Annotated in this window: 51 protein-coding genes and 1 pseudogene (1 of these 52 only partly in view); 39 read left to right on the plus strand and 13 right to left on the minus strand. The window is 58.8% G+C overall.

What is annotated here, in order from left to right; all coding sequences use genetic code 11:
- The 5 genes from IPP88_24055 to IPP88_24075 form a co-directional block, all read left to right on the plus strand.
- Positions 1–870 carry the 3' portion of an AFG1 family ATPase gene (locus tag IPP88_24055; GenBank protein ID MBL0125601.1) on the plus strand. 387 nt of this gene lie to the left of the window's left edge, so only the last 870 of its 1,257 coding nucleotides appear in the window; the start codon falls outside the window, past its left edge; it ends in the stop codon at positions 868–870.
- Positions 871–881: 11 nt separating this feature from the next.
- A complete protein-coding gene (locus IPP88_24060) occupies positions 882–1,652 on the plus strand; it encodes a hypothetical protein (GenBank protein ID MBL0125602.1) in 771 nt (256 codons plus the stop codon).
- Positions 1,653–1,670: 18 nt separating this feature from the next.
- Positions 1,671–2,663: an oxidoreductase gene (locus IPP88_24065; protein ID MBL0125603.1), complete on the plus strand. Its 993-nt coding sequence runs from the start codon at positions 1,671–1,673 to the stop codon at positions 2,661–2,663.
- Between the two features lie 224 nt (positions 2,664–2,887).
- Positions 2,888–3,454, plus strand: a complete 567-nt coding sequence (locus IPP88_24070) for a response regulator (protein ID MBL0125604.1) — start codon at positions 2,888–2,890, stop codon at positions 3,452–3,454.
- Positions 3,455–3,689: 235 nt separating this feature from the next.
- Positions 3,690–5,585, plus strand: coding sequence for a propionate--CoA ligase (locus IPP88_24075; GenBank protein ID MBL0125605.1), 1,896 nt, complete (start codon positions 3,690–3,692; stop codon positions 5,583–5,585).
- A gap of 254 nt (positions 5,586–5,839) precedes the next feature.
- On the opposite strand, the gene amrS is transcribed toward IPP88_24075, so the two are convergent.
- From amrS to amrB, 3 genes are all read right to left on the minus strand, one after another.
- Positions 5,840–6,976: an AmmeMemoRadiSam system radical SAM enzyme gene (gene amrS / locus IPP88_24080; protein MBL0125606.1), complete on the minus strand. Its 1,137-nt coding sequence runs from the start codon at positions 6,974–6,976 to the stop codon at positions 5,840–5,842.
- 280 nt (positions 6,977–7,256) lie between these two features.
- Complete coding sequence (gene amrA / locus IPP88_24085) at positions 7,257–7,856, minus strand: AmmeMemoRadiSam system protein A (GenBank protein ID MBL0125607.1); 600 nt, start codon at positions 7,854–7,856, stop codon at positions 7,257–7,259.
- A complete protein-coding gene (gene amrB, locus IPP88_24090; protein ID MBL0125608.1) occupies positions 7,849–8,688 on the minus strand; it encodes an AmmeMemoRadiSam system protein B in 840 nt (279 codons plus the stop codon). Before amrB ends, amrA begins: the two co-directional genes overlap by 8 nt.
- Positions 8,689–8,945: 257 nt before the next feature.
- Here amrB and IPP88_24095 point away from each other — a divergent pair, with 257 nt between their 5' ends.
- From IPP88_24095 to IPP88_24145, 11 genes are all read left to right on the plus strand, one after another.
- Positions 8,946–9,668, plus strand: coding sequence for a DUF3365 domain-containing protein (locus tag IPP88_24095; protein MBL0125609.1), 723 nt, complete (start codon positions 8,946–8,948; stop codon positions 9,666–9,668).
- A gap of 105 nt (positions 9,669–9,773) precedes the next feature.
- Positions 9,774–10,199 carry a caspase family protein gene (locus tag IPP88_24100; protein ID MBL0125610.1) on the plus strand — a complete coding sequence of 142 codons (426 nt, stop codon included), beginning with the start codon at positions 9,774–9,776 and terminating at the stop codon, positions 10,197–10,199.
- Positions 10,105–11,388 carry an SEL1-like repeat protein gene (locus tag IPP88_24105; GenBank protein MBL0125611.1) on the plus strand — a complete coding sequence of 428 codons (1,284 nt, stop codon included), beginning with the start codon at positions 10,105–10,107 and terminating at the stop codon, positions 11,386–11,388. The genes IPP88_24100 and IPP88_24105 overlap by 95 nt, the downstream gene beginning before the upstream one ends.
- Positions 11,389–11,652: 264 nt before the next feature.
- A complete protein-coding gene (locus IPP88_24110; GenBank protein MBL0125612.1) occupies positions 11,653–12,504 on the plus strand; it encodes a hypothetical protein in 852 nt (283 codons plus the stop codon).
- Between the two features lie 93 nt (positions 12,505–12,597).
- Positions 12,598–13,749 (plus strand): DUF2235 domain-containing protein, encoded by a 1,152-nt coding sequence (locus IPP88_24115; GenBank protein MBL0125613.1) that lies wholly within the window; start codon positions 12,598–12,600, stop codon positions 13,747–13,749.
- The gene (locus IPP88_24120) at positions 13,739–16,870 is read left to right on the plus strand and encodes a hypothetical protein (GenBank protein ID MBL0125614.1); all 3,132 of its coding nucleotides are present in this window, start codon (positions 13,739–13,741) and stop codon (positions 16,868–16,870) included. Before IPP88_24115 ends, IPP88_24120 begins: the two co-directional genes overlap by 11 nt.
- A gap of 23 nt (positions 16,871–16,893) precedes the next feature.
- On the plus strand, positions 16,894–17,964 hold the full coding sequence (locus IPP88_24125) for an MBL fold metallo-hydrolase (protein ID MBL0125615.1): 1,071 nt from the start codon (positions 16,894–16,896) through the stop codon (positions 17,962–17,964).
- A gap of 567 nt (positions 17,965–18,531) precedes the next feature.
- Positions 18,532–19,017: a DUF5343 domain-containing protein gene (locus IPP88_24130; protein MBL0125616.1), complete on the plus strand. Its 486-nt coding sequence runs from the start codon at positions 18,532–18,534 to the stop codon at positions 19,015–19,017.
- A gap of 226 nt (positions 19,018–19,243) precedes the next feature.
- Entirely contained in the window at positions 19,244–19,792 is a 549-nt protein-coding gene (locus IPP88_24135) for a hypothetical protein (GenBank protein MBL0125617.1), read from the plus strand.
- Positions 19,793–19,872: 80 nt separating this feature from the next.
- Complete coding sequence (locus IPP88_24140; protein MBL0125618.1) at positions 19,873–20,379, plus strand: metal ABC transporter ATP-binding protein; 507 nt, start codon at positions 19,873–19,875, stop codon at positions 20,377–20,379.
- 65 nt (positions 20,380–20,444) lie between these two features.
- Positions 20,445–20,873 carry a hypothetical protein gene (locus tag IPP88_24145; protein ID MBL0125619.1) on the plus strand — a complete coding sequence of 143 codons (429 nt, stop codon included), beginning with the start codon at positions 20,445–20,447 and terminating at the stop codon, positions 20,871–20,873.
- A gap of 111 nt (positions 20,874–20,984) precedes the next feature.
- On the opposite strand, the gene rrtA is transcribed toward IPP88_24145, so the two are convergent.
- Both rrtA and rhlP read right to left on the minus strand, forming a co-directional pair.
- Positions 20,985–21,614: a rhombosortase gene (rrtA, locus tag IPP88_24150; protein MBL0125620.1), complete on the minus strand. Its 630-nt coding sequence runs from the start codon at positions 21,612–21,614 to the stop codon at positions 20,985–20,987.
- Positions 21,592–22,422, minus strand: a complete 831-nt coding sequence (gene rhlP / locus IPP88_24155; GenBank protein MBL0125621.1) for a rhombotarget lipoprotein — start codon at positions 22,420–22,422, stop codon at positions 21,592–21,594. The genes rrtA and rhlP overlap by 23 nt, the downstream gene beginning before the upstream one ends.
- Before the next feature lie 248 nt (positions 22,423–22,670).
- On the opposite strand from rhlP, the gene IPP88_24160 reads away from it, so the two are divergent.
- Complete coding sequence (locus tag IPP88_24160) at positions 22,671–23,012, plus strand: hypothetical protein (GenBank protein MBL0125622.1); 342 nt, start codon at positions 22,671–22,673, stop codon at positions 23,010–23,012.
- A 212-nt stretch (positions 23,013–23,224) separates the two neighbouring features.
- Here IPP88_24160 and IPP88_24165 read toward each other — a convergent pair whose 3' ends face one another.
- Positions 23,225–24,400: a molecular chaperone DnaJ gene (locus IPP88_24165; protein ID MBL0125623.1), complete on the minus strand. Its 1,176-nt coding sequence runs from the start codon at positions 24,398–24,400 to the stop codon at positions 23,225–23,227.
- A 245-nt stretch (positions 24,401–24,645) separates the two neighbouring features.
- Between IPP88_24165 and IPP88_24170 the strand changes: the two genes are divergently transcribed.
- Positions 24,646–25,356: an alpha/beta fold hydrolase gene (locus IPP88_24170; GenBank protein ID MBL0125624.1), complete on the plus strand. Its 711-nt coding sequence runs from the start codon at positions 24,646–24,648 to the stop codon at positions 25,354–25,356.
- Between the two features lie 158 nt (positions 25,357–25,514).
- Here the strand turns inward: IPP88_24170 and IPP88_24175 are convergent, their stop codons facing one another.
- Positions 25,515–27,242, minus strand: coding sequence for a YcaO-like family protein (locus IPP88_24175; protein ID MBL0125625.1), 1,728 nt, complete (start codon positions 27,240–27,242; stop codon positions 25,515–25,517).
- Between the two features lie 463 nt (positions 27,243–27,705).
- Between IPP88_24175 and IPP88_24180 the strand changes: the two genes are divergently transcribed.
- From IPP88_24180 to IPP88_24195, 4 genes are all read left to right on the plus strand, one after another.
- Positions 27,706–29,118: an RICIN domain-containing protein gene (locus IPP88_24180; GenBank protein MBL0125626.1), complete on the plus strand. Its 1,413-nt coding sequence runs from the start codon at positions 27,706–27,708 to the stop codon at positions 29,116–29,118.
- Positions 29,119–29,339: 221 nt separating this feature from the next.
- Entirely contained in the window at positions 29,340–29,522 is a 183-nt protein-coding gene (locus tag IPP88_24185; GenBank protein MBL0125627.1) for a hypothetical protein, read from the plus strand.
- Positions 29,523–29,768: 246 nt separating this feature from the next.
- The gene (gene pabB / locus IPP88_24190) at positions 29,769–31,556 is read left to right on the plus strand and encodes an aminodeoxychorismate synthase component I (protein MBL0125628.1); all 1,788 of its coding nucleotides are present in this window, start codon (positions 29,769–29,771) and stop codon (positions 31,554–31,556) included.
- A gap of 63 nt (positions 31,557–31,619) precedes the next feature.
- Positions 31,620–32,102: a mismatch-specific DNA-glycosylase gene (locus IPP88_24195; protein MBL0125629.1), complete on the plus strand. Its 483-nt coding sequence runs from the start codon at positions 31,620–31,622 to the stop codon at positions 32,100–32,102.
- 81 nt (positions 32,103–32,183) lie between these two features.
- On the opposite strand, the gene IPP88_24200 is transcribed toward IPP88_24195, so the two are convergent.
- Positions 32,184–32,663, minus strand: a complete 480-nt coding sequence (locus tag IPP88_24200; protein ID MBL0125630.1) for a DUF3617 family protein — start codon at positions 32,661–32,663, stop codon at positions 32,184–32,186.
- A gap of 30 nt (positions 32,664–32,693) precedes the next feature.
- Between IPP88_24200 and IPP88_24205 the strand changes: the two genes are divergently transcribed.
- From IPP88_24205 to IPP88_24220, 4 genes are all read left to right on the plus strand, one after another.
- Complete coding sequence (locus IPP88_24205; protein MBL0125631.1) at positions 32,694–33,326, plus strand: 5-formyltetrahydrofolate cyclo-ligase; 633 nt, start codon at positions 32,694–32,696, stop codon at positions 33,324–33,326.
- Entirely contained in the window at positions 33,323–34,207 is an 885-nt protein-coding gene (gene folD / locus IPP88_24210; GenBank protein MBL0125632.1) for a bifunctional methylenetetrahydrofolate dehydrogenase/methenyltetrahydrofolate cyclohydrolase FolD, read from the plus strand. The genes IPP88_24205 and folD overlap by 4 nt, the downstream gene beginning before the upstream one ends.
- A 345-nt stretch (positions 34,208–34,552) precedes the next feature.
- Positions 34,553–36,193, plus strand: coding sequence for an acyl-CoA synthetase (locus tag IPP88_24215; protein ID MBL0125633.1), 1,641 nt, complete (start codon positions 34,553–34,555; stop codon positions 36,191–36,193).
- Between the two features lie 142 nt (positions 36,194–36,335).
- Complete coding sequence (locus tag IPP88_24220; GenBank protein ID MBL0125634.1) at positions 36,336–37,184, plus strand: alpha/beta hydrolase; 849 nt, start codon at positions 36,336–36,338, stop codon at positions 37,182–37,184.
- A gap of 27 nt (positions 37,185–37,211) precedes the next feature.
- On the opposite strand, the gene IPP88_24225 is transcribed toward IPP88_24220, so the two are convergent.
- On the minus strand, positions 37,212–38,027 hold the full coding sequence (locus IPP88_24225) for a crotonase/enoyl-CoA hydratase family protein (protein ID MBL0125635.1): 816 nt from the start codon (positions 38,025–38,027) through the stop codon (positions 37,212–37,214).
- Between the two features lie 142 nt (positions 38,028–38,169).
- Between IPP88_24225 and IPP88_24230 the strand changes: the two genes are divergently transcribed.
- The 5 genes from IPP88_24230 (at position 38,170) to IPP88_24250 (ending at position 42,450) form a co-directional block, all read left to right on the plus strand.
- Positions 38,170–38,622 carry a hypothetical protein gene (locus tag IPP88_24230; GenBank protein ID MBL0125636.1) on the plus strand — a complete coding sequence of 151 codons (453 nt, stop codon included), beginning with the start codon at positions 38,170–38,172 and terminating at the stop codon, positions 38,620–38,622.
- 130 nt (positions 38,623–38,752) lie between these two features.
- Entirely contained in the window at positions 38,753–39,718 is a 966-nt protein-coding gene (locus IPP88_24235; GenBank protein ID MBL0125637.1) for an MBL fold metallo-hydrolase, read from the plus strand.
- 3 nt (positions 39,719–39,721) lie between these two features.
- Positions 39,722–40,051: a multidrug efflux SMR transporter gene (locus tag IPP88_24240; GenBank protein ID MBL0125638.1), complete on the plus strand. Its 330-nt coding sequence runs from the start codon at positions 39,722–39,724 to the stop codon at positions 40,049–40,051.
- A 171-nt stretch (positions 40,052–40,222) separates the two neighbouring features.
- A complete protein-coding gene (locus IPP88_24245; protein ID MBL0125639.1) occupies positions 40,223–41,161 on the plus strand; it encodes an ABC transporter ATP-binding protein in 939 nt (312 codons plus the stop codon).
- 2 nt (positions 41,162–41,163) lie between these two features.
- Positions 41,164–42,450, plus strand: coding sequence for an ABC transporter permease (locus IPP88_24250; GenBank protein ID MBL0125640.1), 1,287 nt, complete (start codon positions 41,164–41,166; stop codon positions 42,448–42,450).
- A gap of 118 nt (positions 42,451–42,568) precedes the next feature.
- Here the strand turns inward: IPP88_24250 and IPP88_24255 are convergent, their stop codons facing one another.
- Complete coding sequence (locus IPP88_24255) at positions 42,569–44,677, minus strand: M3 family metallopeptidase (protein ID MBL0125641.1); 2,109 nt, start codon at positions 44,675–44,677, stop codon at positions 42,569–42,571.
- Between the two features lie 297 nt (positions 44,678–44,974).
- Between IPP88_24255 and IPP88_24260 the strand changes: the two genes are divergently transcribed.
- Together IPP88_24260 and IPP88_24265 are read left to right on the plus strand one after the other, a co-directional pair.
- On the plus strand, positions 44,975–48,169 hold the full coding sequence (locus tag IPP88_24260; GenBank protein MBL0125642.1) for a hypothetical protein: 3,195 nt from the start codon (positions 44,975–44,977) through the stop codon (positions 48,167–48,169).
- Between the two features lie 274 nt (positions 48,170–48,443).
- Complete coding sequence (locus IPP88_24265) at positions 48,444–48,827, plus strand: hypothetical protein (GenBank protein MBL0125643.1); 384 nt, start codon at positions 48,444–48,446, stop codon at positions 48,825–48,827.
- A gap of 64 nt (positions 48,828–48,891) precedes the next feature.
- Here the strand turns inward: IPP88_24265 and IPP88_24270 are convergent, their stop codons facing one another.
- Positions 48,892–49,926, minus strand: a complete 1,035-nt coding sequence (locus IPP88_24270) for a TraB/GumN family protein (GenBank protein MBL0125644.1) — start codon at positions 49,924–49,926, stop codon at positions 48,892–48,894.
- Between the two features lie 73 nt (positions 49,927–49,999).
- Here IPP88_24270 and IPP88_24275 point away from each other — a divergent pair, with 73 nt between their 5' ends.
- Positions 50,000–50,560 carry a hypothetical protein gene (locus IPP88_24275; GenBank protein MBL0125645.1) on the plus strand — a complete coding sequence of 187 codons (561 nt, stop codon included), beginning with the start codon at positions 50,000–50,002 and terminating at the stop codon, positions 50,558–50,560.
- A gap of 33 nt (positions 50,561–50,593) precedes the next feature.
- Here the strand turns inward: IPP88_24275 and IPP88_24280 are convergent, their stop codons facing one another.
- Positions 50,594–50,992, minus strand: coding sequence for a hypothetical protein (locus IPP88_24280; protein ID MBL0125646.1), 399 nt, complete (start codon positions 50,990–50,992; stop codon positions 50,594–50,596).
- Positions 50,993–51,245: 253 nt separating this feature from the next.
- Between IPP88_24280 and IPP88_24285 the strand changes: the two genes are divergently transcribed.
- Positions 51,246–52,877, plus strand: a complete 1,632-nt coding sequence (locus tag IPP88_24285) for an NAD-dependent malic enzyme (protein MBL0125647.1) — start codon at positions 51,246–51,248, stop codon at positions 52,875–52,877.
- Between the two features lie 26 nt (positions 52,878–52,903).
- On the opposite strand, the gene IPP88_24290 is transcribed toward IPP88_24285, so the two are convergent.
- On the minus strand, positions 52,904–53,200 hold the full coding sequence (locus IPP88_24290; protein ID MBL0125648.1) for a hypothetical protein: 297 nt from the start codon (positions 53,198–53,200) through the stop codon (positions 52,904–52,906).
- Positions 53,201–53,237: 37 nt separating this feature from the next.
- Here IPP88_24290 and IPP88_24295 point away from each other — a divergent pair, with 37 nt between their 5' ends.
- The 4 genes and pseudogenes from IPP88_24295 (at position 53,238) to IPP88_24310 (ending at position 57,316) form a co-directional block, all read left to right on the plus strand.
- Positions 53,238–55,484 carry an oligopeptide transporter, OPT family gene (locus IPP88_24295; protein ID MBL0125649.1) on the plus strand — a complete coding sequence of 749 codons (2,247 nt, stop codon included), beginning with the start codon at positions 53,238–53,240 and terminating at the stop codon, positions 55,482–55,484.
- A 287-nt stretch (positions 55,485–55,771) separates the two neighbouring features.
- Positions 55,772–56,095 (plus strand): hypothetical protein, encoded by a 324-nt coding sequence (locus tag IPP88_24300; protein MBL0125650.1) that lies wholly within the window; start codon positions 55,772–55,774, stop codon positions 56,093–56,095.
- A gap of 81 nt (positions 56,096–56,176) precedes the next feature.
- On the plus strand, positions 56,177–56,320 hold the full coding sequence (locus tag IPP88_24305) for a hypothetical protein (protein ID MBL0125651.1): 144 nt from the start codon (positions 56,177–56,179) through the stop codon (positions 56,318–56,320).
- 578 nt (positions 56,321–56,898) lie between these two features.
- Positions 56,899–57,316: pseudogene (locus IPP88_24310) on the plus strand (NUDIX domain-containing protein).
- Positions 57,317–57,671 lie beyond the last annotated feature (355 nt).

The following is a 57,671-nucleotide window of genomic DNA, read 5'->3' on the forward strand; positions in this document are numbered from 1 at the left end:
CAAGCAAACGGCGGCGCGGAAGACCCGCTTGACCTGGTGTCCGACAAGATTGCGCGGCAACTGCGATTATTGTGTTTCGACGAGTTTCACGTCAGCGATATCGCCGATGCGATGATTCTCGGCCGTCTGGTCGAGATGCTGATCAACAAGGGTGTCGTGCTGGTGATGACATCCAATTACCAGCCGGATGATCTTTATCCCAACGGTTTGCAGCGGTCGCGTTTCCTGCCCGCCATCGAAACATTGAAGGCTGAACTGGAAGTCATCGAAATCGCCGGTGAGCGCGATCATCGCCGCCGCATTCTTGATTCCATTGCCGTCTATCACACGCCGAACACGCCTGCCGCCGAACAGGCACTCGCGCGTGCGTTCGAGGCGATGTCAAAGGCCTCGTATACTTCCCACGGTCACATCACCATCGGCTCGCGCGAGGTCGCCTTTCAGCGGCGCGCCAAAGGCGTCATCTGGTTTGCCTTCGAAGACCTTTGCGTGAAGGCGCGTTCACAGGTAGATTATCTGGAAATTGCCAGTAGTTATCACACGGTACTGATATCCGGCATTCCGCAATTGCACGCGAAAAATCGCGCCGACGTGGTACGGAGATTGACTTGGCTGGTCGATGTTTTCTACGACCAGCGGGTGAAACTGATTTGCTCGGCGGATGCCCAACCGGAGTGGCTCGTGATTGATGATCGTGTTGTGAACAAGGCTGCCGCAAGCGCCAAGGGAAAATCCGCCGGTGATGGTAGCTTGATGGTATCGGCGGAATTCGGTCGCACCGCCTCAAGGCTGAAGGAAATGCAGTCGAAGGATTATTTTTCGAGAAAGCACGCGTCGGCGACGGATCCGCACGTGCTTGAGCGCGGTTAGGAGGGAAACCAATGATACGAGGGATCATTACGCGCATTGCCGGTGTCCTGCTGTTGGCGGCGCTATCACTTCCTGCCCGTGCCGCGATCAACTATCAGGATATGTGGTGGAACCCCAACGAATCCGGCTGGGGCGTGAATATCGCGCAGCAGGACAACACCATGTTTGCGACATGGTTTATCTATGGCGCGAATCGCCAGCCGCTTTGGCTGGTGATGTCGAATGCGCAAAGATCAGGCGCCGCCGGGAATACGTTCACCGGCGAGCTGTACCAAACCGTCGGCACGCCATTTTCCGTGACACCGTTTGTACCGTTGCCGGCCTCTGACGTCACGCAGGTTGGCACCGCGACATTCATTTTTTCGAATGCGCGCGCGGGCACGCTCACCTATACCGTGAACAACGTGCAAGTCGTCAAGCCAATCACCCGGCAACCACTCGCCAACATCAATCTCACGGGAACCTACTACGGCGGGTTGTTTCGCACCGCCACTTGCGCGAGTAGCGGCGTCAGCAACAGCATCTATTCGATCACGCACACGCCCGCCATTGGCTCAGCCAGTATCACCGAGGTTGGGGGAAACAACTGCCGGTTTACCGGCACGCTGACCCAGTTCGGCTCCATATTCGAGGGCAGCGGCAGCTACACGTGTCAAGGCGAGACAGGCACCTGGACCGGTGCCGAAGGTACTGGGGGCGAATCGACTTTTGCGATGAAGTTAACGCTGCAAACGGGCGCCGGGACCTGTACCGCAACCCTCGGCGGATTCAAGTCACCCTGAACCACGAAAGGCGATCACATGAGCACTTTCAAAGGCATTCTGCTGAACAAGACCGACGCGGGTTTCAGCGCGGCGCTTGCGGACATTGAAGAATCGCAACTGCCCACCGAGGGCGACGTGACGGTGGCGATCGACTATTCGACCATCAATTACAAGGACGGCCTCGCCATCGCCAACAAATCGCCGGTGGTGCGCAAATGGCCGATGGTGGCGGGGATCGACGGCGCGGGCACGGTGCTGTCCAGCGACCATCCCGCCTGGAAACCCGGTGACAAGGTCATCCACACCGGTTTCGGCACCGGTGAAACGCACTGGGGCTGCCTCGCGGAAAAAGCGCGGCTGAAAGGCGATTGGCTGGTGCCGCTGCCGCTGGACTTCACCACGCGGCAGGCCATGGCCATCGGTACCGCGGGCTACACCGCCATGCTCGCGGTGATCGCACTGGCGAAACATGGCGTCACGCCGGGCCAGGGCGAAATACTTGTCACCGGCGCCGCGGGCGGCGTGGGCAGTGTGGCGATCACGCTGCTGGCGGCGCGCGGTTACACCGTGGTGGCCTCGACCGGCCGGCTCAATGAATCGGAATACCTGAAATCGCTTGGCGCCAGTAGCGTGATCGACCGCAACGAGCTTTCCGCGCCCGGCAAACCGCTGCAAAAGGAGCGCTGGGCGGGTGTCGTGGATTCGGTTGGCTCACACACGCTGGTCAATGCGCTGGCGCAGTGCCGCTACGGCGCGGTGGTGGCGGCGTGCGGACTCGCGCAGGGCATGGATTTGCCCGGTTCGGTCGCGCCCTTCATCTTGCGTGGCGTGACGCTGGCCGGCATTGACAGCGTGTACACCCCGCAGGTGCGACGCCGCGAAGCTTGGGCGCATCTTGCCAGCGAGCTGGACGCCAAAAAACTGGATGCGTTGACCACCGAAATTGGATTGTCGCAAGCGATCGCCCGCGCCCCGGATATTCTGGCCGGGCAGATTCGTGGGCGGCTGGTAGTGAACGTGCACGGCTGACCGGTCACGGCGCCGTTTTCGCGAAAAGTCAGCTTCTTGTAAGGGCGTCACGGCAGAATCATGGCCAGCAACGTGTTATCTGGAGTTACTTGTCGTCCGGGAACACGTCACGGGCGGCGGATTTAACCATTTTTGACAAACGATTCGCTATGACGGCGATGCAACAACCGCCTAGAATATCGTTCTGAATTTGATTTGTCCGATTTCTTGCCGAGAATGCTGTTATGACTTCCCCTGTTGATGACGATCCATTTGATCTTGATTTCACCAGTGCGTTTGCCAAGGAAACCAAGGTCAAGGAGCCTGAGCCGACTCCTCAGGAACATAAGCAGATCGTCGAGGAAGCCATCATTGGAGAATCCAAGCTCACCAGCAATGGATTTTTCGTGCGCATCAACAAGGCCGCCCCCAATCGCAAGCCGCGGCGCGCGCCGCCGGCCGTACTGGTAGTGGAAGACGATATTGTTACCGCAACACTGATCACGCGCATTCTCGAAGCCAGCGGTTTCATGGTGAAACACGCGGCCGATCGCGAAGGCATTGTCGCCGGCCTGAAGACATCGCCAGACCTGGTAATCCTGGATGTGCTGATGCCAGATGCCAACGGCTTCGACATCCTGAATCGCATTCGGCAGCACGAGAGTTTGAAAGACATGCCAGTACTGATGCTGACCAGCCTGGGCGCGCTGGACGATATTCTGAAAGGGTTGAAACTTGGCGCGAACGGGTACCTGACCAAGCCGGCGAAATCGACGGCATTGCTGGATGCGATCAAGACGGTGCTGGTGTAGTTGACGCCTTTTTGGGTTAGCCCGAGCGGTTGCGCCCTCGGCAACCCTGCCGGGTATTTGTTCTGGATCAAAACAAGGGATGGCCAATGCGCCATTCTATGCGCTGAATAAAAGGCTCAAACAGCCTGTCAATTGCACTGGCATTACGGGACGCTAATCAAGCCTGCGCAGCAAACCTACACCGCAAGACTACGCAGGCACAATCGGCAGGAACAGCCGTTACTTGGAGAAGATCATGGGGACCTACAAGCAGTTTCACGCAAAATCCATCAACCAGCCGGATGAATTCTGGACCGAGCAGGCGGCGCGCATCGATTGGGTGAAGCCCTTCAACAAGGTTTGTGATTATGGGAAGCCGCCCTTCGCCAAATGGTTTGTCGGCGGCGAAACCAATCTTTGCTACAACGCGATCGATCGCCATCTCGCCACGCGCGCGGACCAGAAAGCGCTGGTGTGGATTTCCTCCGAAGTCGAACAAACGAAAACGTACACCTATCGCGACATGTTCGACGAGGTCAATCGCTTCGCCGCCGTGCTGAAATCGCTAGGCGTGGGCAAGGGCGATCGCGTGCTGATTTACATGCCGATGATTCCCGAAGCGGTATTCGCCATGCTTGCCACCGTGCGCATTGGCGCGATTCACTCGGTGGTGTTCGGCGGCTTCGCGGCGGCGTCATTGGCCGCGCGCATTGATGACGCCAAACCGAAAGTCATGATCACCGCCGATGCCGGATCGCGCATGGGCAAGATCATTCCGCTGAAGCCGCTGACGGATGAATCGATCAAGCTTTCGGAGCATCCGCCGAAACATGTGGTGATCGTCAACCGCGGCCTCGACCACGGCATGCAAGTCACGCCGGGCCGCGACATGGATTACGGCGTACTGCGCAACCGGCACATGAATGACGTCGTGCCGTGCGAGTGGCTGGAATCCTCGGAACCCAGCTACATCCTCTACACCAGCGGCACCACCGGCAAGCCGAAGGGCGTGCAACGGGACACCGGCGGCTATGCGGTCGCGCTTGCGGCCTCGATGCCGAACATCTTCGCGACCGGGCCTGCGGACGTCTATTTCTGCACCTCCGACATCGGCTGGGTGGTGGGCCACTCATACATCATCTACGGCCCGCTCATCAACGGCAGCACCACCATCATGTATGACGGCGTGCCGCTGCGCCCCGATGCCGGCGTGTGGTGGAACATCGTGCAACAATATCAGGTCAAGGTGATGTTCTCCTCGCCAACCGCGATCCGCGTGCTGAAAAAACAGGATCCCGCCTTCCTCACCAAGTACAACTTGTCCTCGCTGCGATATTTGTTCCTCGCCGGCGAGCCGCTCGACCAGCCGACCTCCGACTGGATCGAAAAAGGCATCGGTGTGAAGGTGATCGACAACTACTGGCAGACCGAAACCGGCTGGCCGATCCTCTCCGCTGAACCCGGCATCGAAGAGACACCACGTAAACTCGGCTCACCCAGCTTCGCATCCTACGGCTACAACCTGAAACTGAAACACGAAGAAACCGGCAAGCAAGTCGGGCCCGACGAAAAAGGTGTGCTGTGCATCATGCCGCCACTGCCACCCGGCTGCATGAGCACGATCTGGGGCGACGACGAACGCTTCGTCAAAACCTATTTCTCGACCTTTCGCGACGAACAGGTTTACACCACGTTCGACTGGGCCACCTGTGATGCCGACGGCTACTACTTCATCATGGGCCGCACGGACGATGTGATCAACGTGGCCGGCCATCGCCTCGGTACGCGCGAGATCGAAGAGGCCGTACAGAATCACCCGAACATCGCCGAAGTGGCGGTGGTGGGCGTGGCCGATTCACTCAAAGGCCAGGTGCCGATCGCGTTCGCGGTGGTGAAAGACACCAGCAAGACCGCCACCCCCGAACTCGCCGCCGCGCACGAAAAAGAAGTCATGGCCACCGTCGACAAAGAACTCGGCGCCATCGGCCGTCCGGCGCGCGTGCACTTCGTCAATGTGCTGCCAAAGACACGCTCCGGCAAACTGCTGCGGCGCGCGATCCAGGCGCTGTGCGAAGGGCGCGATCCGGGGGATCTCACCACGATCGAGGATCCGTTGGCGCTGGAGCAGTTGAAGTTGGCGTTGGCGAAGTAATCGCGCGGCGTACGACTGTTTCGCTGACAGTTTTCCGGCGAATGGCCGTAAGTGCCAAATGCGCAAATACACGTTTATCGACCGAGCTAAACCCTAGTACCAGCGGGCTTCTCAGAGGAAAAGGCCTCCAGAACCCGCTCCAGTGCTAGAGTTTCAAATGTACGCGACGATGTTCGTTAATGGAAACACCATTCTCAAAATCGTCTTGATAGTACGATGAATGAGTATTGGAACCCGACCCTAGCTCGTGCCAGCTAACTCCTATGGTTCAGGGCGATGGGAATCCGCCGCGCCCCAAACTGTTCTTTCACCGCAAACTCCCCAAACCGCCCCGGCAACACCGTCCCACAATCCGGGCAGCCACCTTCCGGTGTCACGCGATATTCCAGAATCCGGTGCCAGTCGCGGCGAATGAGGCTGGTCCCGCAACCCGCGCAAGACGTGACACCGCCTTCGCGGTCATGCACATTCCCGGTGTAGACGTAATGCAGCCCCTCGCCCAGCGCGATGCGCCGCGCCCGCGTGAGCGTCGCGGCCGGGGTCGCCGGGATCGCGCCCATCTTGAAATCGGGATGGAACGCCGTGAAATGCAGCGGCACGTCCGGCCCGAGTTCCCTGGCGATCCACTTCGACATCGCGGTGAGTTCGGCATCCGAATCGTTTTCGCCGGGGATCAGGAGCGTGGTGATTTCGAACCAGACGTTGGTTTCGTGCTTCAGGTACGCGAGCGTATCGAGCACGGGTGCGAGTTCGGAGCCGGTCAGCTTGCGGTAGAAAGATTCGGTGAAGGCTTTCAGGTCGACGTTTGCCGCGTCCATCTTGGCGTAGAACTCGCGGCGCGCGACCGGTGAGATGTAGCCCGCCGTAACCGCGACCGTCTGGATGCCGCGCGCGTGGCAGGCGTCGGCGGTGTCCATCGCGTATTCGGCGAAGATGACCGGGTCGTTGTAGGTGAATGCCACGCTCTTGCAGCCGGCGCGCTCCGCGGCCAGCGCAATTTCCGTCGGCGAGGCCTGGTCCATCAGGCGGTCCATGTCGCGCGATTTCGAGATGTCCCAGTTCTGGCAGAACTTGCACGCGAGGTTGCAGCCGGCGGTGCCGAATGAAAACACGGATGAGCCGGGGTAAAAATGGTTGAGCGGCTTTTTCTCGATCGGATCGATACAAAAGCCTGACGAGCGCCCATAGGTCGTGAGCACCATCGCGTCGCCGTGGCGCGCACGCACGAAGCAGGCGCCGCGCTGGCCTTCGTTCAGCTTGCACTCGCGCGGGCAGAGGTCGCACTGGATGCGGCCGTCGGCCAGGCGCTGCCACCAGCGGCCGGGGTGCAGGGAGCCTTCGAGGGGTTCGAGGGTGGTGGGGGTAGATTCGATGGTGTCGATGGGGGTCATGACAATGTTGCTCACCACGAATTCGCATTGAATGCGAACCTGCGATGCATATTAGTTGTCGCCGCGGCGAAGGCCGGGGGTGAAGCGGGGAATTCGCAGAGCATCCTCTGCGCGCGCTGAACTCCGAGCCCATGCAGGGGCTTGGCCTGAGTTTGGTGAACGAAAGATGTTACGAAACTTGGGCCCCGGCCTTCGCCGGGGCGACATGTTAAGAATTCCGCGTTGCACTTGCCTTGCAGTTCAGCAACTAGTCCTGACTGGATATGGCTGCTTGAATGATTCATTCAACAGTCTCCCTCTCACAATGTTTCTCAACACCATAGCGCCGCACACGCAGATCCGCATGCCAGAAATCACCCGGCAGGCCCGCCTTGCGTTTCAGCTCGCGAAGAAAACTGGACACGTCCGGCAGGTTTTCCCAGACTTGCGGGAGGAATGTCGAGCGGTGGCGGCCGTACTCAAGCACCACGCCGTCGATGCCGGGGCGCAGCTTGGCCATCGCGTCCGCTTCGTTGTCGCACGGTAGCGGCTCGGATGGCGTGAGGATCGATACTTCCACTTCGATGTGTTCGAGTTCAAGGTGCGAAACCGGCACAAAGCGCCGGTCGTAAAGCGCGGCGGCAACGGCATTGGCCGCGATGTCTTCGCCGAGCGGGCGATGAGCTTCGAGTGAGCCGATGCACCCGCGCAAGTCGCCATCCTGGCGCAGGGTCACGAATGAGGCACCATTCTCCCGCAGCCACAGGGCGTTAGCCATGTCGGGTGGGGTGCGGGATGCGGACGCGCCTTCTCCACCTTCTCCACGTTTGCCACTTTTTCCGAGCGCGTGCTCGAGGGCGTCGCGTGCGATTTGCAGGACGATATGGCGGCGTTCAAGCATGGCCTGCCTCGCTTTCCGTTTTTTCCGACGTTGCCGCTTTCTCGCGAAAGGCAAAGGCGCCGTAGCCGACCACGCGGCTGCGGTCGCCGGCCGTGTCGCCGGAATTGCGCAGGTCAATCTGCTCAACCTCCATCCCGCGCCGGCGCGCGAGATTGGTGAGCCCGTTGATCGCTGTCGCGCCGCACGCCTGTTCGTGGGTGAGATCGGAATCCAGCGCGTTGATGGCGCGTGCGGTCTCACCGTCGACTGATCGTGCCGAACGGTAATCGAGAAAATGCGACAGGTCCGAGCTCACTACGATCAGCGTCTCCTCGCCACCCCAGAGCGCATCAAGCACTTCAGCGACCTCGCCGGGTGTCGCCTGGCCGACGACCAGGGGCACCAGCCGGAAATCGCCCAGCACCGACTGCAGAAACGGCAGTTGGACTTCCAGGCTGTGCTCCTGGGCATGCGCGTCTTCGCGCACGGTGACTTGCGGCAGCGACGTAATCGCCCGCACGGCATCGGCATCGATCTCGACATCGCCGAGCGGTGACGCAAACGCGACCGCATCCGGCAGCGCGATTCCGCGCAGCCACACCCGGTGCGCCGGGCCGATTAGCACGACGCGGCGGATGCGCCCGCGCAACGGGGCGAGGCGCGCATAAATGCTCGCGGCGATGGGGCCGGAATAGATATAGCCGGCATGGGGCGCGATGATGGCTTTTGGCGGGCGATCAGATTGCGCATCGCCCGCGACATCCGCGAGCAGCGACTTAACCGACGCCGCAAGAATCTTTGTGTCGCCGGGGTAAAACGCACCCGCCACGGCGGTTGGGCGGATTGAATTCATGTGACCTTCTCCTTTCATTTCGATGATATGGGGGCGGCGTGCGGAAACAAAAGTGGCAATATCGGCCTGATGAAGGTCGCCACGCGTGGTCGGTATCCCGCGATTTGGGTGGCTTCTGGGCGCCGTACTCGCATGCTATGATCGGTCCAACAAAACAAGAAGCTGGCCATTCGCATCGGCTTGGCTCAATAAGAGTTTGGCGGCACCAACGTTGTGTCATGCCGAATGCGCACACACTCACAATGGAAGGAAGAGCCATGTCCCGGCGATTGAGATTTAATGCCTTTATGGTAGGTATTCTGGCGCTTGGAATTGCGGCCGCCGGCTACGTGATTCATGGCGTTCTGCACCGCGATGCCCGCGACGGCACCGTTCAGACGGCAAACCTGCTGATGGCCGCCGCGGAAGCCACGCGCAGTTACACCACGACGTACATCAAGCCACAGCTTGACCAGCGCCTCGCGATCGAATTTCTGCCGCAAACCGTTCCCGCGTTTGCCGCGACCGAGACGATCATTGCACTGAGAAAGCAGTTTCCCGAATACACGTACAAAGAAGCCACGCTCAATCCCACCAATCCGCGCGACCGTGCGACGGATTGGGAGACGGATATCGTCAACATGTTTCGTTCCAACGCCGCGCTGAAAGAAGTCGTCGGTGAGCGTACACAGGGGCCAAGGCAGGCGCTGTATTTCGCCAAGCCCATCAAGATCACCAATCCGTCGTGCCTGAGCTGTCACAGCACCGCCGCGGCCGCGCCTCCGTCAATGATCCGGCTCTATGGCGAAGCGAATGGCTTCGGCTGGAAGCAGGACGAGATCATTGGCGCGCAGATTGTGTCGGTGCCGCTTTCGGTCGCGACCGAGTCTGCCGGCAAGACGTTTGCGATGGTAATGGGGGCACTGTGCGCACTCGCCCTGCTGGCCCTGGTGGCCGGCAATCTGTTGCTTGGATCGCCTGACGCACGTAAAGCAACTTGAGCCAGGATACTCTTAGTGTGCTTCCTCGCGTTCCGCTCGATGAACCGTGCCCGATGCAATATGCCGTCTGAGCGCATGCAAGTAAAGGCGAAATTCCATTCGTACATGGCAGCGTTCAGTTCGGCCTTGCTTGCGGGGCTATGCCTGATTGCGGTTGCCCTGCCGTCCGATTCGTGTGCGGCTGAGAACCGGCGCAATACGGGGGGCTCGTCGCCGGTGGCGACGGAGGCGGTGGTGGCGGGCGAGAGCCGCATTGCACTGGTCATCGGCAATGGCAACTACCGGTCTTCACCATTGCCGAATCCCGTCAACGATGCGCGCGCGATTGGCGGCGTGCTGAAGGATTTGGGCTTTCGCGTCAGGCTGCTGGAAAATGCGACGCTGAAGGAAATGTCGGACGCCGCGCGGGATTTTGGCGATCTGCTGCAGCAGGGCGGTGTGGGTCTCTTTCTATTACGCCGGCCACGGCGTGCAGATCAAGGGACGCAATTTTCTGATCCCCGTTGGGGCCGATATCCAGCGCGAGGATGAGGTGACGTACAACGCGTTTGATGCGGGCCGGCTGCTGGAAAAGATGGAAGCGGCGCGCAGCCGTATCAACATTGTCATTCTCGATGCCTGCCGAAATAATCCGTTTACTCGCAGTTTCCGCTCGGCCAGCCAGGGCCTCGCACAGATGGAGGCGCCCGTCGGCTCGTACGTTGCCTTTGCGACTGCGCCCGCCACGGTCGCCAGCGACGGCAACAGCGGTAACGGCCTTTACACCCAGCATTTGCTTGAGGCGATGCGTGCGCCCGGACTGAAGATCGAAGAGGTGTTCAAGAAGGTGCGGGTCAAGGTCATGGCCGATTCCGAAGGCAAGCAGGTCCCGTGGGACAATTCTTCGCTGACGGGCGATTTCTATTTCGTGCCGCCGCAATCAGTGGCCACACAAGGCGCACCCGCGGCGCTCTCACAAAGTGCGCCACCTGAACCGGCGCCGCCTTCCGCGGACGACAAGACCGCGCGAGCCGACGTTGAGTCCGCCCCGGCCGCGGCGGAGAAGCGATCGTCGGGCAACAAGGTGCTGGTCGCCAGCATCCCACCCCGTAACGTCACGCCGCCCGCCCGTCCGCCCGCGCCCAAGGTCGACCCTGCCACCAGCGAGGCCAATGTTGCGCTCTACAAAAAAGGCATGGATGCAAAAGGCAAAGGTGACCTTGCCGCGGCAGGGGAGGCATTCGGAGTCGCTGCGGAAGCGGGGCACCCGGGAGCAGGATATGAAATGGGGCTCCTGCTGAAAATAGGCCGAAAGCCCATCACGCAAGATCTTGCCCGCGCGCATCAATATTTCCTCAAGTCCGCCGAACAAAAGAATTTGTTGTCGCAATACGAACTTGCGCAGATGTTTGCACAGGGCGTGGGCACCAAGAAGAACTGCAGCCAGGCAACCAAGTGGGCGCTCAAGTCGGCCCAGGCCGGTTCGGCGGATGCGGCGGTGCTGCTGGGTGAACTCTATCGCGCCGACTGCGATGGTGCAAAGAACCCGAGTGAAGCCGCTCGATGGTTGCGTATGGCGGCGGACCAGGGCGTCGCAAACGCGCAGTTTTCGCTGGGCGTGCTGTACATGAATGGTGACGGCGTGCCAAAAGATGCCAATGAAGCACGCAAATGGCTCACTGCGGCGGCAGGCAAAGGCAACACATCCGCACGATTCTATTTGGAGCGGATCGGCAAGTAACGATCAATTGGGGCGCGGCGCGTGTCGGCCGCCTGCCCCACGACAACCGGCATTCAGCCGTTTTTGCCATAAGCCCACCTGCGCGGGTGGGAAATGCAGTACCCCGTTGACTTTCTATCCCGTGCTAATTAATCTCAGCTAACGGCAATTGGGCTTGGCAAGTCAGGCGGCTCTGGCGCGGTATGCGTCACGCCTCGTGTAGCCCAGCGTACCGCGGTCGCATAGCGCCTCCGCGACCATCAACACCCGCGCCAAGGAGAGAAGATGCCCACCAACATCACCCCTGTCCTGATTTTCCCCGGTGATATCGACAGCACCGATCGCGCCAGGAATCCACCGGACTATTCCTACAGGATCCTCGCCGAGGGCGACTCGTGGTTTTCGTTTGGCTCGTGGCGCCTGCAGAGCCTGCCGCGGCATTTGCGCTTCAGCAAGGACACCATGATTGTGACCTTGGCGGAACCCGGCGATACCATCACGCGAATGTCGAGCATCGCGAAAAACCCGGCGCTGGAAATGCAGTTGACGAATCAATCGGGCCAAAGGTGGGATGCGATCCTGCTGAGCGGCGGCGGCAATGATCTTATCGACAATGCAGGCGCGATCATTCCTGTCAGCGCACGGCAACAGTCGGCAAACAGGGCGCCGGAGGAATACTGCAATCTCAACGTCCTGCGTGGGACGTTGACGGCGGTGGCGCGCGGTTACGCCAGGATCGTCGAGCTGCGCGACCGGGCCAGGATCAGTCCGTGCGTCGGCAAACCCATCATCACGCACACCTATGATCGGTGCACGCCGCGCGATGCACCGGCGCGATTCGCGTTTCTCACGCAGGGGCCGTGGCTGTTTCCGGCGATGCGGGCGGCGAAGATTCCCGATGATCGATGGAATGACGTGGCGGACTTCATCATGGATGCGCTCGCGGAACGCCTGCTCGGTCTCGCGGAGACATTGCCGAATTTCCACGTGGTGGAAACGCGTGGCGCGACGGTTCGCGCGGCGTCGGACGCGAAAGGCGACAGCAACGATTCCGAGAATGAAATTCACTTGACCAAAGGCGGTTGCCGGAAAGTGGCGGCGAGAGTCAGTGCGCGGCTGGAGGCATTGTTGCCCTGATTGACGCGATTTAGTGACCGGCGACAGGTTGAAGAATCTCGATTCTTTCACGCCAGGCACTCAGACGGCTCAAAGTGGAAAGCGACAATTGCCATGCCCAAGAACCTCGTGATTTTTTGTGACGGCACCGGCAACCAGTTTGGCAACCGCAACAGCAATGTGCTCAAACTGTTTGCCGCCTCATTGCGCGATCCGCGGACGCAGCTGTGCCACTACGACCCCGGCGTCGGCACGTTTGGGCTGCGGGAGGCGTTGTTCGAGTGGCAGAAAGTACCGGCCAAGATTTTCGGTCTCGCCTTTGGTTGGGGCATCACGCGCAATATCGAGGAGGCGTACTCCTTCCTCATGAAGAATTACGAGCCGGATGACCGGATTTACATTTTCGGTTTCAGCCGGGGTGCGTTCACGGCACGCGCCATCGCCGGCATGGTTCACGCAGTCGGGCTCATGTTTCCGCAACATGAAAACCTGATTGAATATGCGACGCGCTTGTACCAGAAGGTACCTGGCGGCGAGGACAAGAAGCGTGAGTTTTTCGATATTCAGGAGAAGTTTCGCGGGCAGTTTTCACGTGAATGCAAAATTCATTTTCTTGGCCTGTGGGATACGGTCAAGTCGGTTGGCTGGTTTGGTTCGCCGGTGAGTTTTCCGTACACCACGAACAATCCGTCGGTGCACAGGGTTCGCCATGCAATTTCCATTGATGAGCGCCGTTGCTTCTTTCGTCAGAACCTGTGGTCGCCGATTGCGACGCAGGATGTGAGGCAAGTCTGGTTTGCGGGTGCGCATTCCGATGTCGGTGGCGGCTATCAGGAAGACGAAGGCGGTCTCGCCAGAATTTCACTCGAATGGATGGCGCGCGAAGCGGAATTGGCAAAGCTTGCGCTGGTTGAAAGCGAGTTGCAGGTTGCCCTTGGCAAGGGCAAATATCCGCCGCGGGATTTCAAGGCCGACGCGCACGAGTCGCTGAAGCAAGTCTGGTGGCTCGCGGAATTCCTGCCGCGCCGATTTGAAGATCCCCGACGGGATTTCGCCGTCACCTGGCGATTTCCGATCGTAAACTGGCGGGAGCTTGGCAAGAGCCGGTTCATCCGCGCGGATGTTTCCGCGGTCCATCAGTCGGTGCTCGATCGCATGAATTCCCCAGAGGACTATGTGCCCGACAACTTGCCGGCGAGCTTGCCGGTAGAGCCGTGGAGTGCAACCGCGTCAACTTCCGCTGCGGAGGCCAATCATGTTGCGTGAGGAATTTGGAGTGTTTGGGACGCTGGGTGGCGCCTCGGGTGACGTATTGCTGGCGAAGGCGATTATTCTCGCCGGGCTGGTGCCGGGCGAATTCGCCGCGCAGTTTGAACGCCCCAACATTCGCGCGACCGAATGGGATACCCAATTCGCGCTCGTGACGGATAAGGCACTGCCCGATGCGTATTCGCGGGCGATTACCGTTTGGCCCGATCTCGACGCGGCACAGCAAGTCCTTCGGTCGTTCGGTGAAGTCTCGTCGGATAAGGCAAGATTTTCATCGGTCGTCGAGGAATGCTGGGCAAGGTCGCTTGGGGCGCGATTTCCCGTGTTGCGGTTGGCGGTTACGCACGTACTGGGGGATATGAATCTGCATCCACTCGCGGAACTGCTTGTGCAGGCAGGCACGGGCGTTTGCAGCGTGTTGTTCGCGACCCGCATCGAGCGCGATCTTCAGTGGAATTGGCCGCTCCAGATCGGTGTTCCCGATACGCCCGCCGGCCAGCGTTTGTTGAAAAGTCTTGAGCAAGGCCGGTATCGGCACCTCTATCAGCCGCGAGTCGTCGTGACGTCCGGCCCAAATGCCGGAGCGTTCGACCTGTTGCTTTTGCCGGAGGCGCTTGTGCCGGAATCGCCCCTGTCGTTTGATCTGGGCGCGATGACTGCGGGTGCGGTCGTGCTGATGGAAGGCGAACCTCCACCAGACGCCGAAAAACTGCAGCCATTCACCGAATTTGCCATGCGCCGCGCGAACTTCGGCCTGACGGGCGTGTGCTTCGTCGTGGAGGCAGACTGGCTTGCCTGGATAAACACGCTGATCCGCGAACTATCGCACAACGCGACGCTCGACCATGCGCTTTTTCAGGCACGTCACGGCGAACAGCGGCGGTGGGAAGGCAGCACGATGCCGGCCCGCGATTTCGCCCCGCCGTTCCTGGCGGGCGACCCGTGGTTTCTTGAACAGGCGCGCATTGCCCAGACCACGTTGCGAATTGCCGATTCCATGCAGACGTCGCCGCATCGTGGCATCGCCAATACCGATATTGTGACGATGGGCGCCGAACTCGCGCGGGATGCCGCCCGCCGACAGTGGATCAGTGAACGGGGCGACGCCCTTGACGTTGTCGAGAAACGCCGGAAGGCCGAAGCCGTGATCGGGCCTTTGCAACTGGCGCCGATTCGGGCAACCGATGCCACGCCCGAGTTTGCGCGCGTTGACAAGGCTCACACCTCCCGCGCAGTGCCGCGCATGCAGACCGCTGCAAAACCGCCAGCCGCCGCGGATATGGTATTCACTGCCCCCGCAGCGGCTGCACCGATCGCGATGGCGGCACCGCCCATGATGGAAGAGATGGCTGCGTCGGCGGGCGACGAACCACCACGGGAGCGCGCAAGGAAATCGGCGAATAAACCGGCGGACAAGCAATCCAAAAAAGCACCAAAGGAGGCGCCGGCGGAAACCCGCCACGTGCAATGCAAAATCCTCAGAGGCAAATCCGGCGCCGACGCAGTCAAGCGGCTCGAAGCCCGCAAACCATATCGTGCGCATATCCACATTGGCGCTGATATCGAAGCTGGCACAATACGCGCCGACACGCCCTTTGATGAATCGCAGTTGCCTCCATCCGAGGACGGGCACGATTTGCAGGTCGTGTTTTGCCCGCTGGATATCCGCACCGGAAAAGGCGGCATCGTCGCCGCAAAAGCCAAGACCATTCACCTGCCGAAAAGCGGCGTCAGTGAAATCGCGAAATTCAGTTTTGAAACAGGCGACGATGGGCAAGCGTTTCGTGCGCGCATTCTCATCATGCATCGCAATCGCATCCTGCAAACGCTGATGCTGGCGGCGCCGACCATCGAGGCCGAATTCGCACTGCGACAGGAAAACCTGGTCAGTCCCGCGTATGCCAGTAGCGCTTCCGAGGAACCGGCCGATCTTGCGCTGGTGATCAATGACAATCCCGCGGGCATCCCCGGTATCACCACCGTCGCCAACGGCAACGCCACGTTCAGCGAGCCGGCCGGACTAAATATGGTGGTCGACACGATTCAATCCCTCCTGTCGAAGGCCAATGTCAGTACGGCGGGGGAAACGCTCAAGCTCGATCACCCGGCGCTGGTGGCGCTGATGATTCAGCTGGCGACGCAGGGCGCGGCGCTGACGCGTGAGCTGACGCGCCAAATGAACTTGCCGGACTTTCAGTTGGCCGCGCGCATACAAGTGGTAGAGGCGCGGTCCAAGGCTTATTTGCCGGTCGAGTTTGTCTATACCGGCAAAGCGCCGAATATCGACGCGAAGCTTTGCCCGAATGCGCAAAAGGCACTCGCCGCGAAAGATGGCAGCGTGCACGCGAGCTGCAAACATGCCAACGATCCGAAGCACATATGTCCCGCCGCGTTCTGGGGATTCAGCAAATGCATCGAGCGCCATCCGTTCGGCCAGACCGATTTGCACGTTTTCAATATTCCCCAGCCGGGCGCGGAAACGCTCGCGCCCTTCAATATCGCCGTGTTGGCCGCCAGCGAAAAAGTCACGCCCGCGGACCTCACCGGCAAGGACGGCGTGAAGCCGGCGATTGCCGCGCTGGCGAAGACGGTGCGAATGGCAACGTCGTGGGAGGATTGGAAGAAAGACATTCTCGCCAAGCCGCATGCCACGCTGCTGGTGCTATTGCCGCATTCCGACAATTCGCCTGATTTCGTCAACACACCCGCACTTGAAATCCAGAAAAAGTGGCTCACCTCGGTGCAACTCGATGCCGATTTCGTGCAGGCGCCCAACGAGGCAGGGCCGGGTCCGGTGGTGCTGCTGTTGGGTTGCAGTACCGCGCTGGCGGATATCCCGTTTCTGAATTTCGTGCGCGAATTCAAAGCGGCGGGGGCGTCCATCGTGCTCGGCACACTTGCCACTGTTCACGGCACGCATGCCACGCGGTTTGTGCGCACTTTGCTCGGCAAAATCAAGGACAAGGGCATCGACGCCAAGGATAAGTCCGCTAAAAGCAAGGGCCGCCCATTTGATGAAATCCTGCTGGAGGTCAAGCGTGAAATGCTCGCGGAGGGCGAGCCGTTCGTGCTGAGTCTGGCCGCCTACGGCCACAGTTCGTGGCGCATCCAATCCTGAAAGCATTCTGAAAGGACATCTCCATGTTTCGCATTCACATGCTTGCCGCCGACCACGGCGATTGTCTCTGGATCGAGTACGGCGAGGGCGACACAGACCCGCCGAAGCGCATCCTGATCGATGCCGGGACCGTTGGCGCGTATCCGCGCTCGCTCGCCCCAAAGATAAAGGAAACCGTTGACGCCGAAGGCAGCTGCAAGTTTGAGCTCTTCGTCGTCACGCACATCGACGCCGACCATATCGGTGGCGCAATCGAATTTCTCAAGCAGGCCGGCCCGACAGGTGTATCGATCAAGGAAATCTGGTTCAACGGTTTCTTCCACCTTTCCAATACATCACCTTCGATACTCGGCGCCAAGCAAGGAGAGATGCTGACGCCGCTGATTCAAAATGGTCCGTGGACCTGGAATAAACGTTTCAAGAATCTGGCGGTGATGGTGCCGGACGCCGGCAAACTGCCCACCTTCACGCTCTCCGGCATGAAAATCACGCTGCTCTCGCCCACGTTCGCGAAGCTGCAAAAACTCAAACCGAAATGGGTGAAGGAAATTGAGAAAGCCGGCCTCGTCCCGGGCCATGCCTTCACGCTTGAGGAAGTGCTGCCGGACGGCTTTCTGGGCGGCAAGGTCGAAGACTGGGCCGATACCGCATTCAAGGAAGACAAGGCGGAACCGAATGGCAGCAGCATTGCCTTCATTGCCGAGTACGAAGGCAAGCGCGTCTTGTTCGGTGCGGACGCGCATCCCGGCGTGTTGCTGGAAAGCCTGCAACGCGCCCCGCTGAATGCCGATGCACTGCCGCTGACCGCATTCAAGCTTCCACATCACGCCAGCAAGAACAACGTCTCCAAGGAAATGATCGCCGCGTTTCCCGCCGAGCATTATCTGGTCTCGACCAACGGCCAGCAATTCAATCATCCCGACGAAGAAGCCATCGCGCGCATCCTCACGGAACATAAGGCGGCGGCAAAGACGCTGCACTTCAATTGCCCGTCGGAATTCAATGCCGTGTGGAAGAGCGCCTCGCACAAAAATAAATGGAACTACGAGGCGAACTACGGAACGGCGCGTGAGGGTTTGGTGGTTGACCTGTAGCGATCGTTCAAGTCCACAGGCCAGGGTGAACGATAAAACACAGCGACTGGCGCGGTGTTTGGAGCCATTTTCAACCTGTAGCCGCGCCAGTGCTTGTGTTTGATTTTGAGTGAGGTCGTCGCAAAGTAGGGGCATGTCCGGTCCTGGCGCAGACGGTGGGACCCAGTCCCATTACAATCCCAGAAAAATACTAACGGACTGGATTTCAGCCGCAATCCACTGTCCCGGCGGCAGGAAGAATCCATCTCTTTTATGCAACACCCGCGTGCCCATTCACGCACAAAACCCACAACCCCGTTGACATTCAACGTCGCTCAACTTAACCTCAATCAACAACAAAAACACAGAATCGTCTGACCGAAATGGGCGCCGCATGACCCGCGCCCATGCACGAAAATACGTGCACCGGCCCGGCATTCTGCACGATACGGCGCATGGGAGAGTTGACGGTAATGGACGAATCGCAATTGATCGAAGCCCGGGGAATCATGCTCGCGCGTACCCGACTGCCGCAAAGTCATCACATCCATCACCTCCCGCCACACGATCAATAAAAAGGAGAGAGACGTGCCCGCAGAATACCCACCGTTCATGTTTGGCTATGGCGCCATCGCCCCCATGATCGAAAAAATTCAGGATCGAGACGTACCGGAAATTTTCAGCCACGATTACCTGCGCTTCACGCTCGGCTTCGCGCGCGAATCGGATCGCGCCTTTATCGCCCTGGCCAAGCGCATCGGCTTGCTCACGGTGGAAGGCAAGCCGACCGAACTTTACAACGAACTGCGAAAACCCAGGCAAGCCCAAGCTGCTCTCGCGAAAGCGATGCAACTAGGCTACGCCGCGTTGTATTCACGCAATGCCAACGCAAACGAACTTCCACGCAAAGAATTGGGGGCGCTGGTCGCCGAAGTCACCGGACTGGAGCCGGGGCACGCGACCGCGCGCGCAGTGGTCGGGACCTTCCTCGCTCTGCGGGATCTGGCGAGCCCGCGGGTGGAAGCGGCGCCGGTGGAGAATCGGCGGAAAGAGGAGAGGCGAGGCGGGCGGTGAGGGCATTGCGCGTTGCGCCGACGCAGTAAAAACGTGTTCCTGTGAGTTGTACGTGCACAGATCCTGAATACGTGGAGCGAGTGGCCGCACTATTTTCCACTTACGGAATTTGCGGTGCATCAATACATTTGCAAATAAATAGTCGCGCGATGGCTGACTAACAATTGCTATTTCTTGTTAACATGCGAAACGCCGCTTTTTAAAACAACTTGCTCAGGGAGAACTAATGAAAAAATTGCTGGCAGCAATGGGGATAGTTGTCATCCTTTCGGGATGCGCATCTGGCGCCAAAGTCGAGGGGATGTCGGTTTTTGCAGACGCAGCAACCGTCAATGCAAAAACCGCGCTGAAGAACAACGTCGCGGTCAAGGATGTAACAGGTGGGCAGGATACGAATCCGGCTTGGAAGTCCAACATCGGCAGTAGTGATTTTGAGCTGGCACTGGAGTCCTCACTGCGATCTGCTGGCCTGCTTTCCGGAGGCAAGCCGCTAGGTAGCCATTTTTTGACGGTGCATCTCGAGAAAGTGGATCAGCCATTTATCGGGCTTGATATGACTGTTACAGCCTCAGTCAATTACGTACTTAGTGAGCGTGCAAGCGGTAAGAACGTTTATTCGAAGTCGATATCGCTACCTTATACGGCGAAGTTTTCGGATGCATTTGCCGGGTATGAGCGCCTGCGACTCGCCAATGAAGGCGCGGCCAAAGTGAATATCAAGCAATTGATCGACGACCTGATTGCACTAAAGGTGGAATCAGTACAGGTCAAGTGAAGGTAGAAAAAATGACAGGTCAAGTGGCCTATGTAAGAAAGTCAACGCATCAATAATTTCAAAAAAAAGGGGAGAGACCAATGTTCGCAAGAAAAACTACGGCGGCTATCGTCGCTATTTCGCTCGTGGGTGCAACAACCCTTCCAGGTTGCGCAACATCATCAAAGGACATCTCGTCCAGCTACGTGTCGCCAATACAGTATGCAAACTACGATTGCAGTCAGCTCACGGCAGAAATGCAACGCATTCGAGGCCGTGTCAATCAGATTGCCGGGCGACTGGATGAAGCAGCCAGCAATGACAAGCTAATCATGGGCGCAGGCCTCCTGATTTTCTGGCCGGCTTTGTTTGCGTTGGGCGGTACGAAGGGGCAAGAACAAGAGTATTCCCGGCTGAAGGGTGAGTACGATGCTGCGAATCAAGCTGCGATTGAAAAGAAGTGTTCGATGGGGCCGTCAGAGATAAATCCACCGGTGCACGATCATTTCCTACCCATTCAGGTGGGTTTTCACCCGGCAGAACGGGTTACGCTTGGTAACGCTGAAACTGGCGACAACCCGATCGTGGGCCTTTCCGCGATTAAATAAAAACACCAAAGCAATCACGGCCAGATGCCGAATTTCACTAACGAAGCCGGCTCCTCAGGCTCAACATGATCCGCATCCTCGGATTTGTCGCCGTGGTCTGGTTGGCGCTAATGCCGCCGCTGTTCACGGATGGTGCCTGCACGGCCGAGTTTGATCGCGAGGCCGCGCAGTTGACCGTGAATCAAAACTCTCTCGATTCACCAACGCATGCCCAGGAGTATTGGGCCTCCCGCCAGATTCCGGTCTCGGTTATTCCGGTAAAACAGTGCCGGCGCGCGAGGCCGAGGTTTGTGGACGTATGTGGCTCCGGAGATATTGTCTATGCCATTGTCCCGGTGCAGAACCTTGTTTGTCGCGTCTATCGGGACAGCGAAATCAGAGTCCAGCTTCACTACGATGATCGCAATCGCCTGAGCCGCATGGTTACCGACATGAATCCATTCCGTGCGCTGCCATTGCCGTGGCTTGGCGTCACGTTGTATTGGGGCAGGTAGGTACTGAGGAGAGTACGGGGAGCCGCGTCAATGCTTTTCACCCTAACGGATTGCCTGCCAAATGCACACAACTGCGTCGTCATCGACTGTCATGGCGTCAATGTGCACCATTCAGGCGGTTCGTTTCCGACGCAGCAGACTTCGTAAAGGCCGTCCCGAGTACGTGCAGCATGCCTTGCTGCAACAAAAGGCAAACCCAGCCAACGCTCCAAGAACATGCGAGCGCCACTCCACGACAACATCATCGGGAAGTCCGCCGACTCCCGTCGAAATTCCCAGTGCCTCACCAACCACCTTGACCGCCAATACGACCGCAAGCAATCCAACCACCAGCCGGTACGACGGATATTCCCGTGCGATGCCGATCATCGTGATCACCGACAGCGCCATCGCGACTCCGGATAATCCGCGATATTGAACCAGGTCAGGCGACCACAGCAGCAGCCCGATCGAAATCATCGGCCCGATACCGGCAAGCCCCCACACAATCCACCACGACCCCATCCGCTTTTCGACGATGCTGCCGGCGATGAAACATACCAGCGCATCGATGGCGGCATGCCGAGGTGAGAAGTGAACCAGGTGCGCCGTCCAGAATCGCCACCATTCACCATGACGAATCGCTTCCCGATCGAGTGCCAGCCATTGGTTGAACGATTCCGGCAGCAATGCAAACGCGATGCAGGCACCTGCCAGCAACGCAACCAGCGGTGCGCCGTTATACTTTGCGGCGCTTTGCATACACCAGTCCACTGAGGGCGATGGCGATCAACACGCCGGCCCAGTCAAGGCTGCCGCCGCCGCGATACCCCGGACGGGCTTCAACGCGAATATTGGCCGCCGTCTTGATGCGAACCTTGAATGTATCCAGCTCACTTTGCAATTGCGGAATCAATTGCTCAACGGCCTTGTTATATCCCTCGACTTGCGCGGCCCGCGAGCGCTCGCTGAAGCTGGCCAGGCTGGCCGCGCCTTTCACCTGGCTGGTGCCCGGCGCGCGAAACAGCAATTTGCGGCTGGCGACGTCGAACACGGAAATATCGAGCATCGTTTGCACATCGTATTCGTCGCCGTGCACGACATACGCGCCGACGATCGTCCAATAGAGAAATGCCAGCGAATTGCTGTCGTTGAACTGGACCTGATCGTAGGACACCATCGCCATGATATCGACGCCAAACATGCGCGCGACTTGTTCCATGTTGGCGAACCCGCCGCCGGGTTGCAGATATTGCGTGGGAATCACCTGGATCGCGCCGATGTATTCGTGCCCGGCGAAGGAGGACTTGGCCCGTTCCAGCAACTTCATTTTTTCAGTTTCGGGCAACGACCGCACCCGCGGAGCCGTGGGAACAAAAGCGATGCCAACACGCACCGGCGGCCGCAGGTAAGTCATCCCCGCCTCCATCTGTGGCGCTTGCGTTGCGGCCGGGTAGAGGTAGTCAACAATGCTGGCGGATTGTTTGACTTCCCGGTGAGAAAATGATGATGCGCAGCCCCACAGGCTCGCGGTAATCAGCAGCAAAATCAACGTCGTCAGGAATTTCATGTTTGTCCTTTCTACAATTTTTTGCGGCGGTTCGTGGCAGGCGCAATGCGCGGCAGTCGCCATCCGCAGCAGTCAGCCTACTAGGACGGCGGCGGTTTGAAACTGGTTTGTAGAAAGTGGCGGATGGCTCCGCCGGAAGTAGCGAAAAGCAATACCATTTCACCGAAACCGCTTGGCAGTGGTATTGTTTAACTGTCGTACCGGACCTGAATTGCGTCAGGTACGGTTTTATTCGAGGAGCGGTGAAAATGAAGTTTCTGAGCAAAGACTTGTCTCCCGCGGAAACGTCGTTCCTGAAATGGCAATACGGTTTTGACGAAGCGGACGCGCCGTTCGAGCGGGCATTGTGGCAAGCCATCATGCGCGCCTGGGAGGCCGATGCCGTGCCAGGGGCCGCCACCCGTCATCTCGCGCGCCTCGGCGCCGCTGGTGCGTATCCCGAGGAAGTGGCGTTGTACGTGAGCTTCAGGTCCGCGGACAGTGATGCGGTCTGGAACGAGTTGATTCGCCGTGCCGGTTTGTCCGATCGCCGCACGGCAAAAATCGAAACCGGAATCGATCGCCGCCACCGCGTTGGGAGCCGTGGCTGAATGCGCGCGCAATTGCGCTTGCGGTTTGAATCTCAGCAGACGCCCATCGTTTGCCGTCGTTCGATTGCAAGGCGTTTCAACGCGCGGATCGCCATTTGGCGCGCCTTTCCAGCCGAAAATGTCCAGAACGCCCCGCCAGTGCTGGTGTCTTGGACTCGCCATACGCTCCGCGCCAAACGGTCGGCATCTCTGACCAAACGTCCGGCAGGCTGCTAAAAAACCGGAAACTCATCCTCGTCACGCATTCGCGCTTCCCGTTCCTTGGCTTCGCGCCGGCGGGCCTTGATCCAGTCCTTGAACACGGGAAGATCATTCGGTACAAGGATTTCTCGTTGCAGGTCCTGTATGCGGCGTCGCAGTTCGGCGATGTCCCGCGTCAAGCGGGGCATGACGGCGTTGGGCAGCAATGTCTGATTGGGCGACAGGTTGAATTGCTCGTGGAGCGGAATCACCAGATGCGCGATTTCCATTTCCAATTCGGCTAGTTGGTCTTTCAGGATCTTGTTGAAATGCTTGAGCCGATCTTCCGACAGGCCCGTGATGGTATGCGCGTCAATGTGTTCCAGCTCCAGCTGCAGTTCCAGAAGTTGCAATAAATCCTTTTTGTCGTATGCCTGGTTGACCCGCTGCATCAGCGCCGTTTTGCGCGTACGTTCCTGCGGATCGCGTTCGCGATCGGGGTGCAAGGCGCTGACCAGCTTGCGGTAGACCTCGCGGATCGACAGGCTCGTTTGGTCCGCTTCCGCCTTGAGTTTTGCGTCCCGCGCCAGTTGCTTGGCGCTCTTCTTGCGCTGGCTGCGGCGATCCTCTTCCTCCATTCGCAGCAGATGCTCCTTTTCCATCTGCTCGAGCACTTGCGCCATGACGTCTTCGGTCGAATCCAGCTCGGCCGCGTCGTCCAGATCGATCTCAAACATGGCTTCCACCGCGGACTTCATACTGCTGACCGCCGCGGCTTCCTCGGCATCGAAATCGACATCGCTGTATTTGTTATAGATCGCCTTCAACGCCTCGTCGCCGGTATCGACAATCAGGTGCTCGGCAAGACGGCAAATAATGTCCTTGACGACCAGACGTTCGGCCTGGGTGAGTCCCTTTCGATCCAACGCCAGATCCAGGCTATGCACCATGGCCCCCTGAATTTCGCGGAACGTTTGTGCGAGCGGCACATAGTCCCTCGCCACTTTTTGCTGGTAGGTCAGCAAGACCGCCTGCCATTGAACAAGCGTCTCGCGACTGCTTTCGATTCGCTTGACCAGCGTATTGAACGCCTTCTGCCCCTTGGACAGGTTGGGCTGGTGTGGTTGTGAAGCGATACGAATGGACGAAGGCGGGCGGGTCATGGTCAATTGCGGCAACAGGAAGGTAGCCATGATAGTCGGGGCCATGTTAGAAGAGCAAATGTGAAGATCCTTCGACTGCGATTTTGCATGACCGGAATCGCGCGCACTCGCGTCCACTTGTCTGCCTCTCTCACGATGATACGAGACTGGGCAGAACGATTTAAGAGGCGTTGTCCTACAATTCGACTCATGGCATTGCCGCAAGCTACAGGTGCTGCAACGTGTTGCGATGGCGTTGCCCGCTGCCGCGGCACGGCGAGCAATAAAGGCTCATACGAAGGGTTTGTGACATGACAGAGAACGATAAAGTAAATCTCCTCCTGCTGCCGGGGCTGCTCACCGATGCGCGCCTGTTTCAATTCCAGATGGAAGATCTCGCCGATATTGCACAGATGTCGGTGGGTGATCTCACCGTTGCCGACAGCATCGCCGAACTGGCCGAGAGCGTGCTGATGCATGCGCCGCAGGAATTTGCCCTCGCCGGCCTTTCAATGGGCGGCTATGTGGCGCTGGAAATCATGCGGCAGGCGCCAGAGCGCGTGTTGGGCTTGGCCTTGCTCGATACCAGCGCTCGCGCCGATACGCCGGAAGCGATCGCGAATCGTCACAAGCTGATGGCGCAAGCTGAAGTCAATTTTCAAGTTGTGCTCGATACGCTGATGCCGAAACTCGTGCATCCATCGCGCATGAAATACAACTCCATTGTCGATACCGTTTACTCGATGGGCCACCGAATCGGCAAGGACGCATTTCTGCGACAGCAGCGCGCCATCATGGGACGCATCGATAGCCGTCCGCATTTGGGAGAACTTGCCGGTTGCCCGACGCTTGTTCTGTGTGGACGTGACGATGTTATGACGCCAGTAGACGTCCATGAAGAAATCGCGGCGGCCATCGCAGGTTCGCAACTCGTTGTGATCGACGAGTGCGCGCACCTTTCGACCATGGGACAGCCGAAGCTGGTATCGGACGCAATGCGGATGTGGCTTTGCAACCTTTAGCCGCCCGTGACGGCGCGCAGGTCGCGCTGCGGCGTTCTGCAATCAGGATGAAGTTGCGACATGAAATGCGGTCGGCGAGAAAGAAGAATGCTTCGCCGGGATCCAACGTTCGATCGATGTGATTGGCAGACATCGTATGCGTCACTGTCGGGGATCAATCAGATCTGCGGTCGCTGCACTTTCTGGTAGGCCGCCAGCAAACGCCGGTGCATATCACTGCCTTCCATGTTCGCGCCCAGCGTGTTTAGCCCGAAGAATTGCTGTTCCCGGTCCACCAGCGCCCAGGCCTGGCGCAGTGCATCCGCGCCGAACAGCAGTTGCAGGTTTGCATCGTATCGTCTGGCGTCTTCGAGTTGAAGGATGTTTTCAATGCACCGATAGACACGGCCACGCTCTTCGCCCAGTTGTCCGAACTGGCTGATCCACGCGCAGCCGTCCAGCGCGGCCTCCTTGTCATCCGCGGCGAGTCCTGCCAGCGCCTTCAATTCGCCCACTCGCAGATCCACCCACGCCGTGCCGGCATCGGCGGCGAGGCCGATGAGTGTGGTGATCGGCAGGTTCTCGGCCAGGTCCAGCTCATCAAATATTTCAAGCAAGGCCACGCATTCTTCCTGGCTCAGTTCAGGCAATCTCAGGATGGCAGGCCGCACCAGATTGCCGACCGTGTTGTTTTCCCATTGCAATTCTTCGATCGGATAGATCTCCGACATGCCCGGCACAAATATGCGGCAGGCGTAGACGCCCAGGTGCGTGAAATCGGCAATGTAAATATCATGGCCGCTGGCATGAATGCGTTGTATGGACCAATCGTAATCTTCCTGGGTGGTCGTGCCGAAATTCCAGTCGACAAATTGGAAGTCTGGCGTGTCGCGCAGGAATTCCCAGCTGATCACTCCGCTGGAATCGACGAAATGGATTTCCAGGTTCTGTGCATCGGCGATTTCGTCCATATCGAAACCGGGTGCCGGAAAATCCCCCAGCGAATCCAGCGCGCGGCCCTGCAGCAGTTCGGTCAATGCGCGCTCGAGCGCGACTTCGAAGCGCGGATGCGCGCCAAAGCTGGCAAAAATACCCTGGTCCTTCGGATGCAGCAGCGTCACGTTCATCACCGGGAACTCGCCGCCGAGCGAGGCATCCTTCACCAGGATGCCGAAGCCCGCCGCGCGCAGGCCGCGAATGCCGGCGGCAATACGCGGATACCGGTTGATCACTGCTTCCGGCACGTCCGGCAGGCAAATGCCTTCGCGAATGATGCGGAACTTGATGTCCCGCTCAAAGATCTCCGAAAGCGCCTGCGTGCGTGCTTCCATCATCGTGTTGCCCGCCGACATGCCGTTACTGACATACAGGTTGCCGATGAGATTGACCGGGAACAGGGCGGTCGCGCCATCGCGTAGCCGCGTGTAGGGAATGGCGCAAATGCCGCGCGCCGCGTTGCCGGAATTGAGGTCGATGAGCTGGTCGGCGCGTACCGCCTTGTCCGGGTTGTAAAACGCTTGAAGCTCAGGGGTGAGCAGGCCTTTCGGCCAGGCCTTACCTTTACCTTTGAGTGGAAACCATTGCTCGTTGGGGTAATGGACAAACTTGTTGTTGGCGATCGTTTCGCCAAGATAGAAATGAGTCCAGAAATAGTTGGTACTGAGGCGCTCGAAGAATTCTCCCAGCGCGCTGGCGCGCGCGGCCAGCTCGGAGCCGCCCTTGCCGTTGCTGAACAGGCGTGTGCAATCGCGGTCTGTGACATGCACCGACCAGATGTTTTCGATCTCATTGAGCCACGAACGCTCGACGACATGAAAGCCGAGCGCGTCGAGCTTGCCAAGCAGCGTGGCGATCGATGATTCGAGCGAGGCATCTTTACTGGGGATGAAGGTTTCGTGGTTTGGCATGGAATATCTTTTCGGTTCGTGAAGGCGATAATGGAGGCAATGATGGAGGCGATGATAGAGGCGATATGGTACGCAGGGTTACGCGGAAGCGCTTTCATTTTTCTTTGCCGCGAGCCGCCAGATCCGGGGAAATGCGGCCTGATTGGCCAAACTCCAGTATTGGCGCGGCCTCCAGGCCGTTTTGCCATGGAAAGCCGCGCCCAATGGCGATCTTTGTCGTCGGGAACGAAGAATCGGCATGACACGAAACTCGACGTGTCTCGACCTCAAACATGGCACGCAAGATACATTTGTTCGGAATCGGATGGCCTTCGTTCAGGCAGAATGGCGGCGACCTATATTTGCCAATGCGCGCATTTGCTCAATGCGTGCTTTTACCAACACACGCGGTGTTCTCGCCGGAAAAAACCGGGATCATGCCGGGTGAAGATACCGAATCAGCCGTTTACTTGAGGAGAAAAACATGAAAGTCACATTGATGCGTACCGGGTTTGCGTTGCTGGCCGCGGGCTTGATGGCCGGCGCCAGTCATGCGCAAGAGGTGCGCGGCCGCGCCATTCACAGCGGCCCCATCATTGGCGTTGGCAGCCGTCTTTGCGTTGAACTTGCGCAGGCCTCCGCGCAAGAGGGCGTGCGTATCCAGCAAGACCGGTGCAGCGATGCGCCCGGCGGGTGGGATGTGATGGAATTGGGCAATAGTGAGTTCGCCATCGTCAACCGCAATAGCGGTCGGGTGCTGGATGTACAGAACGCATCCGGGCAGGACGGCGCCACGGTGCACCAATGGACGTGGAACCAGAGTGGCGCGCAGCGCTGGCGGTTGGAGTCCAAGGTGGCTGGCACCTACCTGATCGTCAACGTTGCCAGCGGAAAATGCCTTGACGTTGAAGGGGCCTCCACATCATCGGGCGCAAGGATCACGCAGTACCGTTGCACCGGCGGGGAAAACCAGTTGTTTCGCTTTGGCCGCGCCGGCGCGCAAGCGAGCGGCAGTGGATTTTCTGGCGGCGTGATGCGGCCAGGTGCTGCCATTGCGCCGCCCGCGGCATCCGTCGCAACGGTCGGCACGCGTCCAACCGGTCGTACCCTGTACACCGGCATGATTCATTCCCGTGCCACCGACAAGTGCGTCGATGTCGAACGCTTGAGTACGGTGGACGGCGCTAATATCCATCAGTGGAGCTGCAACGCGTCCGCCGCCCAGATATGGGATGTGGTCGATGTCGGCCGCAATGAGATTGCCTTTGTCGCGCAAGCCAGCAACAAGGTAATGGATGTGCAGGGCGGTGATCGCCGCAGCGGCGCCGATGTTCGCCAGTATTCGTGGACCGGCGCACCCTCACAGCGCTGGCGCATGGAGAATGCGGAGCGTGGATTCTCCATTATCGTGAATGTGGGCAGCGGCAAGTGCCTGGATCTGGATGCGGCGCGCGGCATCGATGGTGCCGAAATCATGCAGTTCGATTGTCATGGTGGCGTCAACCAGCAATGGCGTGTCGAGATCAGTGGCAACGATTCCGACTGGCGCGGCTACAATTCCGGCCGCAAGTGGGGCGGCAAGAATCAATCCTACTCGGACGAGCCGCCTGCATTTCTGGTGGGCGATTTCAAGGGTTATAACAACACCTATCAAGCCAATGTCCAATTGTCGATTTTCTCGGATGGCGTGGTTATCGCCGCGATTGATGGCGGCCAGCGGGTGACCGGCTACTATCGTGGTTCGCAACTGTTTCTGGGCAATGCGCGTTTCGATATCCAGCAGGAAATCACCGGCTTTCGCGCCGCCCAGGTCGGGCGACCGTCGAATACGATTGCCTATACGCGTGCGCGTTACGAATCGCCGCGAGGCAAGCAGAAATCAGACAATCGCAACTGAGCGGGCGCACGCCTGATCGAACAAAGGGGCTCGGTGGGGCCCCTTTTTTTTCCGGTGAATGTGAATTAGGTGAAATCAAAAGCGCTGTCTCCCAATTGGCGAAATAGCCGAAGAACGGGCGCGAGAGTGGCTTGCGGCTGAGTTCCTGCCCAACAAATGCATTGATATGTTTGTTGGGAAACGCTATTGTTTTCCCCTTCAGGCACCCCAAAGTACTAAAAATGACTAAAACTCCCGCAAAAACACCCGTGAAAGCTACCAAGAAATCCGCTGCCGCTGCAGCACCGGAAGCTCCCGTCGCTGCAAAGCCCGTCGCCTACGCGACCGGTCAGATCGCTGCGGTGCACGCGCAGCCGTTTACGCGGCCCCCCGCATTTGTGCCGAAAAAGCCACGCGGTAGCTGATGCGGGTACCGAATCAGCCAGATAACCGGCTGATTTAAAATGGTTTTATGATGTGCCGGCCAAATTAGGTGTTGCCAATTTGGCGGTATTTTCACGTCTGGAGCCAGCGTGGATTCTTTATCCATTCTTTCGCGCTGCCAATCGCTGCTTTCGTTGCCTTCCTTTCCCCGATCAATTCCCGCGCCAGTTTTGTGTGCCAAACTTCCCCGCGAAATGAAGCCCGTCCGCTGCGAAATCGATTTCCCCATGCTGGCGACGCTCACGCCATCGGAGCGATTGCGCCTGATATTTACGCAGCCGGTGGCGGTGCATATGGCCATGCGCATCGCGGAGGTTTCAGCGGTGCTGGAGAAAGTTGCGCGCGCGAGTGCGGCTGGCCACTGGTGCGTGGGGTTTGTTGCACATGAAGCCGCCCCGGCGTTTGATGCGGCGCTAATGGTGCAAGCAGAAGACAATCAGCCATTGGCCTGGTTTGCGGAGTTTGCGGCGCCCGCCGCCGCCTGCCCGGAAAACGATGCGTCATCGGTTGACTGCCGCATCACCCGTCCGCCGGAAGTGGCGACGTATCACGTCGGCGAATGGCGAACGGACATTGACCACGCCGCCTTCCGGGAGAAGGTTGAATCGATCCGCGCCGATATTCGAGACGGGCGTTTCTATCAGGTCAATCTCACCACCCGCCTCGCCGCCGATTTTGCCGGCGACGCGCTGGCGTTTCATCGTGCGCTGCAATACTCGCAGCCGAACGGCTATCACGCCTATGTCGACACCGGCGACGCGCAATTGCTGTCGGTCTCGCCGGAATTGTTTTTCTCGCTGCACGGCGGCAAGGTGACAACACAGCCGATGAAAGGCACCGCGCCGCGTGGCGATACGCAGGAAGCAGATGAACGCATCGCCTGGGAACTCACGCATTCGGACAAGGAACGCGCCGAGAATTTGATGATCGTCGACCTGTTGCGCAATGATCTTTCGCGTATCGCGCGGCCGAATTCTGTTGAAGTGGCCGCGCTGTTCGCGCTGCAACCGCTGCCAAGTGTCTGGCAGATGACCTCAACCATCAATGCGACGCTACGTGACGGCTTGGGGCTGACAGACGTGTTTCGTGCGCTGTTTCCCTGCGGGTCCGTGACTGGCGCACCGAAGGTTGAAGCGATGCACGCGATCTGCGATCTGGAAACGGCACCGCGCGGTGCGTATTGCGGCGCGATCGGCTACGTGGCGCCATCCGTCGATGGCCATATACGCGCGTGCTTCAACGTCGGCATCCGCAGTGTATGGATTGAGCGCGGCCGGGCGATATGCGGGGTGGGCGGCGGCATAACCTGGGATTCCACCGTCGAGGGCGAGTGGGCAGAGGTGATATACAAGAGCCGCTTCGTGAAGCGCGCATCGAAACCGTTTGAATTGCTCGAGACGTTGCGATTGGAGGAGGGCGATTTTGCACTGCGCGAGCGGCATCTGGATCGCATGGAGAATTCGGCGCGGCATTTCCGTTTTGCGTTTGATCGCGCACAGTTGCTGCGTGAGCTTGACCGGCTGAAGCACCAATATCCGCGCGGGGTCTGGCGCGCGCGCCTGCTGCTGGATCGCGAGGGCGCCATGCGCGCGGAAGCGATACCATTTGACGAGGCACCCGCACAGGCGACATTCCGCATGGCGGATGCGCCCATTTCCAGCGCCGATGAATTCCTGCTGCACAAAACGACGCGCCGGGAAATTTATGAACAGCACGCGCCGCGTGGACAGGCGGCGTTCGATACGCTGCTGTGGAATGAGCGGGGCGAGCTGACTGAATTTACCCGGGCCAATCTGGTGGTGAAACGCGATGGCGTATTGTGGACGCCGCCGGTGTCGTGCGGGCTGCTCAATGGCACGTTACGGGATGAACTGGTGGCGTGGGGTGTTTTGCAGGAACGCGTGTTACGGCGTGAAGATATTTTTCTTGCCGAGGAGATTTGGTGGCTGAATGGCTTGCGAGGATGGGTGGAGGTGCGGCCCGCAACACCGGACGCGCTTGAAATGGCGGCTTAAGTGCGCGCACGGCCCCTCATCCCCACCCTTCTCCCGCGGGAGAAGAGCTATCTGGTGCCTGATTTGCTGGCCCCAAATTTGCGCCTCATATTCTGCGGTACGGCGCCTTCAAAAGCCTCCGCTGCCGCGAAGGCTTATTACGCAAAGCCGGGCAACAAGTTCTGGCCAACCCTGCATCAGGTGGGGATCACACCACGGCGATTCACGCCCAACGAGTACCCGCAATTGCTGGCGCTGGGGATTGGCCTGACCGATTTGTGCAAGGTTCACAGCGGCGTGGATGCGGAGTTGCCGGACGATGCGTTTGACCTGGCCGAATTCCGCCACAAGCTGGCGCAATTTCAACCGGCAATGGTCGCGTTCACCAGCAAGAATGCGGCACAGTCCGCGCTGACGCGCGCAGTGGATTACGGGTTACAGAAAGACGTTTGGGGAAAGACAAGATTCTTCGTGCTGCCATCGCCTTCGGGCCTGGCGACGCGGTTTTTCAACATAGAGGTGTGGCAAGCGCTTGCTCGCGAGATCACCGGCAAGCAGGTTCGGTAGATCGAAGCGATAGCTCTGAAGTAAGCAAGAAAAAGCGGCGCGGATGACATCTCGCGCCGCTTCATATTCTGGCAGGCCAGTCTATTTGCTGCAGGTCGGCCCCAGATATTTGCTCTCGAACTGCATCTGCATATTGCCCATCCCCGGCGGCATGTTCTTCGCGTTTTCGCCCGACATCTTCATCTTGGTGAGACCCTTCACGTTGTTATCGGAAAACGCAAGCGTGGTCGTTGAGAGCATGCCTTCCTTGGGGCAATCCACGTCATAGCTCATGGTATTGCCGCTGTTCTTCACGTTTTTCACCTCGCAGGAAGTGTCCCGTTTGCCGCTCTTCGGGTCGCCAAACGGGTCACCTTTGCTTTTATCAAGGTCCTCCTTGGTGTAGCACTTCTTGAATGTGTTGTTGCCACCGCCCATTCCCGCGGGCATTCCCGGAATTTCCATCTTCACCGTCGTTTCATATTCGCCAGGCTTCATTTTTCCCTTCAGGTCGAGCCCGGCCTGGGCGTGCGCGATGAAAGCAGCAGTGCCGATGATTGCGGCGAGAATGAGTTTTTTCATGGAGGCTCCTGGAAAAGTTTTGACAACGTGATGTTAGCGGGCGTTCGCGCGGAATACAATCACGTCATGACGGGTGCCACCAACTCGCTGCATGACGCCAAGAAAGCCCTGCGTACCGCGGTACTGGCCGCACGCGATGCCATGCCGGCGGATGCGCGGCAGGCAGCGGCAAAGGCGATCACGCAACGCCTCGTCGGCCTGGATGCCTATCGTGACGCAAGCAGCGTTCTGACTTACATGAGCTTCGGCACGGAACTCGATACGCACCACTTTTTCGATCGCCTGTTGCGGGACGGTAAAATGGCGGCGCTGCCGCGTATTGACAAAGCATCGAAGTCGCTCGTGATTCATCGTGTTGAAAGTCATGCCGATCTGGTTGACGGCGTCTGGGGTATTCGCGAACCGCGTGCCGATGCGCCGCAGGTGGCGATGGCAGATATCGACATGGTGCTGATGCCGGGACTGGCTTTCGATCGCTCGGGCAACCGGTTGGGCTACGGTGCGGGATATTACGACCGGCTGCTGGCATCGGCATTGCGCAAGCCGCTGCGCGTGGCGGCCGCGTTTGATTGTCAGGTGGTTGACGCCGTGCCGACCGGGCCAGACGACCAGCCGTTTCACATACTTGTTACCGAATCCCAATTACTGCACATTTCCCCATGACTGCAAAACTGATCGATGGCAAAGTTATCTCCGAATTCTTTCGCGCTGAATACAAGCTGCGTGTCGATCGCCTGATCGAGCGCGGCGTGAAGCCTGGCCTCGCGGTGGTGATCGTCGGCGCCGACCCTGCCTCGCAGGTATACGTGCGCAACAAGGCGCGCGCCTGCGAAGCCATCGGCATGTATTCCGAGGTCCATGCCCAGCCGGCCAGCATCACCCAGCCCGAGTTGGTCGCGTTCATCCAGACGCTGAACGCCAATCCGGCGATTCACGGCATGCTGGTGCAATTGCCCCTGCCAAAGGAGATCGACGACCGCGCCATCATCGAAGCGATCCATCCCGACAAGGATGTCGATGGCTTTCACTACGCCAACATGGGCGCGCTGGTGATCGACGAAAGCCGCTATCCGCCGTGCACGCCGTATGGCGTCATGAAGATGCTGGAGTACGAAGGCATCGGCGTGGAAGGCAAGCACGTGGTCATCGTCGGCCGCTCCAACATCGTCGGCAAACCGCAGGCGATGCTGATGCTGAAAGCCGGCGGCACGGTGACGATCTGTCATTCCAAGACGCGAGACATCGGCAAATTCACCCGCGATGCCGATATCCTGGTCGCCGCCGTCGGCAAGCCGCGCATGATTACCGGCGATATGCTGAAACCGGGCGCGGTGGTAATCGATGTCGGTATCAACCGCTTGCCCGACGGCAAGTTGGTGGGCGATGTGGATTTTGAATCAGCGAAAGAAATTGCCTCCGCGATCACGCCGGTGCCCGGTGGTGTCGGGCCCATGACGATTACCATGCTGCTGGGAAACACGTTGCGTGCGGCGGAGCGGAAGGCGGGACTGTTCGAATCGGGGAAAGAGACGATGCTGGCGTAGTGGCTCGTCGCGGCGGGCGCGCCGTGCGGATTGGTAAACTAGGGCCGGTGTGCTGCCCCCCAGCCCGCCGGCCTCGAAGGGGGGGCGCCCACGGCAGCAGCAGGAAACCGCAGGAACACCCTTTCTCGCATTCCAAACAGTTAACTTTCATCATACAGACAAATCGCCAACACAGTGTTCAACAGCTTGATACAAACTCAAGCACCGGCGCGCCCTCCAGGCCAAAAAGCCTCTAAAACTCGCGCCAGTGCTTGATCTACGCGCTTTTGTCCCGCGCCCGAGCAGAAACGGCTTCCTGCCTGATAATGGAACCTTGTTGTTTCTGAGCCTTCACCGCCGCGGAGCATTGCCATGACAGCCTACGATCAGGGCCTCGAGAAGAATCCTGCCAATTTCACGCCGCTGACCCCGCTTTCGTTCCTGCCGAAAGCGGCGGCGGTTTATCCCAATCGCACGGCCATCATTCACGGCCCGCGCCGATTCACGTGGAGCCAGCTCTACGCCCGCGCGCGTCGCCTCGCCTCCGCCTTGAAACTGCGCGGCGTGGGCAAGGGCACCACGGTGGCGGCGATGCTGCCGAACATTCCCGAGATGATCGAAATGCACTTCGGACCGGCGATGATCGGTGCGGTGGTCAATACGCTGAACACACGGCTCGACGCCGAGGCGATTGCCTTCATGCTCGATCACGGCGAGGCGAAGGTGCTGATCACCGATCGCGAGTTCGCGCCGGTCATTGAAGCCGCGCTGGCACTCTGCAAGGTCAAACCGCTGGTGATCGACGTGCTCGACCCGGTCTACACCGGTAATGGCAAGAAGCTGGGCGAGACCGACTATGAAGCCTTCATCGCAACCGGTGATGCCGCTTTCGAATGGGCGATGCCGGTTGATGAGTGGGACGCGATTTCGCTGAACTACACCTCCGGCACCACGGGTAATCCCAAGGGCGTGGTCTATCACCATCGCGGCGCGCATCAGAACGCGGTCGACAATATCCTCGAATGGTCGATGCCGAAGCACAGCGTGTATCTGTGGACGCTGCCGATGTTCCATTGCAACGGCTGGTGTTTCCCGTGGACGATTGCCGCCAATGTCGGCACCCACGTGTGCCTGCGCCGGGTGGATGCGAAATTGATTTTTGAGCTGATCCGCGAACACCGCGTCACGCATTTCTGCGGCGCGCCGATCGTGCACAGCTTGCTGATCAATGCGCCGGAAGAGCAGAAGCGCGGCATCGAACAGAAAGTGCACGTCATGGTGGCCGGCGCCGCGCCACCCGGGGCGATGATCGAGGGCATGGCCAAGCTCGGTTTCGCGCTGACACATGTGTATGGCCTGACCGAGGTTTACGGGCCTGCCGGCGTCTGCGCCAAGCACCCGGAATGGGAAGCGCTGCCGCTGGATGAGCAGGTGCGATTGAATGGACGGCAGGGTGTTGCGTACCTGTTGCAGGAAGGCATGACGGTGATGGACCCGGAAACGATGCGGGAAGTGCCGGCCGACGGTGAAACCATGGGCGAAATCATGTTCCGTGGCAACATCACCATGAAGGGCTATCTGAAGAACTCCAAGGCCAGCGACGAAGCGTTCGCCGGCGGCTGGTTTCACTCGGGCGATCTGGCGGTGATTCACCCGGATGGCTATGTCAAAATCAAGGACCGCGCGAAAGATGTCATTATCTCCGGTGGCGAGAATATTTCCTCGCAGGAAGTCGAGGACGTGTTGTCGCATCATCCCGCAGTCCTGGTCGCGGCGGTGGTGGCGCAACCGGACGGTAAATGGGGCGAGGTGGGATGCGCGTTTGTGGAACTGAAAGAGGGTGCAACCGCGACCGAAGAAGAAATGCTGGTGTTTTGCCGTGAACGCATGGCACGATTCAAGGTGCCGAAGAAGTTCATCTTCCGGCCGCTGCCGAAAACATCGACCGGCAAGATCCAGAAGTTTGTGTTGCGGGAATGGGCGCGGAGCAAGGATGCGATTGAATGACAAGATCGCAGCGGGGAACACATTGGGCGGATAGACCAGACAAGAAATGGATTTGCAGATGGAAGGTGGAGATGGTTCGACAACAAATAATCCTTTGCATGATGGGTCCATTCAAGGCCATGGAGGCCGTGGCATGACGCCCATGCGGCATCACTTCTATCGCGCACTTTCCAGCAGCGGATTCAGTCGCGTCCACTACACCGAGTGGGGCGATCCCGCCAATACGAATGTGCTGATATGTGTGCACGGCCTGACGCGTTGTGGGCGCGATTTCGATACGCTGGCGATGGCCATGCAGGATCGTTACCGGGTGATTTGTCCCGATATCGCCGGGCGCGGCGAGAGCGACTGGTACGCCAACAAAGCCGATTACAACTACGTGCAGTACATGAACGACATGGTGGCCCTGATCGCGCGCGCCACGGCAAATGGCGTGGAGACACTGCACTGGCTTGGCACCTCCATGGGTGGCATTATCGGCATGTTGCTGGCCTCGGAAGGCAACACGCCGATCACCCGATTGGTCTTGAATGATGTGGGTTCACTCATTCCCAAGGCGTCGCTGGATCGTATCGGCATGTATCTTGGCGCGACGCCACGGTTTGCGGATTTCGAGTCAATCGTGATGGCGGTGCGTGCGGTGAGTCCGTTCGGCGAAATGTCCGATGACACGTGGCGGCAGCTGACGGTGCCACTGGTGAAGCAAGAGGCCGATGGTGCATGGACGTTTCGCTATGATCCGGGCGTCGGCAATACCTTTGCCGCGGGCGCCACGCAGGATGTGGATCTGTCGACCGTATGGGACAAGGTGACTTGCCCGGTGCTGATCACCCGCGGCACCGAGTCGGATTTGCTGATGAAAGAAACGTACGAAAAAATGTGCCGGAAACCCGGTGTGCGCGGTGTTGAATTTACGCATGTCGGGCATGCGCCGATGTTCCAGGAAGCAGGGCAGATCAAGGCCGTGCGCGATTTCCTGCTTGCGGAATAATCACCAGGCGCCGGGTTTTCTGACGCCCTAATCCCGAAACTTCGGCGGCACCTTTTGCATGCTGGCCATCATTGCTTCCTGCAGGTCAGATGACATCAGCATGGCGGCGTTCCAGGTGGCGATGTAATTGAGGCTGTCCGCCACCGAGTGATCGCGCGCATAGACGATCATCTCCTTGGTGCCGCGCATGGCCAGCGGTGATTTGGCGGCGATTTCGGCGGCGATTTGCTGCACGCCCGCCAGCAGCGCGTCGGGCGTCTCAAACACGCGATTGACCAGCCCCGTCGTTTTCGCTTCGTCAGAGGTGAATTTGCGTCCCGTGTAAGCCAGTTCGCGCACCATGCCATCGCCGATCAGCCTGGGCAGGCGTTGCAGCGTACCGACATCGGCGGTCATGCCCATGTCGATCTCTTTGATGGAGAAGAATGCGTCGGCCGAGCAGAAGCGCATGTCCGCGCAGCAGATCAAATCAATCCCGCCGCCGATGCAGGCGCCGTGAATGGCGGCAATCACCGGTTTGCGGCAACGCTCCAAGCTGGTCAGCGTATCCTGCAAGTTCAGGATCACCCGACGCAACTTTTCGCGTTTTCGGCCCTCACAGTCATCATCGACTTCATCGGCAACGCCTGCCAGCATGGCCAGATCGATTCCCGACGTAAAGTGCGCACCGTTTCCACTGATGATCGCCAACCGCGCCTCGGGCGTGTTATCGATCCAGTCGAATGCAATGCGCAATTCGGTCCACACCTCGCGGCACATGGCATTGGCCTTGTCGGGGCGGTTGAGGCGAACGTGGGCGATATGGCGCTCAAGCGAGAGTTCCAGAGTGGTCAGCGTCGGCATATTCGGCGGCATGTTGATTTGTCTCATTGGTTGGTGGTGACATTTTACGTTGGCAGCCTTGCAAAAGTGATTTTCGCCCAACAAGTAAAATCCCACCTGCACAGGTAGTATTTCCCAGTGGCGAAAATGGTCTAATACCCTTATGTCAACTATTCCCAATCGCCGAAAAAACAACCGCAATGAGATCAGCGCAGAGTTGGCTGCGGCGATCCGCGCCGTCGAGGAAGACTGTCATCAGCGCATGGCCAAGATCCGGCAGAACACGCGAATGAAAGATGTGCTTCAGCTGAAAGAGGTAACGCCAAGCGAGCAATTACGCCCCCACATGCTGCATAACCGCGTCCTTCACCAGCTTGAAGCCGCGGCTGAATTGCGCATGCGCGAAATTCTCGACGGGCATTTGGTGGAATTGCGCGCACAGCGCGATTTGATGGCGCTGGAACAGCTTCGCAGCCATTTCCTGCATCGCGAGTGGTCCCACCTCAAGGGCGGGTATCCGGTAATGTTCCGCACCGCGGAAGTCGAAGCGGAAAAATTGATCGTCAGGCTGGAATACGAGTCCGACTCCAAGCGCAGGAAGAAAAGCGGCAGGTAAGACAGGCAAGCTGCTGGCCGGGGCCGCTTTTCTGCCCCGCAGCCCCGTTTGCACAAATCCGCGGTAGCGTTTGCACAATTCGCCGTGCAATCGAAGATAATGTCGCCTCACCTTCGCCCCGGTATATGCAATGTTCACTTTGCGCTCGCGCCTCTCTTCCGTTCTCGCGACCCTTTGCGCGATCACATCGTTACTCGATTCCACCGCCTTCGCCCAGAATTTCGACAAGGCTGAAATCAAGACCGAGAAACTCTCGCCAACCACCTACATGATGGTGGGTGCGGGCGGCAATCTGGGCGTTTCCATTGGCGACGATGCGGTATTCGTGATCGATGACCAGTACGCGCCCATGACGCCGAAAATCACCGCCGCCATCAAGGCGCTGACCGACAAGCCGGTGCAGTTCGTCCTGAATACCCACTGGCACGGCGACCATACCGGCGGCAATGAAAATTTCAGCAAGGCGGGCAGCTTGATTGTGGCGCATGAAAATGTCCGCAAGCGGCTCTCCACCGATCAGTTCATCCAGCTCTTCAAAATGCAGGCGCTGGCTTCGCCCAAGGCGGCATTGCCGGTGGTGACGTTTACCAGTGACCTCACATTCCATCTCAACGGCGACGAAATATTCGTGTTTCATGTGCCGAAAGCCCATACCGACGGCGACGCCATTGTGCATTTCAGGAACAGTAATGTTATTCACATGGGTGACACATACTTCAATGGTTTCTATCCGTTTATCGATTCCTCCAGTGGCGGCACGCCGGATGGCGTGATTGCCGCGTCGGATCGCGTTCTGGCGCTTGCCGATGACAAGACCCGTATCATCCCCGGCCACGGCCCGGTTTCCACCAAAGCCGATCTGAAGGTGTATCGGGACGTGATTGCCACCGTGAACGGCCGGGTGAAGGCGTTGATGAAAGAGGGCAAGAAACTGCAGGATATTCTCGCCGCCACACCCTCCGCCGAATTCGACGAAAAGTGGGGCAAGTCATTCATCTCGCCGGGACGATTTGTCGAAATGCTGGTGATCGCGCAAACCCCTGCCACTGCTCCTGTTCCCGCACCGGCGCCTGCCACTGCCCCGGCAGCGAAATAGTCAATGCACACTGCATGGTATTTTCTCGGCGGTGCGATTTTTTTTGAGGTCGCCGGTACCACCTGCATGAAGCTCTCGAAGGGTTTCACCGAGATCACGCCGAGTATCCTGATGTTCGTGCTGTACGCCTGCGCGTTTGGCCTCAATACGGTGGCGACCAAGACGATCGAACTCAGCGTGGCTTATGCCATCTGGTCCGGGGTGGGCACCGCGTTGACCGCGGCGATCGGCATTTTCTACTTCAAGGAACCGGCCACGACCCTGAAGATGGTCTCGCTGGGATTGATCGTCATTGGTGTGATGGGGCTGCATTCGGCATCGGTGGCCAAGTAGGCGGACGCATTTTCCGGGAAAGCTCACCGGGAAGGTGACAATTCTGCCCAGTACGCGGCTCGCGCTTTGCCAGTACCATTCGCGCCATTCCACGCACGTTCCGTCACCCATCCCAACCGCTTGATCTCATTCGCGCGTAGCATGCCTCCAGTTCCAATCGGAGGGCGCCATATGCTGCAAGTAAATGATCTCTGGAAATCCTACGATGCCCGTCAGGTCGTCGCGGGTATTTCCTTGAACGCCGAACCCGGCCAGATTGTCGGCCTGTTAGGCCCAAACGGCGCGGGCAAGACCACCACTGTTTCGATGATTTGCGGACTGACCGCGCCCGACAAAGGCGAAGTCCGGCTGGCGGGATTACGCATCGATGGCGACGCGAGTCCGGCGAAGAAACGAATCGGTCTGGTGCCGCAGGATATCGCCCTCTACGAAGAACTGTCCGCGATGGGCAACCTGGAAATCTTTGGCGCACTTTACGGTTTGAGCGGCGCGCTGCTGCGGGAACGGGCCAACGCGGCACTTGACTTGGTCGGCCTCGCCGATCGCGCCCGCGACAAGCCCTCGATTTTTTCCGGCGGCATGAAGCGCCGGCTTAACATCGCCTGCGCGCTGGTACACGATCCCGACATCCTGCTGCTCGATGAACCGACGGTCGGCATCGATCCGCAAAGCCGCAACGCGATTGTCGACAACCTGGAAACCCTGAAAGCACGCGGCAAGACCATGGTTTACACCACGCACTACATGGAGGAAGCCGAGCGCTTGTGCGATCGCATCGTCATCATCGATCACGGCAAAGTCATCGCCGACGATACGCTCGCGGGACTCTACCGCCAGTTGCCGGCTTCAGCGTCGCTGGATATCGAACTGGAGACGGGGACGGGAAATGCAGTTGATATTGCGGCGCTATTGGGTGAAGCAGGTGTGAAGACGGCCGCACAACAGAATGGCCGGCTGACGGTAGGCGTCGATTCGCTTGCGGCATCCGCATCGACAGTGCTCGGCTGGCTGGCTGCGCGCGGCCATAAAGTGAATCGGATCAGTTCTGGCCGCGCGAATCTTGAAACCCTGTTTCTAAGTCTCACTGGCCGTCAACTAAGGGACGCATAAGAATGAACGCCTTCATTGCACTTGTCCGAAAAGACCTCAAGCTGTACTTCTCCAATCGCCGCGCGCTCATCATTACGCTCGCCGCCCCCATCGCCATCGCCGCATTCTTCGGCTCGCTGTTCGGTGGCGGCGACAAGGCAACCGCGCGGGTTCCCATCGCCATCGTCGATCAGGACAACAGCGCAATTTCGACGCAGATCATCGCCGGACTCAACAGCGATACGGCGTTGAGTGTGCAAGCCATGGAAAACGATGCCGCGATAGAGCAGGTCAGAAAGGGAAAGCTCCGCGCCGCCGTGATCGTGCCAAAGGGATTCGGCGACCAGGCCAGCCGCGCCATGTTCCGGCCGGGCGCCAAACCGGAAATCGCCATTCACTACGACCCGTCACAATCGATGGTCATGCCGATGGTGCGCGGGATGCTCACACAGCACGTCATGAAGGCGGTATCGCAATCGGCGTTCAGCAATAACTCGACCGTCATGACCGGGTTCCGCGGCGAGGTCAGCGCGAGCAAGAGCATTCCGGACGACGAGAAACGCGATTTGGTCGGTATGTTCGACAGCATCGAGCGTGTGCAAAAACGTTCGGCCGGCCCAGCGGGCACATCCACGGGCGAATCAAAGTTGTCCGGCTTCGATATGCCCTTCACCACGCAGGCAAATGAGGTCACGTCCGCCAAGGAGCGCAAGTACAACAGCTACTCGCATTCCTTCGCAGGCATGAGCGTGCAATTCATCATGTTCATGGGCATCGACATCGGTATCGGTTTGTTGCTGACGCGTCGCATGGGCCTGTGGAAGCGGCTGCGCGCGGCGCCGGTGACCAAAACATTGCTGCTGGGCAGCACGGTGGCCAGCAGTGCACTCATTGCCATCATCCTGATGCTGTGCATTTTTGCAACGGGCATGGCGTTTTTTGGCGTACGAATCGAGGGCAGCGTCATTGGGTTCCTTGGCATGGTGGTCTGCTTCGCCATGCTGACGTCGAGCTTCGGCCTGCTGCTGGCCGCCATCGGCAACAATCCTGAAGCCACGCGCGGCTTGGCTATTTTCGCCACGCTGCTGATGGTCATGCTGGGCGGCGCCTGGGTGCCGTCGTTCATATTTCCGGAGTGGCTGCAAACGTTGTCAATGTTCGTGCCGACGCGCTGGGCAATCGACGGACTCGCGGCAATGACGTGGCGCGGACTGGGTATCGATGCGGCGCTTGCGCCGATGGGGGGCCTGATCGTGTCGAGCGCGGTGTTGTTCGCGATCGCAATCTGGCGGTTCCGATGGAATGAGTGAGGACACAAAGGATGCCCTGCGGCATGCTTTGTGCCATACGAAGCCGGGCGCGCCGGGACCGAAGGGATTTCCTGCTGAAATGGGGCGCGAGTTGCGCCAGGAAACGCGAGCGCGCCTGCTACTCTGGCGCCTCCACCAACCCTTTCTTCTTCAGCATCGGCATCACCGATGGTGCGCGGCCACGGAACGCGCGATAAGCCTCAGCGGGATCGCGCGTATTGCCGGCGGAATAAATATGCTGCAGCAGGCGCTGTGCGACGGCGGGATCAAACGGATCGCCGGCTTCGACAAATGCCTCATACCCGTCCGCATCCAAAACTTCCGCCCAAAGGTATACGTAATACTGCGAAGAATAACTGGTGCCCGCAAACAGGTGCCGGAAGTGCGGCAAGCGGTGACGCATGACAATGTCGCCCGGCATGCCGATTTCTTTCAATGCCGCCAACTCGAAGGCATGGGCATCGAGCCCATCGGTATTGGTCAAAGAATGGATCGCCAGATCGACCAATGCCGACGCGGTGTATTCCACCGATTCGATGCCCTGGTTGAAGCGCCGCGCTGTTTGTAGGCGGGCAACAAGCTCATCGGAAATGGCTTCGCCCGTCAAGTAGTGGCGCGCATGCCGCTTCAGCACTTCCGGCTCGGACAGCCAGTGCTCGAATATCTGGGAAGGCAGCTCAACAAAATCGCGCAGTACCTGCGTGCCGGAGAGGCGTTCATAGTGAACATTGGAAAGCAGACCATGCAGCCCATGACCAAATTCGTGGAACAGGGTGCGCGCATCGTCGAAGCTCAGCAGTGCCGGCTGACCCGGTGCGCCCTTGGCGAAATTATTGTTATTGACGATGATGGGCGTGATGCTGCCGCCAGGCTCATCACGATGCCTGCTTTGCAGCCGGAAATTGCTCATCCACGCCCCGCCGCGTTTGGTGGCGCGGGCGAAGTTATCGTGCAGGAATACACCGATGAGGCGGTCGTCGGACGCACGCACTTCGTACACCTTCACGTCGGGGTGATAGCCCTTGACCTCGGGCTTGACAGCAAACGTGAGGCCAAACAGCCGATGCGCGCAATCGAACGCCGCCTCGACCATGCGGTCCAGCGAGAAGTATGGTTTGACAGACGCATCGTCCAGATCATAGCGAACCTGCCGCACCTTCTCGGCGTAATACCGCCAGTCCCATGGCTGCACCTTGAACTTCTGCCAGTCGCTGCCGTGCTCGGCATCCGCAAAGGCCTGTATGGCCTCACGCTCCTGGGCCGCGCGCGCCTTGGCCGGGCTCCACACTTGTTTCAATAATTCCGCTACCGCTTCTTTGGTGCGCGCCATCGTATCCGTGAGCGCGTAGTCGGCGTAGCAGGCATAGCCATGCAACTTTGCCTGCTCAAGGCGCAAAGCCATGATCTCGCGGATCACCGGCAGGTTATCGTGCTCGCCTTCGGCCGAGATCGCGCCCTCGCCACGCGCGATCCATGCCGTAAAGGCGATCTCGCGCAAGTCGCGCCGCGTCGAGAACGTCAGGAATGGGACGATCAGTGACCGCGACAGTGTGATCACATGCCCATTGATACCGCGTTCGATCCCCGCCTGCATTGCCGCGGCGCGCAGGGATTCCGGCAGGCCGGCCAGATCGTCTTCGTTTTCCAGCACCAATTGGTATTTCGCCTCGTCGGCCAGCACGTTCTGACTGAATAGTGTGGTCAGTTCGGCGAGTCTTTCGGTGACTTGGGCGTAGCGTTTTTGCGCGACGCCTGAGAGCCGGGCGCCCGCGCGGACGAAATCCAGATGTACGCGTTCAAGCAATCGCAACCGTTCGGCGTTGAGCGGGAGCTCCTTTCGATTCGCGTGCACTGCATCGACACGCTTGAACAATCCGTCATGCATGAAGATTTCATTGTTGTGTGCCGCAAGCGGCGCGGCCATCTCGCGTTCCACTGTCTGGAGTTCCGGTGAAGTGGCCGACGCCGTCAGGTTGAAGAACAGCGACTCAATACGCTTCAGCAGTCGCCCGCTGCGATCAAAAGCGGCGACGGTGTTTTCAAACGTCGGCGCATCAACGGATTGCGCGATGGCATCAATCTCGCCGCGGTGCTCTCTTAACGCATGTGCGAATGCGGGAACGAAATGTCCGGCGCGTATATCCGCGAATGGCGGAAGCCCGTACGGCGTATTCCAGGGCGCGATCAGGGGGTTGGCCAGCAGATTGGGGTCGAGCGACGCGTTCATGCAGGGAACTTCCTGAGGAAGGAATGAGAGGGGAGATTCTACACGTGGGGTATGCAATCGGTTGTGGCAGGAGCAAACACCAGCATTGGCGAGCCTTGCAGGGCTAAAAAGGCCTGAACACCGCGACAGTAGCGGGGATTCATGTTCCGTCGACATCGTTGCGGGGCTATCGGTACGCACTGATAGTCCTGCGCCGCGAGGAGGCATTCTCGGCCTTGTCGATCCGGCGCCCAAGCACCCCGCGGATGCTATGCTCCGAATTCATTAACGTCCGTCTATGTGCCTGCCGCTGCAATCATGTCAACTCTCTCCCCACACTACACGGATACCGCCATGCAATCTTTCCGGAAGCCGGTGTATTTCTTTGCCATCGCCATCACAATGGCCGCGACCGCGACCGCTGCAACCGCCAATGCGGCGACCGCGGATCTGTTTCGGCCAGCGGCCACGACGAATTCCACTAAAATCGTCCGCGCCGGTGCTGCCGTGGAACCTGAATTGCGGCGAACGCGAATTGTGCAACCGGACGTCGCGCTGCTGTCGCGCATGGCGTTGCAGATGGACGCGCTGGTTCCCGCGGACAGCACCGTTCGCCTTGGTTTCTTCGACGATGTATCGCTGGTTGTTGAATTCAATGCGACCGTGCGTGTCGGTGGCAGCACGGTGCTTACCGGAGTTGTGCCCGGCATCCCCCGCAGCGCGGCGACCTTCGTTGTGAAGGAGGGCGCAGTGGTTGGTAACGTGCATACTGCAGGACTCCTGTATCAATTGCGGTTCCGTCAAGTGGACGGTGCGACGGTTCACGAGGCGCGCGAAATCGACCCCTCGTTGTTTCGCGACCACGACAAGAACTACGACGCGTTTGTGCAGCAGGAAGCAGAGCGCGTGCGAAAGGCTCCTCCTGAGGGTGCTGCAAAGGCGAGCGTCGAAGTGAGCGCGGCCGACGACGGTTCGCTTGTTGACGTGCTGGTGGCTTACACGAGCGCCGCGCGCAACGGAGCGGGCGGTGCGGCGGCCATCGTTTCGCAGATAGAACTTGCGGTGGCCGAGACCAATCTGTCTTACCAGAATAGCGGCGTCGTACATCGCTTGCGGCTGGTTAAAACGCTGGAAGTCGATTACACCGAGACCGGATCCTCGTCCACCGATCTCACCCGCCTGCGCGCGAAGAACGACAAGATGGCCGACGAAGTGCACGCGTATCGTGCCGCCTATGGCGCCGACATCGTCAGCCTGATTGTCGAGCGTATGGACGACGCCTGCGGTATCGGTTACCTGATGACGAACGTGGCGACCAGCTTCGCCAGTTCGGCGTTCAATGTGGTGGCACGCGGATGCGCGACCGGTATCTACGCGTTCGGACATGAAGTTGGGCACAACATGGGACTGCGGCATGATGTGTATGAAGACCCGGGCACGACACCATTTCCGGACGCGCATGGCTACGTTGAGCTGGGTGCCCGTTTTCGCACGGTCATGGCATACAACGATGCCTGCATCGCGCAGGGATTCAGTTGCCGCCGCACCGCGAATTTCTCCAATCCGGACATCCTGCTTGAGGGTGTGCCCACGGGACTGACGGCCACTGCCAACGCAGTACGCGTGCTGAATAGTACGCGTACGACCGTGGCCGGCTTCATCCCGGCGCTGGATCTCAGCAACGGTGGGCCCATTCTGTTTTTCAAGACCAGCTATTCCGGCACCGAGGGGAACACAGTGCAATTGAGTGTCGAGCGGCTCACGGGAGCCCCAGGCTCGGCGTCGGTGCAATACAGCACGGTTGCCGGCACCGCCGTGTCAGGCACGGATTTTGTTCCGGCATCCGGCACGATCACGTGGGGCAACGGGGATTTCGCGCCCAAGAACATCACCGTTACGCTGCTGCAGGATGAACTGGTCGAACCAAGTAAATCCTTCACGGTGGTGTTGAGCAATCCCGTGGGCGCGATCCTCGGCGCAAACAGTACGGCGACGGTGACGGTTCTCGATGATGAAGCGGGTGTGTTCCCGCCGGGCTGCGTGGTGCCCGCCGGATGGAACGACAATGTCGACGGTTCGCGGCTCGGCTGGATCGCCAGCACGGACAATGCCGGTGAGGGCCGCTGCAGTCTCAAGTCAGGTCCGATCGGTGATTCGGGCAGCAACTCGATCAAGGTTTTGTCCCGCGTCTCCGTGACCGGGAATTTCCTTGCCGGAACCGTTCGTTTCGCACGCCGTGTTTCCAGCGAGAACACTTTCGATTGTTTCCGCTTCATCATCGACGGCGTCCAGCAGGATGTCGGCGGACAGTGTTCCGCGAGCGGCGGCATTGGCGCCTCCGGCGAGGTGCCGTGGGGCAGCGTCGAGTTCCCATTGAGCGCGGCGCGGCATACGTTGACTTGGTCCTACGAAAAAGATGCCAACACGGCCGACGGTGAGGACGCCGTCTGGATCGACGATGTGCGATTGCCGCAAGAAGGCATTTTGCTGACAGTCACGAAATCGGGTAACGGCAGCGGGACGATTACGTCCACGCCGGGCGGGATCAGTTGCGGCAGCAGTTGCACATATGTGGCGCCAGCAAATTCGTTGGTCACATTGACCGCGACCGCCACGGCAAGCGACACATTCACCGGTTGGTCGGGCGCCTGCGCGGGAACCGGGTCATGCACCATCACACTGGACGCGAGCAAGCTCGTGACAGCCACCTTTGATGCGGCTCTCGGCAGCAAACCGCTCGATTACACCGACCTGTGGTGGGGAGGCGAATCCGAGAATGGCTGGGGTATATCGATCACCCAGCACACGCCGTCCGACGTGCAATTCAATGCCTTCTATGTCTATGAAGCCAACGGCACGCCGACGTGGTACGTCATGCCCGGCGGCACATGGAATTCCAACTTCACGGCCTATACCGGCGCCCTTTACCGGCCGACAGGCTCGCCGCTGGACAAATACAACGCGAGCCAAATGGTGGTCGGCGCATCGGTGGGTAATGCCACGCTGACATTCATCAGCGCCACAGCGGCGACGGTCAGCTACACCATCAATGGCATCAGCGCGAGCAAGAACATCGTCCGTCAATCATTCGGTGTGCCTGCAACGGTGGCCGGGCTCAAGGTCGGCGACCTCTGGTGGGGAGGCGCCACCCAGAATGGCTGGGGCGTATCGATTGCGCAGCAATTCAACACGCTTTTCGGCGTCTGGTACACCTACGCTTCAAATGGGCAGGCAACCTGGTATGTCATGCCTGGCGGCAACTGGTTCGGCAACACTTACATTGGCAACCTGTACTCGACGACCGGTTCGCCGTGGCTGGGCGCAGCGTACAACCCCGGCACATTGGTGGCCACAGCGGTCGGCAGCCTGACCCTCAAATTCACGCCGGATGCAGCCGGAACGGCGTCATCGAGCGCGCTCATGACGTACACCTTCAATCCCGCCACGCTACCTGGCGGTGGTTTTGTCTCCGGTTACACGCAAGACAAGAGCATTTCGCGGCAGGGTTTTTGAGTCCTGGCTAATATCGTTGAAACTTGTGAAACGGCATTGATCGTCGTGGTGTACCTTCGTGGAGCGAGTGTTCGTGGAGTCAAACTCCAGCACCGGTGAGCCTTTCGGGCCACAAATGGCTGAAAAGCCGCGACAGCTATAGAGGTTTAGGTCGTCTCCAACTATGGCGAATTGAATTCGTGCATCATGAGCACTCGCCTTGAAAAGCGTCGCGACAGCAGATTCGACACGCCAATAATTCCTGAATCAACGGCACGTCGTAGAAAATCGATATTTGCAGGCCGCCAATTTGTACGAAAATACGAAGGTGGTGACAGGTTTCGCGCTGTCGGGTGAGCGCGCACATTTGTTTTCCCGTTTGGTTTATTACTCATCCATTGGAGATTCCAACATGATTCAACGTTCAAAACTGGCCACGGCCGCTCTTGGTGCCGCCTTGGTCAGTCTGCTTGCGGCATGTGCCACATCGGCGACCGCGCCGTCGTCCAAAGAATCCCAGGTCATTGCACAGACGCAGTCAAAGGACCGGGCCGACGAGGGAGAGACCATTACAGGAAGCCGCATTCCCCGCAAGACGACTGACCGTATTGTTCGGCGCGTGGATGCGGTGGAAATGGAGCGCGAGCGTCCGCCAAGTCCCGGGCCTTCATTTAACTGATCACCCGCGCGGCGGGCATCTCGCGCAATCGTGAATTGGTTGCCGCGGTGCCCGGATGAGGCGCCTACTCGGTTGCAGAGTCCGGTTCCAGCACCGTATAGCCTCGTGCCCGCAGCTTTGCCAGGTATCCATCCGCTGCGACCATGCGTGTGATGGGTAAAGTTGCCAGCGTGACCATGTTTTTTGCGAGTGCCGCATCCGCTGCAGTCAGCCAGGTATTTTCAACTTGCGCGGCGATATCTTGCATGCCGAGGGTCTTCATGAATGAAGCGTTGCGTATGGCTTCCTCGCAAGCCGCCCGCTGGTCGGTCGCGGGCAGCTTGCGAATCGCATCAATGTCACCCTTGGCCCAGGCATTGGCGCGCGTTCGCATGGCATCCAGATCGTTCTCGATACGCTCAACGGTCTTCGCCAGGCAATCGAGGTCGGCGAGCCGCGACGATTTGAGCTGGTTTATCGCGGCGCGCGGCTCACTGATCGCCGGGTAATACGAGACGTCGGTCGTTTTTACTTTGTGCTTCTTTGCTGCGTCGCTAATCGCCGTCCAGACAGGGTTGTTTGAGGTCATTCCCAATTCTTCGATGGCCCTCCGATACAGGTGCAACGCTGCAAACATCGGACGCCAGCGCTCGATATCGTTTTCTTCGTCGTCGATCTTGTATTCGCCGATGTATTTGTTGCGCAGTAATAGCCAGCGTTTGTAAAGATCGGCGGGCACGACGTCGCGGAGCGTCGCGCCATCGGGATTCTTGCGGGCATCCATGGCGGAGGGAATGAGGAACAGTGCCGTGAAGAAGCCAATCTGTTTGGTGGAAACCGAAACGGATGGCTGGGTGAGGACTTCCTGCGCTTGCGCGACGATTGCCTCAACGCCTTTGGCGCGCCACGTCATTTTTTTCGGAACGGGCGTCTGGGTGCCGACAATCCACAGCACATGATCGCCTTTTGATACCCGCCACATGCCTGGACCCGGTTGCTCGCCGCTGACGATCATTTTTTCCAGGACAACTGGCGCCGGCGTATGGTCGGACTGCGCGTTTGCGGGTCCAATGCCGGGCACACAGAGCGCACACGCCATCATGAACATGCGGATTTGCATTGTTACTCCTCACGAGGACTGCTTGTTTTTGTAGTCTACAGACTAAGCAAAGGCGGCGAAGTTCAACGATGCCATGGCGATAGCGGATTGCATGCAGGCTGAAGCAAAGCTCGTACAGGTTTCTTCATCGCAGGGTTTTGCGATTAAAGTATGGGCCATGGACCCGTGGAAATCCGAGAGCAATCCTGGCAAGCAGACGGCGCTGGCGCTGGGATGCATGGTGACTGGCATTGTCTTGGTCGTCGGCTTCCGGCACTTTCATGGCCCGGGCATGACGAATAGCCTGGCAGGGTTTCTATTGGGAATGTTCCTGCTGGTCATCGGCGCCGCCGCTTTCCTCGTAAAAGGGAAGCAGACGGTAATTGTCGATCCAAAAGCGCGCCGCATTGTGATTGAGGACTCGAACGCGCTTGGAACAAAGAGACGGATGATTCCATTCGTCGATATCGTTGATACCGGTATCGGGTATCTCGGCAAGCGGTCCAACCTGGTCAACTTTTACTACATCGTCCTCAAGCTTCGAAATGGCGACAATTACTCGCTGTTTGCACCGGGACGATTTTTTGAGGGCGCGTCGGACCGGTCCGCGATGGAAAGCCGGCGGCAGCGCCTTGAGGTATATCTCAGGCAGTAACGTGGCGTGTTGCGGCGATAAAAACCCGTGTTTTCAATCGTTCCAGGAAAGGTCGTTCGACGCACAGTTCAAGGCGATGTGCTTGTTCGATTCACAGCCTTTGATGGTCTTCCATCGGTCATTCTCGGTGGTCCAACCGAGGCGCGTTCCGGGTGCGGTATCAGGATAAGCGCCAACCCGCCGTTGCGCCAGTTTGCGCATGGAAAACTCTGAAAGGATCGGGCGGGAATCCTCGGCAGAAGATTGGTGGCGGCTGCCAGTCTGGCCGTTTGTAGTCACTGAATTCGACAACTCGTCGTCGTACGCATGCGCCCTTGCAGGACGAACCAGATCGGCAGCGTGTTTGCGGGGAGCCTGTCCCAGCATTTCATCTACTCTTGCAGAAAGCGACTTGGCAACGGTTGTTGGTTCGATTTTGGGAACGAGATACATCAAAGTGGCCTCCTGATGCAGGGATCCATGACGGACTAGCCACTTTATCGGCGCGCAAGGCAATTACTTGACCGGTGGGAAAATGCGTAACTAGACGGACTCCGGGTAGCGCTTGAGGTGCTTTCAAAAGAGGCCGCGCACGAACTCTGTGTGCAAACTCAATGGCGAATCCTTGAGGTATGTCAAAAACTGATTACATAACGAGCGCAAACTCTTTCGTTGCAAACAAATTCAGCCAACAGGAGACTTCAGCATGAACGATGCATCGCGTGAATCGCCCCGTGGAGTACAAGTACTGCACGACCCGCTACTCAACAAGGGCAGCGCCTTTACGGAGGCCGAACGTGATGCGCTGGGCCTGCGCGGCTTGTTGCCGCCGCATGTCCATACCCAGGATGAGCAGGCAGTCCGCGTCCTGCAGCACATGCGCAACCTGGCGGATCCGCTGGAGAAATTCATTGCGCTGAATGCATTGCACGACCGCAACGAGGCGCTGTTCTTCCGTGTAATTTGCGATAACGTCGATGAGATCCAGCCGCTGATTTATACGCCGACGGTTGGGCTCGCCTGCCAGCGGTTCGGACACATTTTCCAACGTCCGCGCGGTATGTTCATCAGTATTGAAGATCGCGGCCGTATCGCCGAAGTCCTGCGCAACTGGCCTCTCAAGGCCGGCATTATTGTAGTGACGGATGGCGAGCGCATTCTCGGCCTCGGAGACCAGGGCGCGAACGGCATGGGCATTCCGGTCGGCAAGTTGTCCCTCTACACGGCTTGCGCGGGGGTGGATCCGGCGATCTGCCTGCCGGTGACGCTCGACATGGGCACCAACAACGAAACGTTACTCAATGATCCGTATTACGTGGGCCTGCGCCGCCATCGTGTGACTGGCCCGGCTTACGATGAATTGATTGAGGAATTCATCACGGCCGCGCATGAAGTGTTTCCGAACGTCATTATCCAGTTCGAGGATTTTGCGAACCACAATGCATTTCGCCTGTTGCAGAAGTATCGCGACCGGATTTGCACGTTCAATGACGACATTCAAGGCACGGCGGCGGTCGCGGTCGCCGGCGTGCTGTCAGCGCTACGTATCAAGGGGACCAAGCTCGCCGACGAGAAAATCCTGTTCTTCGGCGCGGGAGAAGCGGCCACCGGTATTGCCGACCTCATCGTGGCGGCGCTCGTCGCCTCGGGCATGAATCTGGCGGATGCGCGCAAGCGCTGCTGGTTGGTCGATTCAAAAGGGCTGGTGGTGAAATCGCGCGAAGGGCTTCCGGCGCAAAAGCTGCCGTATGCACATGACCATGCGCCCGTGGGAGATTTCCTGACGGCGGTGAAAACGCTTCGGCCGACCGGCATCATTGGCGTCGCGGCGGTTGGCGGTACCTTCACGCCGGAAGTGTTGCGCGCGATGACCGATTGCAATGTGCGACCGATCATTTTCGCCTTGTCCAACCCGACCTCGAAAGCGGAATGCACCGCCGAACAGGCCTACACGGCCACCGATGGACGCGCCCTGTTTGCGTGCGGCAGCCCGTTCGCGCCGGTGCCGGTGGGCGCCAAGACGCTGGTACCGCGTCAAGGCAACAATTCGTATATTTTCCCGGGTGTCGGGCTGGGGGCGATCGCGTCCGGCGCCACCCGTATCATCGACGAGATGTTCCTTGCCGCTGCCAATACGCTGGCCGCGCAAGTCACCGAAGCCGACCTCGATCAGGGCAGCCTCTATCCGCCGCTATCGAATATTCGCGAAGTATCCGCACAAATCGCGGCAGCGGTTGCCGAGGTGGCGTACGAGCGTGGCCTTGCCACCAAGCCACGGCCCGCGAACATGCTCGAATACGTAAAAAAGCAAATGTTCGATCCGCATTATTCGAAATAGATTTGCGGACCTGCGTGCTTTCGCGTTCATTGTCTCGCCAGGAATGAACGCAGCTTCCCCGCGTGAGCGGGGAAGAACTGCCGTGACAATCGCGACAATCGCGCAATTGCAAATAGCAGCTTGGTGTGTCCGAAGTACCACCGCTCGGGCAATTCAGGATTGCGGTTGACCGTAACCCCGGCTAAGCTGCGCTTGTCGCGCGGTGTCTGCATCACGGTGCCTGCATCAATATCACTCCGCGATGGGCCACGCAAGTTGGCTACACATAAATCTAGCCACGACAACGTGAGTTCGCGCCATCCATCCGCATCCTCGTCCAGCATGCGCAACCCTGCTTATCCATTGCGGAGATCACGTTAAATGGCCAGCCATCCCGTCACGATCCCTGAACCCTTCATTTCGGCCGACACGCATATCGCCGAATTCACCTTGCGCGCGGTCGTGCTCGGCATTTTGCTCGGCATGGTTTTCGGCGCATCGTCGCTTTACCTGGTGCTCAAAGTGGGGCTGACGGTGAGCGCGTCGATTCCGGTTGCGGTGATCGCCATCACGCTGTTTCGCTTGTTTTCAAAAGCGGGCGGGCGCGATTCCACCATTCTCGAAAACAACATCGTGCAGACCGCCGGTTCCGCGGGGGAATCGATCGCGTTCGGCCTCGGTGTGACCATGCCGGCGATCCTGATACTCGGCTTCGATCTGGAGATTGCGCGCGTCATGCTGGTGGGCGTGCTGGGCGGATTGCTCGGTATCCTGATGATGATTCCGCTGCGCCGCACGCTGATCGTCGCGCAACACGACAAGCTCAAGTATCCAGAAGGCACGGCCTGCGCGGAAGTACTCAAGGCCGCCGAGTTGTCCAAACGCGCGACCGACGCGAGCAATGCAGCCGGTGCGAAGGACGTGTCGGCCACTGCCAGCCGCGCGGGCGTCATTTTTGCGGGCTTCGGTATTGGCCTTCTATACAAGGCGCTCAACGTCGCGTTCAAGGGCTGGAAGGATGTACCCGAGACCGTCTTTGGCGCGCCGCTGAAGGGCGGCTCGGTCGGCTGCGAAATTTCTCCCGAACTGCTCGGTGTGGGTTACATCATTGGCCCGCGTATCGCGTCCATCATGTGCGCAGGTGGCGTGCTCGCGTATCTGCTGCTGATTCCGCTCATCAAGTTTTTCGGCGACGCGCTGGCGATTCCGCTGGCGCCGGGCGTCAAGCTCATTCACGACATGAGTCCCAACGAGATCCGCGGCGCGTACGTGCTGTATATCGGCGCGGGCGCGGTGGCGGCGGGCGGCCTCGTCAGCCTCGTCAAGGCGCTGCCAATGATCTGGCACAGCCTCAGCGAGGGCTTGAAAGGTTTTGGTGGCGGGGCCAACGGAAAGGCAACGGCTACCAAGCGCACCGAACAGGATATCCCGATGAAATGGGTGCTGGTCGGCGCGCTGGCCATTGTCGCGATCATCATGCTGTCCGCGCCGCTACACATGAACCTGCTGGGCGCGTTGATGATCCTGGTATTCGGCTTCCTGTTCTCCACCGTCTCCTCGCAATTGACCGGCGAGATCGGCTCGTCGAGCAATCCCATTTCCGGCATGACGGTGGCCACACTGCTGTTTACGTGCCTCATCTTCCTGCTGGTCGGCTGGACCGGCGGGCCGTATTACGTGACGGCGCTGTCGGTGGGTGCCATTGTCTGCATCGCTTCCAGCAACGCTGGCACCACCTCGCAGGATTTGAAGACCGGCTTCCTGATCGGCGCGACGCCGCGATTGCAGCAGTACGCTATCCTCTTCGGCGCGCTCGCCTCCGCCGTGATACTCGGGCCGATCCTGCTGAAGCTGAACGACGCCGCGACCGTGTATGTGCCCGCCGCACAAGTAGCGCCGGGGCTGCATACAGACGCCGCAAAGCTCGTTGAGACCGCCACCATTCAGGGGCCGCAAGCCGCGCAGGATGCCCGTACTTATCGCGTGTGGCACAAGACCGATATTGTCGGTGGCCCGGCAGGAAAATATCTGGTGGATGACGCGGGCAACGCGGTGTATCTGGTGGATCCGGGCATCAACGGCGCGCACAGCAAGCGTCCCGATGGCAGCGAAGTGCGCAAGTACGACGCGCCCAAGGCGGTGCTGATGTCGTACATCATCAAAGGCATTCTCGACCGGCAATTGCCGTGGGCACTGGTGATGTTCGGTGTGATGATCGCGCTGATCCTGGAAATGGCCGGCGTGGCGTCGCTACCGTTTGCGGTGGGCGTGTACCTGCCGATTTCGTCTTCGCTGCCGATCTTTGTGGGCGGCGCGGTGCGCTGGCTGGTCGATCGGCGGCGCAACAAACAATCCCATTACGCCAACGCCAGCGAAGAGGAACGTATCGCGGCGGGTGATCGCAGCCCCGGCGTGCTGCTGGCCTCGGGCTATATTGCCGGTGGTGCGCTGGCCGGCATCATCATCGCGTTCACCGCCGGTGTGCTGACCGACTTCGACAAAGCCGCTAACGATTGGTCGATGGCCAACAATCCGTTTTTTGAGGGTGGGAATGCGGATCTGCTGTCGCTGTTGCCGTATTTGCTGCTCATTGTGTTGCTTTACTGGACGGGAAGAGAAAGCAGATAAATCGAAGGCGAAAGTCTAGCACTGGTGAGGTGTTTGGGGCGTTTGTGGCTGTAAATGCGCGCCAGTGCTGGTGTTTGATGTGGAAAATGGTGTTTCTTTTCGTTGGCCTTACCAAGAAACCCGCTGCACTATTTCGTAACACTGTTGGCGGCGGTGTTATGCCGCGAGCGTGGTGATAGGGTGTTGTTCTGCATGAGTGTTGATCCCCTTTTTCCACAGCATGATTGGGAAAAGCGCGGGACGGTATGTGGGTGCCGCGCTCCCTAAATTCGTTAGGTAAATGTGATATGGAATATTCAGTAGCAAAGGCAAATTGCCTCCTCGGCAAGCGGGTTGTTGTAAGTTTGCGCCACATCGGGCAAAACAACCAAGAAACCTATAGCGGTCTTTGGGGGGTAATCGACTCTGTTCATGAGAATGGGTTGCTCTTAAAAGTTGAAGGGGGGATTGACGAGACTTTCTGGATGCTTCCCCCCGACTTAGATGCTTTGCAACCGCCGTCCAAAAAGTACTATCAATTGGATGGGCACGACACGATAGTTACTGACGTTGACTATGAAGCCTATTTCAGTATTGCCGATTCAGTAGAACGACTTAATTCAAGGCGCTGACTCAGTGCCTTCCAACCCATCATAATTTACACCCACGGGGTGGCAGACTTCACGTTATCAGTGCCCGTTTCGCTACGCGACATGAAAGGAAAACACATAAAGAAGGTTGACGAAATGCGTGCCGAATATCGGCGCGAGGAGCTTGGAAAAGGTGTGCGCGGCAAGCACTATGAGGAGTTCAAGAAAGGTAGCAACCTCATTTTGCTGACGCCGGAATTGTCATAGATTTTCCCTGCCAATGAAGCGGTCAATACGGCGTTGAGTTCATTGGTTGGTGTGGCGCGTTCGGCCACTGGCCTGACATCGCGTTCAAGCGGACGCGTTACAAAACGGCGCGCTGCATAACTCGTTCGTCATGTAGCAAGCGCGGAGATGGGGTATATGTTCATCAATGTGTATTGGTTCTTTTTCCACAGCAGGGTAGGGAGCCGCGCGGAATCGTACGCAGACGCGGTGCTGCTTGCATTGAGTTAGGCCTCAGTGAATGCCAAAACTCATCTCAACTGACGTAGGCGTCATCATCGACGGCGTATCAGTTCCTGGGTACGTCGACGAGAAAGTGTGCGCAAGTTGCAATCAGTTACGGATTTATCACGCAACCTATGACACGTACTTTTGTGCCAGCTGCAATCAATGGCTGGAGAATCAATGTAGCGACCCAAACTGTATCTACTGTTCAAGCAGGCCAGCTGTTCCTATTCCAACGACGGCCTAAGTTTGCGTTCAAACGCACTCCACTGGGTTGGGGACGTGCCAACAGCGGCGCATTTCTTGGCTAGAACTAGGCCGGACGCAATTTCCCAATGGAAAAAACTACCCCACGCATCGGTGTCGGTGTCATCGTCTTACGAGAGGGTCTGGTGCTTCTTGGCAAACGCATCGGCTCCCACGGCGCCGGATCCTGGGCGCTTCCCGGTGGGCACCTTGAGTTTGGTGAAACCATTGAACAATGCGCGGCGCGTGAAGTACTGGAAGAGACGGGCCTTGTCATCCAGTCTCCCACGCTCGGCCCGTTCACCAACGACATCTTCGCGAATGAGGGCAAACACTATGTCACGCTGTTCGTCATGGCCCAATGCGCGATCGGTCTGCCCGGAGCTTCGTGAGCCAAGCAAGTGCGCCGCCTGGCAATGGTTCAGATGGTCAGCGCTGCCGGAACCGCTGTTCCAGCCGTTGGCAACTTTGCATCGTACGGGGTTCGTTCCGCAGATTGCGGCGTAGTTCTTCTGTCAATCTTCCGTTGAGCGGGCTTTCAAAGTCTAGCACTGGTGCGGCGTTCGGGCCAATAATGGCTTGAAAAGCGCGCCAGTGCTTGAGTTTAAGCGGCAACCGGGATTGATCCGGTCATAAAAAGCACAGTCAAAGCTCTTCTCGCTTGGGAGAAGGATTGGGATGAGGAGTGGTATTAGCCGTCAATGAAACCCACTCACTTGCAGTGCACATATTCCGCTACATCGGAATACCGCGCGAAGGGCGCGGAGCATGCTCCGTGAATTCCCCATTTCGCCTCTCCGCCCTCTCCCCGGGGTAGAGGGGACCATACCCCGCGAGATTGCCCGCCGCTGCCTTACAATTG

It is taken from the genome of Betaproteobacteria bacterium (assembly GCA_016720925.1).
Taxonomy (GTDB): domain Bacteria; phylum Pseudomonadota; class Gammaproteobacteria; order Burkholderiales; family Usitatibacteraceae; genus UKL13-2.

Bases quoted from the DNA above. Each gene is read 5' to 3' on its own strand.
- IPP88_24060 (MBL0125602.1), top strand. From the start codon at position 882: ATGATACGAGGGATCATTACGCGCATTGCCGGTGTCCTGCTGTTGGCG.
- IPP88_24120 (MBL0125614.1), top strand. From the start codon at position 13,739: ATGTTGCGTGAGGAATTTGGAGTGTTTGGGACGCTGGGTGGCGCCTCG.
- IPP88_24070 (MBL0125604.1), top strand. From the start codon at position 2,888: ATGACTTCCCCTGTTGATGACGATCCATTTGATCTTGATTTCACCAGT.
- IPP88_24075 (MBL0125605.1), top strand. From the start codon at position 3,690: ATGGGGACCTACAAGCAGTTTCACGCAAAATCCATCAACCAGCCGGAT.
- IPP88_24255 (MBL0125641.1), bottom strand. From the start codon at position 44,677: ATGAACGCGTCGCTCGACCCCAATCTGCTGGCCAACCCCCTGATCGCG.
- amrS (MBL0125606.1), bottom strand. From the start codon at position 6,976: ATGACCCCCATCGACACCATCGAATCTACCCCCACCACCCTCGAACCC.
- IPP88_24170 (MBL0125624.1), top strand. From the start codon at position 24,646: ATGACAGAGAACGATAAAGTAAATCTCCTCCTGCTGCCGGGGCTGCTC.
- IPP88_24230 (MBL0125636.1), top strand. From the start codon at position 38,170: ATGTCAACTATTCCCAATCGCCGAAAAAACAACCGCAATGAGATCAGC.
- pabB (MBL0125628.1), top strand. From the start codon at position 29,769: ATGCTGGCGACGCTCACGCCATCGGAGCGATTGCGCCTGATATTTACG.
- IPP88_24260 (MBL0125642.1), top strand. From the start codon at position 44,975: ATGTCAACTCTCTCCCCACACTACACGGATACCGCCATGCAATCTTTC.
- IPP88_24115 (MBL0125613.1), top strand. From the start codon at position 12,598: ATGCCCAAGAACCTCGTGATTTTTTGTGACGGCACCGGCAACCAGTTT.
- IPP88_24135 (MBL0125617.1), top strand. From the start codon at position 19,244: ATGAAAAAATTGCTGGCAGCAATGGGGATAGTTGTCATCCTTTCGGGA.
- IPP88_24160 (MBL0125622.1), top strand. From the start codon at position 22,671: ATGAAGTTTCTGAGCAAAGACTTGTCTCCCGCGGAAACGTCGTTCCTG.
- folD (MBL0125632.1), top strand. From the start codon at position 33,323: ATGACTGCAAAACTGATCGATGGCAAAGTTATCTCCGAATTCTTTCGC.
- amrB (MBL0125608.1), bottom strand. From the start codon at position 8,688: ATGAATTCAATCCGCCCAACCGCCGTGGCGGGTGCGTTTTACCCCGGC.
- IPP88_24235 (MBL0125637.1), top strand. From the start codon at position 38,753: ATGTTCACTTTGCGCTCGCGCCTCTCTTCCGTTCTCGCGACCCTTTGC.
- IPP88_24270 (MBL0125644.1), bottom strand. From the start codon at position 49,926: ATGCAAATCCGCATGTTCATGATGGCGTGTGCGCTCTGTGTGCCCGGC.
- IPP88_24095 (MBL0125609.1), top strand. From the start codon at position 8,946: ATGTCCCGGCGATTGAGATTTAATGCCTTTATGGTAGGTATTCTGGCG.
- IPP88_24185 (MBL0125627.1), top strand. From the start codon at position 29,340: ATGACTAAAACTCCCGCAAAAACACCCGTGAAAGCTACCAAGAAATCC.
- IPP88_24100 (MBL0125610.1), top strand. From the start codon at position 9,774: ATGGCAGCGTTCAGTTCGGCCTTGCTTGCGGGGCTATGCCTGATTGCG.
- IPP88_24240 (MBL0125638.1), top strand. From the start codon at position 39,722: ATGCACACTGCATGGTATTTTCTCGGCGGTGCGATTTTTTTTGAGGTC.
- IPP88_24285 (MBL0125647.1), top strand. From the start codon at position 51,246: ATGAACGATGCATCGCGTGAATCGCCCCGTGGAGTACAAGTACTGCAC.
- rhlP (MBL0125621.1), bottom strand. From the start codon at position 22,422: ATGAAATTCCTGACGACGTTGATTTTGCTGCTGATTACCGCGAGCCTG.
- IPP88_24305 (MBL0125651.1), top strand. From the start codon at position 56,177: ATGAAAGGAAAACACATAAAGAAGGTTGACGAAATGCGTGCCGAATAT.
- IPP88_24290 (MBL0125648.1), bottom strand. From the start codon at position 53,200: ATGCTGGACGAGGATGCGGATGGATGGCGCGAACTCACGTTGTCGTGG.
- IPP88_24295 (MBL0125649.1), top strand. From the start codon at position 53,238: ATGGCCAGCCATCCCGTCACGATCCCTGAACCCTTCATTTCGGCCGAC.
- IPP88_24280 (MBL0125646.1), bottom strand. From the start codon at position 50,992: ATGTATCTCGTTCCCAAAATCGAACCAACAACCGTTGCCAAGTCGCTT.
- IPP88_24165 (MBL0125623.1), bottom strand. From the start codon at position 24,400: ATGGCCCCGACTATCATGGCTACCTTCCTGTTGCCGCAATTGACCATG.
- IPP88_24110 (MBL0125612.1), top strand. From the start codon at position 11,653: ATGCCCACCAACATCACCCCTGTCCTGATTTTCCCCGGTGATATCGAC.
- IPP88_24245 (MBL0125639.1), top strand. From the start codon at position 40,223: ATGCTGCAAGTAAATGATCTCTGGAAATCCTACGATGCCCGTCAGGTC.
- IPP88_24065 (MBL0125603.1), top strand. From the start codon at position 1,671: ATGAGCACTTTCAAAGGCATTCTGCTGAACAAGACCGACGCGGGTTTC.
- IPP88_24220 (MBL0125634.1), top strand. From the start codon at position 36,336: ATGCGGCATCACTTCTATCGCGCACTTTCCAGCAGCGGATTCAGTCGC.
- IPP88_24180 (MBL0125626.1), top strand. From the start codon at position 27,706: ATGAAAGTCACATTGATGCGTACCGGGTTTGCGTTGCTGGCCGCGGGC.
- IPP88_24275 (MBL0125645.1), top strand. From the start codon at position 50,000: ATGGCGATAGCGGATTGCATGCAGGCTGAAGCAAAGCTCGTACAGGTT.
- IPP88_24140 (MBL0125618.1), top strand. From the start codon at position 19,873: ATGTTCGCAAGAAAAACTACGGCGGCTATCGTCGCTATTTCGCTCGTG.
- IPP88_24300 (MBL0125650.1), top strand. From the start codon at position 55,772: ATGGAATATTCAGTAGCAAAGGCAAATTGCCTCCTCGGCAAGCGGGTT.
- IPP88_24125 (MBL0125615.1), top strand. From the start codon at position 16,894: ATGTTTCGCATTCACATGCTTGCCGCCGACCACGGCGATTGTCTCTGG.
- IPP88_24250 (MBL0125640.1), top strand. From the start codon at position 41,164: ATGAACGCCTTCATTGCACTTGTCCGAAAAGACCTCAAGCTGTACTTC.
- IPP88_24175 (MBL0125625.1), bottom strand. From the start codon at position 27,242: ATGCCAAACCACGAAACCTTCATCCCCAGTAAAGATGCCTCGCTCGAA.
- rrtA (MBL0125620.1), bottom strand. From the start codon at position 21,614: ATGCAAAGCGCCGCAAAGTATAACGGCGCACCGCTGGTTGCGTTGCTG.
- IPP88_24200 (MBL0125630.1), bottom strand. From the start codon at position 32,663: ATGAAAAAACTCATTCTCGCCGCAATCATCGGCACTGCTGCTTTCATC.
- amrA (MBL0125607.1), bottom strand. From the start codon at position 7,856: ATGCTTGAACGCCGCCATATCGTCCTGCAAATCGCACGCGACGCCCTC.
- IPP88_24145 (MBL0125619.1), top strand. From the start codon at position 20,445: ATGATCCGCATCCTCGGATTTGTCGCCGTGGTCTGGTTGGCGCTAATG.
- IPP88_24205 (MBL0125631.1), top strand. From the start codon at position 32,694: ATGTTAGCGGGCGTTCGCGCGGAATACAATCACGTCATGACGGGTGCC.
- IPP88_24225 (MBL0125635.1), bottom strand. From the start codon at position 38,027: ATGCCGACGCTGACCACTCTGGAACTCTCGCTTGAGCGCCATATCGCC.